45 protein-coding genes, 8 tRNA genes and 1 riboswitch (2 of these 54 running past the window's edge) are annotated in these 57,671 nt (G+C 72.1%); of the genes, 24 read left to right on the top strand and 29 right to left on the bottom strand.

All coding sequences use genetic code 11. The features are described from left to right. On the bottom strand, positions 1-196 hold the 5' portion of the coding sequence (locus ABZ851_RS03990) for a peptidoglycan DD-metalloendopeptidase family protein (RefSeq protein ID WP_361121662.1). The gene continues 977 nt to the left of window position 1, outside the view; the window shows 196 of its 1,173 coding nt (coding positions 1-196); it begins with the start codon at positions 194-196; its stop codon lies beyond the left edge, outside the window. An 11-nt stretch (positions 197-207) separates the two neighbouring features. Then, positions 208-390, bottom strand: a riboswitch (cyclic di-AMP (ydaO/yuaA leader). A 256-nt stretch (positions 391-646) separates the two neighbouring features. On the opposite strand from ABZ851_RS03990, the gene ABZ851_RS03985 reads away from it, so the two are divergent. After that, on the top strand, positions 647-1,846 hold the full coding sequence (locus ABZ851_RS03985) for a DUF2332 domain-containing protein (RefSeq protein ID WP_361121658.1): 1,200 nt from the start codon (positions 647-649) through the stop codon (positions 1,844-1,846). A gap of 74 nt (positions 1,847-1,920) precedes the next feature. Here the strand turns inward: ABZ851_RS03985 and ABZ851_RS03980 are convergent, their stop codons facing one another. From ABZ851_RS03980 to ABZ851_RS03960, 5 genes are all read right to left on the bottom strand, one after another. Then, on the bottom strand, positions 1,921-3,066 hold the full coding sequence (locus ABZ851_RS03980; protein ID WP_361121830.1) for a PP2C family protein-serine/threonine phosphatase: 1,146 nt from the start codon (positions 3,064-3,066) through the stop codon (positions 1,921-1,923). A gap of 534 nt (positions 3,067-3,600) precedes the next feature. After that, positions 3,601-3,673 (bottom strand) — tRNA-Lys (locus ABZ851_RS03975). A 178-nt stretch (positions 3,674-3,851) separates the two neighbouring features. Then, on the bottom strand, positions 3,852-6,047 hold the full coding sequence (locus ABZ851_RS03970) for a DEAD/DEAH box helicase (RefSeq protein WP_361121655.1): 2,196 nt from the start codon (positions 6,045-6,047) through the stop codon (positions 3,852-3,854). Between the two features lie 332 nt (positions 6,048-6,379). After that, on the bottom strand, positions 6,380-6,919 hold the full coding sequence (locus ABZ851_RS03965) for a hypothetical protein (RefSeq protein ID WP_361121653.1): 540 nt from the start codon (positions 6,917-6,919) through the stop codon (positions 6,380-6,382). A 262-nt stretch (positions 6,920-7,181) separates the two neighbouring features. Next, a complete protein-coding gene (locus ABZ851_RS03960; protein WP_311625801.1) occupies positions 7,182-7,532 on the bottom strand; it encodes a metallopeptidase family protein in 351 nt (116 codons plus the stop codon). A gap of 121 nt (positions 7,533-7,653) precedes the next feature. On the opposite strand from ABZ851_RS03960, the gene ABZ851_RS03955 reads away from it, so the two are divergent. The 4 genes from ABZ851_RS03955 to ABZ851_RS03940 all read left to right on the top strand — a co-directional run bounded on the left by ABZ851_RS03955 (position 7,654) and on the right by ABZ851_RS03940 (position 9,758). Then, a complete protein-coding gene (locus ABZ851_RS03955; RefSeq protein ID WP_361121650.1) occupies positions 7,654-9,402 on the top strand; it encodes a metallophosphoesterase in 1,749 nt (582 codons plus the stop codon). A gap of 82 nt (positions 9,403-9,484) precedes the next feature. After that, positions 9,485-9,557: transfer RNA gene (locus tag ABZ851_RS03950), tRNA-Glu, on the top strand. Between the two features lie 48 nt (positions 9,558-9,605). Continuing rightward, positions 9,606-9,680, top strand: a tRNA-Asp gene (locus ABZ851_RS03945). A gap of 4 nt (positions 9,681-9,684) precedes the next feature. Further along, positions 9,685-9,758 (top strand) — tRNA-Phe (locus ABZ851_RS03940). A gap of 137 nt (positions 9,759-9,895) precedes the next feature. Here the strand turns inward: ABZ851_RS03940 and ABZ851_RS03935 are convergent. Beyond that, positions 9,896-11,002 (bottom strand): ABC transporter permease, encoded by a 1,107-nt coding sequence (locus ABZ851_RS03935; RefSeq protein ID WP_361121647.1) that lies wholly within the window; start codon positions 11,000-11,002, stop codon positions 9,896-9,898. Between the two features lie 135 nt (positions 11,003-11,137). On the opposite strand from ABZ851_RS03935, the gene hrpA reads away from it, so the two are divergent. The 3 genes from hrpA (at position 11,138) to ABZ851_RS03920 (ending at position 15,999) form a co-directional block, all read left to right on the top strand. Next, on the top strand, positions 11,138-15,241 hold the full coding sequence (gene hrpA / locus ABZ851_RS03930) for an ATP-dependent RNA helicase HrpA (RefSeq protein WP_361121644.1): 4,104 nt from the start codon (positions 11,138-11,140) through the stop codon (positions 15,239-15,241). Between the two features lie 112 nt (positions 15,242-15,353). Next, positions 15,354-15,428 (top strand) — tRNA-Asp (locus ABZ851_RS03925). Between the two features lie 337 nt (positions 15,429-15,765). Then, a complete protein-coding gene (locus ABZ851_RS03920) occupies positions 15,766-15,999 on the top strand; it encodes a DUF6274 family protein (RefSeq protein ID WP_361121641.1) in 234 nt (77 codons plus the stop codon). A gap of 529 nt (positions 16,000-16,528) precedes the next feature. On the opposite strand, the gene bldC is transcribed toward ABZ851_RS03920, so the two are convergent. Together bldC and ABZ851_RS03910 are read right to left on the bottom strand one after the other, a co-directional pair. After that, complete coding sequence (bldC, locus tag ABZ851_RS03915; protein WP_003949541.1) at positions 16,529-16,735, bottom strand: developmental transcriptional regulator BldC; 207 nt, start codon at positions 16,733-16,735, stop codon at positions 16,529-16,531. 511 nt (positions 16,736-17,246) lie between these two features. Next, on the bottom strand, positions 17,247-18,083 hold the full coding sequence (locus ABZ851_RS03910; RefSeq protein ID WP_361121638.1) for a hypothetical protein: 837 nt from the start codon (positions 18,081-18,083) through the stop codon (positions 17,247-17,249). Between the two features lie 196 nt (positions 18,084-18,279). Between ABZ851_RS03910 and ABZ851_RS03905 the strand changes: the two genes are divergently transcribed. Both ABZ851_RS03905 and ABZ851_RS03900 read left to right on the top strand, forming a co-directional pair. Beyond that, positions 18,280-19,398, top strand: coding sequence for a Glu/Leu/Phe/Val dehydrogenase dimerization domain-containing protein (locus tag ABZ851_RS03905; protein WP_361121635.1), 1,119 nt, complete (start codon positions 18,280-18,282; stop codon positions 19,396-19,398). Between the two features lie 319 nt (positions 19,399-19,717). Further along, positions 19,718-19,969 (top strand): DUF3073 domain-containing protein, encoded by a 252-nt coding sequence (locus ABZ851_RS03900; protein ID WP_088798556.1) that lies wholly within the window; start codon positions 19,718-19,720, stop codon positions 19,967-19,969. 185 nt (positions 19,970-20,154) lie between these two features. Here the strand turns inward: ABZ851_RS03900 and purM are convergent, their stop codons facing one another. The 8 genes from purM to purS form a co-directional block, all read right to left on the bottom strand. Then, complete coding sequence (purM, locus tag ABZ851_RS03895) at positions 20,155-21,225, bottom strand: phosphoribosylformylglycinamidine cyclo-ligase (protein ID WP_336047272.1); 1,071 nt, start codon at positions 21,223-21,225, stop codon at positions 20,155-20,157. 34 nt (positions 21,226-21,259) lie between these two features. Beyond that, positions 21,260-22,819, bottom strand: coding sequence for an amidophosphoribosyltransferase (purF, locus tag ABZ851_RS03890; RefSeq protein ID WP_311625794.1), 1,560 nt, complete (start codon positions 22,817-22,819; stop codon positions 21,260-21,262). 347 nt (positions 22,820-23,166) lie between these two features. Then, entirely contained in the window at positions 23,167-23,964 is a 798-nt protein-coding gene (locus ABZ851_RS03885; protein ID WP_361121630.1) for a sterol carrier family protein, read from the bottom strand. 88 nt (positions 23,965-24,052) lie between these two features. Beyond that, a complete protein-coding gene (locus tag ABZ851_RS03880; protein WP_361121627.1) occupies positions 24,053-24,898 on the bottom strand; it encodes a M23 family metallopeptidase in 846 nt (281 codons plus the stop codon). 33 nt (positions 24,899-24,931) lie between these two features. Then, positions 24,932-25,447 (bottom strand): ArsR family transcriptional regulator, encoded by a 516-nt coding sequence (locus ABZ851_RS03875; protein WP_361121624.1) that lies wholly within the window; start codon positions 25,445-25,447, stop codon positions 24,932-24,934. Between the two features lie 182 nt (positions 25,448-25,629). Beyond that, positions 25,630-27,879 (bottom strand): phosphoribosylformylglycinamidine synthase subunit PurL, encoded by a 2,250-nt coding sequence (gene purL, locus ABZ851_RS03870; RefSeq protein WP_088798562.1) that lies wholly within the window; start codon positions 27,877-27,879, stop codon positions 25,630-25,632. Continuing rightward, complete coding sequence (gene purQ, locus ABZ851_RS03865) at positions 27,876-28,556, bottom strand: phosphoribosylformylglycinamidine synthase subunit PurQ (protein ID WP_088798563.1); 681 nt, start codon at positions 28,554-28,556, stop codon at positions 27,876-27,878. Before purQ ends, purL begins: the two co-directional genes overlap by 4 nt. Further along, positions 28,553-28,798 carry a phosphoribosylformylglycinamidine synthase subunit PurS gene (gene purS / locus ABZ851_RS03860; RefSeq protein ID WP_030086196.1) on the bottom strand — a complete coding sequence of 82 codons (246 nt, stop codon included), beginning with the start codon at positions 28,796-28,798 and terminating at the stop codon, positions 28,553-28,555. Before purS ends, purQ begins: the two co-directional genes overlap by 4 nt. Positions 28,799-29,098: 300 nt before the next feature. Here purS and ABZ851_RS03855 point away from each other — a divergent pair, with 300 nt between their 5' ends. The 8 genes from ABZ851_RS03855 (at position 29,099) to ABZ851_RS03820 (ending at position 34,103) form a co-directional block, all read left to right on the top strand. Next, positions 29,099-29,419, top strand: a complete 321-nt coding sequence (locus ABZ851_RS03855) for an Lsr2 family protein (protein WP_088798564.1) — start codon at positions 29,099-29,101, stop codon at positions 29,417-29,419. Between the two features lie 119 nt (positions 29,420-29,538). Further along, a tRNA-Gly gene (locus ABZ851_RS03850) sits at positions 29,539-29,610 on the top strand. 79 nt (positions 29,611-29,689) lie between these two features. Beyond that, positions 29,690-29,762: transfer RNA gene (locus tag ABZ851_RS03845), tRNA-Gly, on the top strand. 193 nt (positions 29,763-29,955) lie between these two features. Next, the gene (locus ABZ851_RS03840) at positions 29,956-31,050 is read left to right on the top strand and encodes an ABC transporter ATP-binding protein (RefSeq protein ID WP_361121619.1); all 1,095 of its coding nucleotides are present in this window, start codon (positions 29,956-29,958) and stop codon (positions 31,048-31,050) included. Continuing rightward, positions 31,047-31,865: an ABC transporter permease gene (locus ABZ851_RS03835; protein ID WP_361121616.1), complete on the top strand. Its 819-nt coding sequence runs from the start codon at positions 31,047-31,049 to the stop codon at positions 31,863-31,865. The genes ABZ851_RS03840 and ABZ851_RS03835 overlap by 4 nt, the downstream gene beginning before the upstream one ends. 36 nt (positions 31,866-31,901) lie before the next feature. Then, positions 31,902-33,167 (top strand): histidine kinase, encoded by a 1,266-nt coding sequence (locus ABZ851_RS03830; protein ID WP_361121613.1) that lies wholly within the window; start codon positions 31,902-31,904, stop codon positions 33,165-33,167. Positions 33,168-33,359: 192 nt separating this feature from the next. Beyond that, positions 33,360-33,977 carry a response regulator transcription factor gene (locus ABZ851_RS03825; RefSeq protein ID WP_361121610.1) on the top strand — a complete coding sequence of 206 codons (618 nt, stop codon included), beginning with the start codon at positions 33,360-33,362 and terminating at the stop codon, positions 33,975-33,977. Positions 33,978-34,030: 53 nt separating this feature from the next. Beyond that, positions 34,031-34,103: transfer RNA gene (locus tag ABZ851_RS03820), tRNA-Gly, on the top strand. Between the two features lie 134 nt (positions 34,104-34,237). Here ABZ851_RS03820 and ABZ851_RS03815 read toward each other — a convergent pair. Both ABZ851_RS03815 and ABZ851_RS03810 read right to left on the bottom strand, forming a co-directional pair. Further along, entirely contained in the window at positions 34,238-35,137 is a 900-nt protein-coding gene (locus tag ABZ851_RS03815; protein ID WP_336047280.1) for a phosphoribosylaminoimidazolesuccinocarboxamide synthase, read from the bottom strand. Between the two features lie 143 nt (positions 35,138-35,280). Continuing rightward, entirely contained in the window at positions 35,281-36,579 is a 1,299-nt protein-coding gene (locus ABZ851_RS03810; RefSeq protein WP_361121607.1) for an MFS transporter, read from the bottom strand. A 101-nt stretch (positions 36,580-36,680) separates the two neighbouring features. Here ABZ851_RS03810 and ABZ851_RS03805 point away from each other — a divergent pair, with 101 nt between their 5' ends. Beyond that, entirely contained in the window at positions 36,681-37,580 is a 900-nt protein-coding gene (locus ABZ851_RS03805; protein ID WP_361121604.1) for a LysR family transcriptional regulator, read from the top strand. Between the two features lie 114 nt (positions 37,581-37,694). On the opposite strand, the gene ABZ851_RS03800 is transcribed toward ABZ851_RS03805, so the two are convergent. The 3 genes from ABZ851_RS03800 to purD all read right to left on the bottom strand — a co-directional run bounded on the left by ABZ851_RS03800 (position 37,695) and on the right by purD (position 43,212). Next, entirely contained in the window at positions 37,695-39,176 is a 1,482-nt protein-coding gene (locus ABZ851_RS03800) for a N,N-dimethylformamidase beta subunit family domain-containing protein (protein WP_361121601.1), read from the bottom strand. Positions 39,177-39,604: 428 nt separating this feature from the next. After that, positions 39,605-41,434: a hypothetical protein gene (locus tag ABZ851_RS03795; RefSeq protein ID WP_361121598.1), complete on the bottom strand. Its 1,830-nt coding sequence runs from the start codon at positions 41,432-41,434 to the stop codon at positions 39,605-39,607. A gap of 509 nt (positions 41,435-41,943) precedes the next feature. Then, positions 41,944-43,212: a phosphoribosylamine--glycine ligase gene (purD, locus tag ABZ851_RS03790; protein ID WP_361121595.1), complete on the bottom strand. Its 1,269-nt coding sequence runs from the start codon at positions 43,210-43,212 to the stop codon at positions 41,944-41,946. 396 nt (positions 43,213-43,608) lie between these two features. Between purD and ABZ851_RS03785 the strand changes: the two genes are divergently transcribed. Then, positions 43,609-44,373: an SLATT domain-containing protein gene (locus tag ABZ851_RS03785; protein WP_361121592.1), complete on the top strand. Its 765-nt coding sequence runs from the start codon at positions 43,609-43,611 to the stop codon at positions 44,371-44,373. Positions 44,374-44,668: 295 nt separating this feature from the next. On the opposite strand, the gene ABZ851_RS03780 is transcribed toward ABZ851_RS03785, so the two are convergent. The 4 genes from ABZ851_RS03780 to ABZ851_RS03765 all read right to left on the bottom strand — a co-directional run bounded on the left by ABZ851_RS03780 (position 44,669) and on the right by ABZ851_RS03765 (position 48,655). Next, the gene (locus tag ABZ851_RS03780; protein ID WP_088798573.1) at positions 44,669-45,319 is read right to left on the bottom strand and encodes a hypothetical protein; all 651 of its coding nucleotides are present in this window, start codon (positions 45,317-45,319) and stop codon (positions 44,669-44,671) included. 95 nt (positions 45,320-45,414) lie between these two features. Beyond that, on the bottom strand, positions 45,415-46,092 hold the full coding sequence (locus tag ABZ851_RS03775) for a GntR family transcriptional regulator (RefSeq protein ID WP_361121588.1): 678 nt from the start codon (positions 46,090-46,092) through the stop codon (positions 45,415-45,417). A gap of 161 nt (positions 46,093-46,253) precedes the next feature. Beyond that, the gene (locus tag ABZ851_RS03770; RefSeq protein WP_361121585.1) at positions 46,254-47,624 is read right to left on the bottom strand and encodes an aspartate aminotransferase family protein; all 1,371 of its coding nucleotides are present in this window, start codon (positions 47,622-47,624) and stop codon (positions 46,254-46,256) included. A gap of 218 nt (positions 47,625-47,842) precedes the next feature. Beyond that, positions 47,843-48,655, bottom strand: coding sequence for a VTC domain-containing protein (locus ABZ851_RS03765; protein ID WP_361121582.1), 813 nt, complete (start codon positions 48,653-48,655; stop codon positions 47,843-47,845). 543 nt (positions 48,656-49,198) lie between these two features. Here ABZ851_RS03765 and ABZ851_RS03760 point away from each other — a divergent pair. Continuing rightward, positions 49,199-50,806 (top strand): protein kinase, encoded by a 1,608-nt coding sequence (locus ABZ851_RS03760; RefSeq protein ID WP_361121827.1) that lies wholly within the window; start codon positions 49,199-49,201, stop codon positions 50,804-50,806. A gap of 227 nt (positions 50,807-51,033) precedes the next feature. Then, a complete protein-coding gene (locus ABZ851_RS03755) occupies positions 51,034-52,890 on the top strand; it encodes a serine/threonine-protein kinase (protein WP_361121579.1) in 1,857 nt (618 codons plus the stop codon). A gap of 51 nt (positions 52,891-52,941) precedes the next feature. Here the strand turns inward: ABZ851_RS03755 and ABZ851_RS03750 are convergent, their stop codons facing one another. Further along, a complete protein-coding gene (locus tag ABZ851_RS03750) occupies positions 52,942-54,228 on the bottom strand; it encodes an adenylosuccinate synthase (protein ID WP_361121576.1) in 1,287 nt (428 codons plus the stop codon). Positions 54,229-54,434: 206 nt separating this feature from the next. On the opposite strand from ABZ851_RS03750, the gene ABZ851_RS03745 reads away from it, so the two are divergent. Both ABZ851_RS03745 and ABZ851_RS03740 read left to right on the top strand, forming a co-directional pair. Next, positions 54,435-55,418 carry a hypothetical protein gene (locus ABZ851_RS03745; RefSeq protein ID WP_361121573.1) on the top strand — a complete coding sequence of 328 codons (984 nt, stop codon included), beginning with the start codon at positions 54,435-54,437 and terminating at the stop codon, positions 55,416-55,418. Between the two features lie 188 nt (positions 55,419-55,606). Further along, a complete protein-coding gene (locus tag ABZ851_RS03740) occupies positions 55,607-56,071 on the top strand; it encodes a calmodulin-binding protein (protein WP_361121570.1) in 465 nt (154 codons plus the stop codon). Positions 56,072-56,153: 82 nt separating this feature from the next. Here ABZ851_RS03740 and ABZ851_RS03735 read toward each other — a convergent pair whose 3' ends face one another. Next, positions 56,154-56,810, bottom strand: a complete 657-nt coding sequence (locus ABZ851_RS03735) for a response regulator transcription factor (protein ID WP_088798580.1) — start codon at positions 56,808-56,810, stop codon at positions 56,154-56,156. Beyond that, positions 56,807-57,671 carry the 3' portion of a histidine kinase gene (locus ABZ851_RS03730; RefSeq protein WP_361121824.1) on the bottom strand. 455 nt of this gene lie beyond the right edge of the window, so only the last 865 of its 1,320 coding nucleotides appear in the window; its start codon lies off the right edge, out of view; its stop codon occupies positions 56,807-56,809. Before ABZ851_RS03730 ends, ABZ851_RS03735 begins: the two co-directional genes overlap by 4 nt.

Below are 57,671 nucleotides of genomic sequence, written 5' to 3'. Positions count from 1 at the left end.
CGCGGGCGAGCCCGCTGCCACGCTGCTTGGCCACTCTGTGCTTGCCGCGGACCGAGCGGACGGAATCCTCGGTGGGATTCCATTCCTCCCACGGTCCGTCGTTGATGCTGTCCGCATGACCGGGGCCCGGGAAGGCACCTCGGTCATCGAGGTCGTAGGCGGACGGACCCTCGGGGGCAGGCCTGTTGGACGCCACGGGGGCGCTCTCCTTTCCTTCCTTCTCGCCTACCGGGTTAGCTGACGGGTTCGGAGCAGGAAGGTCTCCTACGGGCGCCCGCTGGCGGAGAGCGTCCGATTCACCCCAAGGAAGTGGTTCCCCGGTTCCCTTGGTGCAGTTCGAGGTGCTGGAGGTGCGTGAAAAGCGCGTGCGGGATTCGGCGTCTGCGCACGGTGCCGCCTCTTGCGACGGCTGGGACGACCGCGCTGCGTTATCGGACAGTAATAGAGAACGCAGCCGAATTCCAAGCCTTCCCGGGATTTCCTAGCGGCCTCCCAGGAGCTTTGGCCTGGACTTTTTCGGCCAGCATGGCTGCAAACCGGGCGAGTTGACCGTCCGCGCCTAAACGATCTCGCGGCGATTGTGCACCAGTCGTTATGCGGAGGGGTGCCCCTCGGTTACGGAACGTGAGAGCAGTAACGTCGGATCATGGCCGTCAACGTCGGGAACACCGGGAACACCCGTCACGCCGAGCGCACCGTGGTCGGCACATGGGGCTTGGCGGAGCGGTACCGGGAGTTCTCCTGGCGCCAGGCGCGGGGACGGTCCGCGGCGCATGAGGAGCTGAGCGCGCGGATCAGCCACGACCCGGAGCTCTGCGATCTGGTGTCGGGGTCGCTGCCGGCCGGCGGCGCACAGCAGCCGGAGCTTCTGCTCGCCGCCGTCCGCTACCTCGACGGCCCGCACGCCGAGCTGGGGCCGCGCGGCGAAACCGCGTACGGCCGCTGGCGCGAGTGGACGGTACGGCACTGGAACGAGGTGCGTGCGGTGATCATGCAGCGCTCGCCCCGGGCCGACGAACCGGCCCACTGCGCGACGCTGCTGCCGCTGCTCGCCCGCCTGCCGCAGCCGCTGGCGCTGCTGGAGGTCGGCACGTCGGCGGGGCTGTGCCTGCATCCCGACCGCTATCGCTACCGCTACCTGCGCCGGTACGAGGGCGATGGGGGAAGCGGCGCCCGTCTCACCGAGGCAGAGGCGAAGGCGGAGGCCGCGGCAGAGGCGGAGGTACGAACGGAGGCAGGGGCGCCGGAGAGCCCCCTGGTGCTGGAGTGCCGTACGGCGTGGACGGCCGACGAGCTGCTGCCCGCCCGGGGCCGGATGCCGCGGATCCTCTGGCGGGCAGGCATCGGCCTCGACCCGCTCGACCCGGCCGCCGAACCGGACGATCTGCGCTGGCTGCAGGCGCTCGTATGGCCGGGCGACGAGGAGCGCGCCGCGCGGCTGTCCGCGGCCGTCGAGGCGGTGCGGCCGGCGCCGCGGCCACGGCTGGTGCGCGGCGACCTGCTCCAGGAACTGCCCGCGCTCGCCGCCGAGGCGCCCCCCGGGGCCACACTGGTCATCTTCCACAGCGCCGCGCTGGCCGACCTCGCGCCCGCCCGCCGCGAGGAGTTCACGCATCTCGTACGGTCGCTGCTGCGCGGACGGCCCGGCGGCGGCCACTGGATCTCCCACGAGCACCCCGCCGTCCTGCCCTGGATCCCCGCCCCGGCGCACCGTTCGCCGCACCCGGCTGACGCCCGGCTGCTCACCCTCGCCCTGGACGAGCGCCCGGTCGCGCTCACCGGCCCGCACGGTGAGAGCCTGCACCGGTTCCCGGGGACGGAGGGCGTGGCGCAGGGCATGCCGTAGGGCGCGCCACGCACGGCGCCTTCCGCAGGGCAGCGCGAGCCGTGCCGGGACACGCCCCGCCGTGCACGGCCTCCCTACGCACTCATCGGCCGCTGCACCGCCAACAGGGCCATATCGTCGGCCGGTGCGCCGCCCGTATGCCGTGCGACATCCTCGACGAGCGTGTCCAGGAGGGCGTCCGGCCCCGGGAAACGACGGCCGCGCAGTCTGCTCGCCGGTTGGTAGAAGCGGCCCAGCAGGTCCCGGGCCTCGGTCACTCCGTCGGTGAAGAACAGCAGCAGGGCACCGGCCGGGAAGAACGTTTCGTCCGACCGGTCCGGCCAGCTCGCCACCTCGCCCATGCCCAGCGGCAGCGCCGGCGCCACGGGCACCAGCTCACGCACCCCGCCGTCCAGGGTGAGCAGCAGCGGGGGCGGATGGCCGCGGTTGAGCACACGCAGCACGGACTGCCCGTTGGCGGGGATCTCGGCGAGGACGGCAGTGGTGAACCCCTCGAACTGGTCGAGCCCCGCGCGCCGTCCGCCCTCCCGCTGCAGCGCCCGCTCCAGCCGGCCCGCCACCGCCTCCAGCGTCGTCTCCTGCTCCGCCGCCTCGCGGAAGGCACCGATGACGATCACCGCGGCCTCCACCGCCTCCAGCCCCTTGCCCCGTACGTCGCCGACGATCAGCCGTACGCCGTGCGGGGTGTCCTGCACCGCATAGAGGTCGCCGCCGATCCGGGCATCCGCCCGCGCGCCCACGTAGCGGGCGGCGACTCCGAGGCCGGCGAGCCGTTCGGGGGGCATGGGCAGTACGGCGCGCTGCGCGGCCTCCGAGATGTCCCGTACGGAGGCCAGCTGGGCATCGCTCCTCTGGACGCACCGGTTGAGCCCGAGGGCCAGCAGGGCGACCACGAAGATCATGACGCTCTCCGCCACGGATTCCTGGTAGTCCTCGACGGCGCCGCGGTAGGTGACGGCCCAGATCTCGCCGAGCACGGCGGCCAGGGACGTGACGGCGGTACTGCGCAGGGAGGAGAGCGACGCCGCGATCAGCGGGGCGGCGCAGAAGAAGGGCGCGGCCGTGTAACCGGCCGGCGTGACGGCACCGACGACGAGGCCCCCGGCGATCAGAAGCGCGGGAAGCAGACGCACCGGCCGACGCCCGGACAGCTTCGTCCGCCGGCCGCGGCCCACCTGCCGCCCCCCGTCATCCCTGGGACGCGCTTCGTCCTGAAGCATCCGCACCGGCCTCTCCCCACTCCCGCCCGTCCCTACGAGCACCGTGGTGGCGGCCGCGTCGACGTCCCCAGCGTTTCCGCTGACGTCCCCAGCGTTTCCGCTACGGCGCCGGACGGCGAATCCTCGGCGGCCGGACGGGTCACGGCGCGGCCGGGGTTGGCTTCGCACCCCACCCCTGGGCCTCCGGCCTGCTCACTCCGGCCAACGCCACGCCCGTTCGGGGAAGTCGTCGGTGATCGCCGCGACGGTTTCTCTGTGAGGCCTGCCCCGCCGGATCTCGTCCCCACGAGGTTTTCACCAGCTGCTGTCCGCCATCGTCTCCCTCACGTGCGTGCACCAGCCATCGATGTGACGGCCCATCGACGCGATCCTGAGCTCCGGATTCAGCAGACGAGTTCGTGAGGCAGATCAGTCCGGCCCGATTCCGGCCAGCGGGCCGGCAGCGGCCCAGCAGACCCCGTTCCAAGGCCCCGGGGCAGACCAAGGCCCCGCCGCCCGGACACTCCGTGCCGGGCGGCGGGGCCTTGGTCTTTGTGGGCCATCAGGGGCTCGAACCCTGAACCAATGGATTAAAAGTCCACTGCTCTGCCAATTGAGCTAATGGCCCGCACCGAGCAGCATAGCCCGAGGATGTGCCGCAGCCCGAAGGCATTAGGGATCGGGCTGCCCGGCGGGGTGCCGCGGGGGCTGCCGGCGCACCGGGCAGGGCGCCTCGCTCACCCCTCAACACGCAGGGCCCGTACGGCACTTGAGTGCGTACGGGCCCTGCGGGTCAGCGGATGTGATCAGCCGTTGCGCTTCCAGCGCGGCTTGTCGTCACGGCGGCCGCCGGAGCCGGTCGTGGCGCCACGGTGGTCGTCACGGCGGCCGTACGGACGGTCGCCGCCGCCGCGGTGGCCACCGGAGGACGGGCGGCCGCCGGAACGGTCGTCGCGGTTGAACGGACGGTCGCCGCCGCCGGAGCGGTAGCCGCCGGAGGAACGGCCGCCGGAGCGGTCGTCACGGTTGAAGGGGCGGCTCGGACGGTCGCCGCGGTCGCGGTTGAAGCCACCGCCGGAGCGGTCGTCACGGCGGTCGAAGGAACGGCCACCGGAACGGTCGTCACGACGGTCGCGGTTGAAACCGCCACCCGAGCGGTCGTCACGGCGGTCGAAGGAACGGCCACCGGAACGGTCATCACGACGGTCACGGTTGAAACCGCCACCGGAACGGTCATCGCGACGGTCACGGTCGAAGGAACGGCCACCCGAGCGGTCGTCACGACGGTCACGGTCGAAGGAACGGCCACCGGAACGGTCGTCACGGCGGTCACGGTTGAAGCCACCACCGGAACGGTCATCGCGACGGTCACGGTCGAAGGAACGGCCACCCGAGCGGTCGTCACGACGGTCGCGGCGGTCGAAGTTGCCCCGGTCGTCGCGGCGGTCGAAGCCCCGGTCGTCGCGGCGCTCGTCCGACGCGCCGGACTGGTCCGGTACGGCGGCCTCGGCGGCGGCCTCGGCCTCGGCGGTGACGGCCGCGGCGGCAAGCGCCTCGGCCGGGTCCTCGCCCCGCTCACGGGCGGCGCGGGCGGTCAGCCGGTCGGCCTCCTCGCGCAGCTCGGAGGCGCGGCGCTGCAGACGCTCCAGCTCGCGGGTGAGCTGGCTCACCTCGCGCTCGGCCTGCTTGGCGGTGTTGTTGGCCGACTCGGCCTGGACCTCGGTGAGCGAGCGCGCACCGGTGATCCGGGCGACGTCCTCGTCGAAGGCGCCGGAGCCGCCGACGATGTGGCGCGAGGCGTCCACGCCCGCGTCCTCCATCAGGCGGAAGATCTGGCGGCGCTGGTGCGGCAGCGACAGCGAGACGACGGTGCCGGACTGGCCGGCGCGGGCGGTACGGCCCGAGCGGTGCAGGTAGTCCTTGTGGTCACCGGCGGGGTCGACGTTCAGGACCAGGTCGATGCCGTCGACGTGGATACCGCGGGCGGCGACGTCGGTGGCGACCAGCGCGTTGACGTAGCCGTCCTTGAAGTCCGCGAGCACCCGGGTGCGCGCGCCCTGCGTCATACCGCCGTGCAGCGCGTCGGCCTTCACGCCGGACTCGACGAGCTGCTCGGCGATGCGGTCGGCGCCCAGCTGGGTGCGGACGAAGATGATGGTGCGGCCCTTGCGGGCGGCGATGGCGGCGGTGACCGGCGCCTTGTCCTTCGGCTTCACGACGAGGACGTGGTGGGTCATGGTCGTGACGTTGCCCTGGGCGCTGTCGACCTCGTGGCTGACCGGGTTGGTGAGGTACCGCTTGACCAGCGTGCCGATCTCGTTCTCCATCGTGGCGGAGAACAGCATCCGCTGACCGCCCGTGGGCACCTGGTCGAGCAGTTCGGTGACCTCGGGCAGGAAGCCCAGGTCGGACATCTGGTCGGCCTCGTCGAGGACGGCGACCTGGACGTTCTCCAGGGAGCAGGCGCCACGGTTGATGATGTCGCGCAGCCGGCCCGGGGTGGCGACGAGGACGTCGACGCCGCGCTCCAGGGCGTAGATCTGGTTGCCCATGGACGTACCGCCGCAGACGACCTTCATCTTGAGGCCGAGGACGTCGCCGTAGGGCTGGAGCGCGTCCGCGACCTGCATCGCGAGCTCACGGGTCGGGGTGAGGATGACGGCGCGCGGCTTCTTCTTCTCGGTGTGGCCGCCGGCCAGCGTGGCCAGGGTCGGCAGACCGAAGGAGAGGGTCTTGCCGGAGCCGGTGCGGCCGCGGCCGAGGATGTCCTTGCCGGCCAGCGCGTCCGGGATGGTCGCGGCCTGGATCGGGAAGGGGGTGGTGACGCCGTTCTGCGCGAGCTTGCGGACGACGCCCTCGGGCAGTCCGAGGTCGGCGAAGGTGACGGTGTCGGTGGCGGCCTCGGCCGCGTCGGTCTCGGGGGCCTCGTCGGCCGCCGTCACCTCGGGGACCGTCTGCTCGTCGAGTGCGGGCATGACGGACTGCTCAGTGGAAATGGACATGCGAAATGCGAAACCTTCCGGAGTCTCGGCACGCGCCCAAACTCCGTGTGTTTCACACGACCGCCTCTATGCGGTCAGCCACGGCAAGGGAGAGAACGCGCCACGCGGCGCGCTTCTGTTCTGGCGCCGGGCAAATGGGATCAAACGATCTACCACCATACGCACTCTTCCCCCCGGATGGCAAATGACCTTCCGGCCCCTGCCGTCCGCCCCCTGACACCCCCCACGCCCGCACAAGGCTACGCGCCCCGTCGGCACCCCTCACCCCCGGCGGCCGGTACATCCCTTCGACCCTCTACACACCTTCCGCCACCTACGCCCCCCTTTTTCTCCTACGCCTCTGCCCCGTACGGGTCCGACGGCGACTGCGACTGCTCCGGTGACAGCGGCGAGACGGGAGACGGTCCGGACGCCTGGGAGCTCGGCGGCGGCGGAGCGCTGCTGGCCGGCGGGGTCGGCTGCGCGCTGGGCGTACCGGGCGGGGGCGAGGCCGGCGGCGTGGGGCGGTCGGGGCGGGACGGCGAGGGCTTCGGCCGCCCGCCGTGATCGTCGGAGCCGCCGTGGACACCGCCCGCCCCCGGCTCGGGACCCGACGGCTCCACGGGCTGGGACGGCTCACCGGGCCCGGGCGGCGCCGGCTTCGCGCTCCCCGGCTTCTTCTTCGCCTTGTCGTCGTCGCCGGCCGGACGCCCGGCGCCGTGATGGCCCATCCGCCGCGGCCCGCCGCCGCGGCCGTCCACGGTCACCCCGCCGGGGCCGGGCAGCCCGCCCTCCCCGTCGTGCCGCGCACTACTGCCGGTCGGTCTCGGTTTCTCCGGATCGCTCACGCTCATACAGCCGGCCAGCGACACGGCCAGCGCGGAGACGGCCACGGCCGCGGCAACGGCCCGGGAGTGCCTGCGGCGCGCCGGCGGGCGCGACGGGGCGGCAGGGGTGACGGACGGCGACGGGGACGGTGTCGGCGTCAGGGGCGAATGACAGGGGCTCGGGCGCACGGCGGGACCTCCGGATCCGGAGCGCAGGGACAGCGGTACGGACTCCCTGCCCAACTCCCGCTCCCCACCCGAGGACACGCACCGGGCCCGGCGGATCGCGCCGGGCACCGCGGACCGGACCGGGCCGGGGCCCCCGGCTCTAGCCGTAGCCGAGCGCGTGCAGCCGCTCATCGTCGATGCCGAAGTGGTGCGCGACCTCGTGAACGACCGTCACTTCGGTCTCCGCGACCACGTCCTCGCGCGTGTCGCACATCCGCAGCGTCGGCCCCCGGTAGACGGTGATCCGGTCCGGCAGCACACCCGCGTACCACTCGCCGCGGTCGGTCAGCGGCGTCCCCTCGTAGAGCCCGAGCAACTCGGGATCGCCGGCCGGGGGCTCGTCCTCGACGAAGACCGCCACGTTGTCCATCAGCCGGGTCAGCTCCGGCGGAATCCGGTCCAGCGCCTCGGCGACCAGTTCCTCGAACTCCTCGCGCGTCATTTCCAGCACACCACCATTCTCCGCCACCCGGACCCACCACCGATCGTCGCGTCCCGCCCGCCACTCCGCACCCCAACCGGAAGCGGCCGCTCCCCGCATAGCGGTGCCACCGGCCGGGCATACGGGACCAATGGCCCGCGCCGCGCGCTCCCGGACACCGCACCCCGACTCCCCGCGCACCCCGCCGCACCGGCTGCTGTTCACCTGGCTCCGCGGCGTACCCGCACTGCCCGCAGCCGTCCGCCGCGCCTACCGCTCCCGCCGTACGGCCGTGGGCGCTCCCGTCCTGGACCCGTTGCGCTCCTTAGCCCACCCGGCCTCCGCCACCCCGCTCGGCGCCGCCCCGCGCCACCCCCTGCGCTCCGCCCTCGGCCTGATATCCGTGGCCGTCCTCGGTGCCTGGCTGGGGCTGGTCCTGATCGGCGGCGTCCACGCCCCCGTCGGCCCGATGGACACCAGCATGGCGCTGCGCCCCTCGCTGACCGGCGGCACCAGGATCGACGTCCCGCCCCTCGGCGACCTGGAACTGAGCAGCCACTACGCACCCGTAGCGCTCGATGTCGATGTCGACCGGCTGGACCCGGTCCGCTCCCGGGCGCTGGTCGATCACCCCGAGCGGTTCGCCGGCCTGCAGGACGAGGTCACCCGTGACGTCACCCGCGGCGCCCTGGGGCTGGCGCTGCACTCCGCTGTCGCCGTGGCGTGCGGCGCGACCGCGCTGAGCCTGGCCGTCCACCGCCGCCCGCGCCGCGCGCTGGCCGCCGGCGGGCTGGCGCTCGCCCTGCTCGCCGCCTGTGCCGGCACCGCGTACGCCACCTGGAACCCCAAGTCCGTACTGGAGCCGAAGTTCTCCGGGCTGCTCTCCTCGGCCCCGTCCGTGGTCGGCAACGCCCGCAACATCGTCAGCGAATTCAACGTCTACCAGAAGGAGTTGGCGCGCCTGGTGACCAATGTGACCAAGCTCTACGACGCCACCTCGACGCTGCCGGTCTACCAGCCGGAACCCACCACCATCCGGGTGCTGCACGTCTCCGACATCCACCTCAACCCCGCCGGCTGGCGGATCATCGCCTCCCTGGTGAAGCAGTACCGGATCAACGTGATCATCGACACCGGCGACACCATGGACCACGGCTCGGCCGCCGAGAACCACTTCCTGGACCCGGTCTCCACCCTCGGCGCCCCGTACGTCTGGGTGCGCGGCAACCACGACTCGCGCGGCACGCAGAAGTACCTGACCGGCCGCCGCCACGTCACCGTCCTGGACCACGGCAGGGTCGCCCGGGTCGCCGGCCTGCGCCTCGCGGGCGTCGGCGACCCGCAGTTCACCCCGGACCGCTCCGTGGTGGCGGCCGGCGAGCCCGCCGAGCGCACCGCCGGCGGCCGGCTCGCCGATTCGCTGCGCACCCAGCGGCTGGCCGGCACCCCCGTCGACATCGCGCTGGCCCACAACCCCACCGCCGTGTCCGAGGCGGACGGCCTGGCCCCGCTGGCACTGGCCGGCCACCTCCACCACCGCGAGATCACCACGCTCCCCCAGGGCACCCGGCTGATGGTCGAGGGCTCCACGGGCGGCGGCGGGCTGCGCGCGGTGCAGAACAAGAAGCCCGCACCGGTCGAGGCGTCGGTGCTCTATCTGGACCGGACGACGAAACGGCTGCAGGCCTGGGACGAGATCACCCTCGGCGGACTGGGCCTGTCGCGGGCCGAGGTCAGCCGCCACCTCCCCCGCGAGAACCAACCCGGCGCCACGCCCTCGGCGTCCGGCTCCCCTCACCCGTCCGGAGCCTCGCCCGGCACTTCTTCCAGGGCTTCTTCCGGACCCTCCTCCAGCCCGCTTCCACGCCCGGCCAGGAGCCCTTCCCGCGGCCCCCGGTAAACCGTTTTGGCGAACGGTCCTCCCATCCCATATGCTTCTCACGTCCCCGACGGCGCCGGTAACGACGCCAAGGTGGCCACCAGCCCTCATCGTCTAGTGGCCCAGGACGCCGCCCTTTCAAGGCGGTAGCACGGGTTCGAATCCCGTTGGGGGCACGCATCACCGTGTGCGAGACTGGCTCACGCCGCTTTCGCACAATGCAAGGTCCTGTGGAGCAGTTTGGAGTGCTCGCCACCCTGTCAAGGTGGAGGCCGCGGGTTCAAATCCCGTCAGGACCGCTGTGGCTGGGTAGCTCAGTTGGTACGAGCGATCGCCTGAAAAGCGATAGGTCGCCGGTTCGACCCCGGCCCCAGCCACACCCATTGGGAGAAGGCCCCGATTCCTCGAATCGGGGCCTTTTTCGTGTCCGCCGATGCCGTCCCTTCCATCGATGCCGAAGACGGTTCTTCTTTTTTCCGCCCGGCGTCCGGGGCCCGGCGCGCGCCCCGCCGCCTCACGCGTCCGCGGCGGGCGCCACCGCCTCCTCGCGGCCACCCGGGTGGCGGTGCCGCCAGATCCAGAACACCGTGCACGAGAGCACCGACCAGCCGGCCAGCACCAGGAAGGGGAAGGCGTGCTGGTGGCCGCCGAAGTAGACGGCGGTGTGCTGGGCGTTGACCGAGCCGCCCGGCGGCAGCCAGCGGCCGACGAGACCGAGGGCGGACGGCAGCAGCGGCCAGGAGACCGCACCGCCCGAAGAAGGGTTGCCCAGCAGCACCATCAGCCCCCAGGTGGGGATCATCGCCCAGCGCCCCATGAGGGCGTTGAACATCGTGAAGACCATGCCGGACGTGAACATCGTCAGCGCCAGGATCAGCCAGGACTCCACGAACGGCAGCCGCAGCGCGCCCAGCCACCAGTCGACCACCGCCGCGATACAGAAGCCCCCCAGCAGCGCATAGACCGCGGTGCAGGCGATCCGCTCGGCCGGCTCCAGGCCGCGGGCGTGCACGCTGAGCTGGATCGCGCCGACGAAACCGATGATCACCGCGGCCAGCGAGATGTAGAACAGCGCCAGACCGCGGGGATCGCCCTTCTGCAGCGGTTTGATGTCCCGGATCCGGACGTCCACGCCGGTCGCCTCACCGACCTTCGCGCCCGACTGGGTCAGCAGCTGCGCCACCGTGGCCCCCGAGGCGCCGGAGACGTCCAGCTCCACGCCCCGGCCGCGGGCGCGCAGGATCGCGAACTCCTCCTGCTCGTCGACGGCCCGCCGGGCCTGGCCGTAGGTGCGGTACCCGGTCAGCCGGAGCGAAGCGTTCAGTGCCTTCTCCATCCCCTGGGTGAAGGCCTTCACCGGCGGGGTGTCGGGAGAGCCGACCACGGCGGTCGGGACGGACCGGGGCGTCGGATTGGCCATGGCGTACGTGTACGAGCCGGCGAACAGACCGGCCGCCGCGGCGACGATGAAGATCAGCACGACCGCGGGGAGGTAGGGCGACTTCCTGAAGGCCGTCCACATGACGGCCGCCCGCCTCTGCGCGCCGCTCCGCGGCCCGCCGTGTGCGCCGTGCGGAGCACAGCCGCCGGGCGGGCCGGAAGCGCCGCGATGATCAGCCATAGGGACACGCTAAAGCAGCGACTCGGGGCATACCCGGGCAGATACCCCGTATAGGGCGGCCCGGGGGCTCATGATCCGGCCGTACGGGCAAATGGTTCGCCAGTCGATTACGTGAGGTGAGATCCTGGGGGACGTATGTCCAGTCAGCCTGCCTCCGCCCTGCCCGACGGCGCTGTCTCCACCCCGCCCGGCACCCCCGCTCCCACCCTGACCGCTCTGCTGGAGCGGCTGCCCGAGCTGATGCTGCGCGACCAGCAGCGGCTGGGGCGCCGGCTCGACGGCGCGCGCCGGATCCGTAAGCCCGAGGCCCGGGCCGCCGTGCTCGCCGAGATCTCCGCCGGCCTCGACGAGGCGGAGCTGCGGGTCGCCCAGCGGCGGGCCGCGGTGCCCGGGATCACCTATCCGGAAGAGCTGCCGGTCAGCCAGAAGAAGGACGAGATCCTCGCCGCGATCCGCGACCACCAGGTCGTGATCGTCGCCGGTGAGACCGGCTCCGGCAAGACGACCCAGATCCCCAAGATCTGTCTGGAGCTCGGCCGCGGCATCCGGGGCCTGATCGGGCACACCCAGCCCCGCCGGATCGCGGCCCGTACGGTCGCCGAGCGGGTGGCCGAGGAGCTGAAGACCCCGCTGGGCGAGGCGGTCGGCTGGAAGGTCCGCTTCACCGACCAGGTCGGCGGCGACACCCTCGTCAAGCTGATGACGGACGGCATCCTGCTCGCCGAGATCCAGACGGACCGCGAGCTGCGCCAGTACGACACGATCATCATCGACGAGGCACACGAACGCAGCCTCAACATCGACTTCATTCTCGGCTACCTGGCGCAGCTGCTGCCCCGCCGCCCGGACCTGAAGGTCGTGATCACGTCCGCGACCATCGACCCGGAACGGTTCGCGCGGCACTTCGGCAGCTTCGCGTCCGTAGGGGCGGCGCCGGACCGCACCGGCGCCTCCGGGAGCGACGAGCCGGAGCCGAGCGCCCCCATCGTCGAGGTCTCCGGCCGTACGTATCCGGTGGAGGTGCGTTACCGCCCGCTGCTGGAAGAGGGCGGCCAGGAGGCCGACCGCGACCAGATCACCGCGATCTGCGACGCCGTGGACGAGCTGCAGGCCGAGGGCCCCGGCGACATCCTGGTCTTCCTCTCCGGCGAGCGGGAGATCCGCGACACCGCGGACGCGCTCAACAAGAAGGCCCTGCCGTTCACCGAGGTCCTTCCGCTCTACGCCCGGCTGTCGCACGCCGAGCAGCACCGCGTCTTCCAGCGGCACACGGGCAGACGGATCGTGCTGGCCACGAACGTCGCCGAGACCTCGCTGACCGTCCCGGGCATCCGGTACGTCATCGACCCGGGCATGGCCCGTATCTCGCGCTACAGCTACCGCACCAAGGTCCAGCGGCTGCCCATCGAACCGGTCTCGCAGGCCAGCGCCAACCAGCGCAAGGGCCGCTGCGGCCGTACCAGCGACGGCATCTGCATCCGCCTCTACTCCGAGGACGACTTCCTCTCCCGTCCCGAGTTCACCGACGCCGAGATCCTGCGGACGAACCTCGCCTCCGTCATCCTGCAGATGACCGCGGCCGGCCTCGGCGACATCGAGCAGTTCCCGTTCATCGACCCGCCGGACCGCCGCAACATCAAGGACGGCGTCGATCTGCTGCGCGAGCTCGGGGCGCTCGACACCCAGCAGAAGCCCGCCAAGCCGGGACAGAAGGGCCAGCGGCTGACCCCGCTCGGCCGCAAGCTCTCCCAGCTGCCGGTCGACCCGCGGCTGGCGCGGATGGTGCTGGAGGCGGACCGCAACGGCTGTGTCCGCGAGGTCATGGTCATCGCGGCGGCGCTGTCCATCCAGGACCCGCGCGAGCGGCCCGCCGACAAACAGCAGCAGGCCGACCAGCAGCACGCCCGCTTCAAGGACGAGACCTCCGACTTCCTCGCCTTCCTCAACCTCTGGCGCTACGTCCGCGAGCAGCAGAGGGAGCTGTCCTCCTCGGCCTTCCGCCGGATGTGCCGCAGTGAATTCCTGAACTACCTGCGGATACGCGAGTGGCAGGACATCTACTCCCAGCTGCGTTCGGTCGCCAAGACCATGGGCATCCACCTCAGCGAGGAGGATGCCGCGCCGGACCATATCCACACCTCGTTGCTCTCCGGTTTGCTCTCGCACATCGGCCTCAAGGACACGGACGCCAAGAACGAGTATCTGGGCGCCCGCAGCGCCAAGTTCGCGGTGTTCCCCGGGTCCGCGCTCTTCAAGAAGCCACCGCGCTGGGTGATGTCGGCCGAGCTGGTCGAGACGTCCCGCCTGTGGGCGCGGGTGAATGCGAAGATCGAGCCGGAGTGGATCGAACCGCTCGCCCAGCATCTGGTGAAGCGGACGTACAGCGAGCCGCACTGGGAACAGAAGATGGCCGCGGTGATGGCCTACGAGCGGGTGACGCTCTACGGCGTCCCGATCGTCGCCCAGCGCAAGATCGCCTACGGCCGGATCGACCCGGAGACCTCGCGGGACCTGTTCATCCGCAACGCGCTGGTCGAGGGCGACTGGCGCACCCACCACCAGTTCTTCCATGACAACCGCAAACTTCTCGGCGAGGTCGAGGAGTTGGAGCACCGGGCCCGGCGCCGCGACATCCTCGTGGACAACGAAACCCTCTTCGACTTCTACGACCAGCGCATTCCGGCCGATGTGGTCTCCGGCGCGCATTTCGACGCCTGGTGGAAGAAGCAGCACCGCGAAGAGCCGGAGCTGCTGAACTTCGAGCACTCGATGCTCATCAATGAGTCCGCCGAGGCCGTCACCAAGGACGACTACCCGGATTCCTGGCGGCAGGGAAAGCTGAAGTTCAAGGTCACCTACCAGTTCGAGCCGGGCGCGGACGCGGACGGCGTGACCGTCCACATCCCCCTCCAGGTGCTCAACCAGGTCTCCTCCGAAGGCTTCGACTGGCAGATCCCCGGCCTGCGCGAGCAGTTGGTGACCGAGCTGATCCGGTCACTTCCCAAGCCGATCCGCCGTAACTACGTCCCGGCGCCGAACTTCGCGGCCCGCTTCCTGGACTCCACGGTCCCTCTGCAGGGCGCCCTCGTGACCTCACTGGCCGCGGGGCTGCAGCGGATGGTGGGCGTGCCCGTCGACGCCGCGGACTTCGCCCCGGACAAGATCCCCGACCACCTCAAGATCACCTTCCGGGTGGTGGACGAGCGCCGCCGCAAGCTCGCCGAGGACAAGGACCTGGAGGCGCTGCGGCTGAAGCTCAAGCCGAAGACCAGGGCGGCCATCTCCAAGGCCTTCGAGCAGGCCGCCGAGCGCCCCGCCGGGGACCGCAAGGGCGGCGCGGGCGACGGGCGGGCGGCGGCCGGCCCGGAGCAGCGCACCGGCCTGACGTCCTGGACGATCGGCGCCCTGCCGCGCACCTTCGAGACCCGGCGCGGGGGCCAGCCGCTGAAGGCCTACCCGGCGCTGGTCGACGAGGGCAGCAGCGTCGCGGTCCGCCTCTTCGACACCGAGGCCGAACAGCTCACGGCGATGTGGGCGGGCACCCGTCGGCTCATCCTGCTCAACATTCCCACCAACCCCGCCAAGTTCGCCCAGGACAAGCTGAGCAATCAGCAGAAGCTGGCGCTGTCCCGTAATCCGCACGGCTCGATCGGGGCACTCTTCGACGACTGCGTCACCGCCGCCGCCGACCGGCTGATCGCGGCCCGGGGCGGCCCGGCCTGGGACGAGGAGTCCTTCCGCAAGCTCTTCGACGCCGTCCGCGCCGACCTGGTGGACGTCACCCTCAAGACCATCCAGCAGGTCCAGGAGGTGCTGGCCGCCTGGCAGGCGTGCGAGCGCCGGCTGAAGGAGACCTCGTTCCCCTCCCTGCTCCCGTCGCTCACGGACGTCAAGGAGCAGCTGGCGGCGCTGATCAAGCCGAGCTTCGTCACGGCGCACGGCGCCAAACGGCTGCCGGACCTGATGCGCTACCTGGTGGCCGCCGACCGCCGGCTCCAGCAGCTGCCCACCCACGCCGAGCGGGACCGCACCCGGATGGCGAAGGTGAAGGAGATGCAGGACGAATACGCCTGGCTGCTGGAGCAGTTCCCGCAGGGCCGCCCGGTGCCCGCCGCGGCCCGGGAGATCCGCTGGATGATCGAGGAGTTGCGGGTGAGCTACTTCGCCCATGCCCTGGGCACCGCGTACCCGGTCTCCGACAAGCGGATCGTGAAGGCGGTGGACGCCGCCGCGCCGTAGGCGGCGTCTTTTCCCCGGGAATCAGGGCCGCCGGTAGCGAGTTCGACCGCACCCCCTGACCTGCTGTACAGTCTTGTTTCGCAGCCCGCCGCAAGCGGAAAGCGAAACGCAAGGTCCTGTGGAGCAGTTTGGAGTGCTCGCCACCCTGTCAAGGTGGAGGCCGCGGGTTCAAATCCCGTCAGGACCGCATGATGACGGCCCGCATCCTTCTCGGATGCGGGCCGTTTTGCTGTCCGGACCGTTCCGCCGTCCGGACGGTTCTGCTGTCGGAGTGATCCCGCGCCCGGTGGACAGCCGCCGCCGGGCACCGGTCACCGCACTCCCCGTCAGGACCCGCCCCTGCGGCCCGTGTCGGGCCCTTCAAGTGCCGCCGGCCCCGGGCCGCGCCGCCCTCCGTGTCCGCCGCCGCCCGCCCCCGCAGGCCGAATGCGGTGCGTAGCCGGTTTGCTGCCCGCCGTATTGACTGCGGCTCGTGCCACCGGTACTCACTGAGGAAGGGCACGGGGGCCGGGGAGGTATGCGCGATGACGACTGCGGTACGGCACGAGACCAGAGCACTGTTGCGGGCCCATCTGTCGGCGGCCACGGCCTACCGCCACCTGATGCGGCACTGCCCCATCTGCCATCAGCTGCTGCGGCTCGCCATGGAGCCGCACACGGCCCGCTCCGCGGCTCCGGCGCCCGCGGCCGCTCCCGCCCCGCCGCCGGCCGTCTGCGAGCCGCAGGCGGCCGAGGACGAAAGTCCCGTGAGCGGATGACCAACGCCACCCGCGCCCTCGTACGCGCGGTGACAGGCTGTTGGGCGCGGCGGGAGAAGTTCTCTACCGCAGCGGACGTATCGTCTTCAAGCGCCGCGCAGTGTGACGGGTGTCACCGAACCAGTTTGGCGCGATGCGGAACTTACAACCCCCATACAACCGGTCAATTTAATATGTGCAATTGCACCACCTGTAAACGGCTCAGTAGCGAGCCCGCAGGGTCCGTGCACAGAGGCCCCCACAAGCCCCGTGAAGGCACCCTGACCGGCGTCCGGGATGGCATCGGCGGCGTGCCGACCCGGCCGCCGTGAAGGGCCCTGGAGCGGGCGCACACAAAAAGATCGCGCTGGACCCGGCGGAGTCCAGCGCGATCGATGACGTACCCAAGATGCGGCGGGCGTGGGGCCTGTTGGGGCAGGCGCCGCGTCATATGAAGCTGTGTGAAGCAAGGTGAAACAGGTCTAGCCAGGGGTGCAAAGCAGGCATTTTCGGGTTGGGGGCCCCGAAAACGACCTGGTTATGCGGTTGTTCAGGCCTCGCTGCGCTGCTGCGGAATGCCCGCGAGCAGTGCGCGGACCTCAGCCTCGCGGTAACGCCGATGCCCTCCGAGCGTGCGGATGGACGTGAGCTTGCCTGCCTTGGCCCAGCGGGTCACCGTCTTCGGGTCCACGCGGAACATCGTGGCGACCTCAGCAGGGGTAAGCAGCGGCTCGGCGTCAGGGGTGCGAGCGGTCATGAGCGGCCTCCTCGGGAGAACCGAACCATCACGGTTCTTTCCTCTAAATTCTGCACCTTGACCCACGTTGCCCGAAATGGCGGACGCGGGCCGAGTCGGTTATAGGACGAACGGCTTGTCCTCGGCACTACAACTACACCATCTGTCCAGCCACGTCGGCCAAACCGATGGAATTGCCCTCTCAGGTGTTCAACCTCGGCGGAAGCCGATGGACCGTGCCATAGCGGACAGTCACTCGTCCGTGACGATCAGTCACAACGTGAACAGACGCCACGAGACCCCTCAAGGAGCGCAATACCGATCTATCCGCCCTTAGTTGGACGGAAGGAGCCCGCGTCGGGCTCCTTGTCCTATTTTGGCACGAGGGTATGGCTTGGGAGCAAGACCCGAAGTCAGTGCTTTAGGTCACGCTTGAGGCAATCGCCCGGATAGGGACCTACGTCCTTTACCGTCCGGCCGCCGAAAGCGAAGGAACTGATTCCGCATATCTACCATTGCACCGCACCGGCGCTCAGCTGGAGAACTGGCGTTCCCGCACCGCACGCCACCGCTGGGAAAGTTTCTCGTACGCGACCCCGGCCCGCTCGCCGTCGCCCGCGCGCAGCGCCGCCAGCCCCTCCGCCACCTCGGCGGCGGAACGGTCCTCGGCAAGCTGTTCCTCGGGCACCGCGTGCACCAGCCCTCCGTAGTCCAGCTCCACGAGCGAACGCGGATGGAATTCCTCGAGCCAGCGCCCCACATCTACCAGGCCGTCGATCAGCGGTCCCTCCTCCAGGGCGTCGCGCAGCGTGCGCAGCCCCCGGGCGACCCGTCGCCGCGCCTCCACCATGGGCGTCCGGTAACGCATCACGGGCGCCTGGTCACCCTTCGTGTACTCCCGCTCGCCATCGTCGAACAGCACGAACCAGCGGACCGGGACGTGCCAGGAAGCGCCGCGGATCCAGGGCCTCGCGTCCGGGTTGCGCTCCCGCCACCGCTCGTAGTCGCCGGCCGCCTGCAGCCGCACCACCGGGGGCAGCGCCGCGTCCAGCACCGACGCCGGCAGCAGCTCGTCCAGCGCCTCCAGGGCCTGCCAGCCGCGCAGCCGGGTGCGCCAGGGGCAGACACACGTCACGTCGTTCACCACGGCGATGAAGGCGTCCGCGCTCTCGTGGACCGGCACCGGCACCGGCGGGGTCGCCAGCAGATCGGCCAGCGCCCGGCGCTGCTCGTCCTGGGCGGTGGGGGTGTCCTCCCGTTTGGCATAGCGCGCCCAGTGGGAGCGCTCCGGCTCGGGGAACGCAGCCAGCGGCTCGTAGACCCGTAGATATGCCATGTACGGGACCTTCACCGACGACGCCAGGGCCACGCCCGCTCCTTCAAAGGGGAAGTCGCCGCCGGGAGATCCCGAGGGCCCCCGCCGGCCTGCGATACGACCAGATCGTCCCATGCCCGTCCCCCGGGAGAGGGTGATCCTGGGCACCCGGCCGATCAACCGGTCCCGCAGGTCTTACGCTCTTTTCAACCGGCCCTCCCCACCCGTCGGAGGGCACCCTTCGCGACTTATGGGAGTCACCACCGTGACTGACGTACGTCCGGCCCACGCCGGCACCGACGGCGGCGTTCTGCACACCCTGTTCCGATCGGAACAGGGGGGCCACGAGCAGGTCGTTCTCTGCCAGGACCGTGCCAGCGGCCTCAAGGCCGTGATCGCCATCCACAGCACCGCCCTGGGCCCCGCCCTCGGCGGCACCCGCTTCCATGCCTACGCCTCCGAGGAGGAGGCCGTGCTGGACGCCCTCAACCTGTCGCGCGGCATGTCCTACAAGAACGCCCTCGCCGGGCTGGACCACGGCGGCGGCAAGGCCGTGATCATCGGTGACCCCGACCTGATCAAGACCGAGGAACTTCTGCTCGCTTACGGCCGGTTCGTGGCCTCCCTCGGCGGCCGCTACGTCACCGCCTGCGACGTCGGCACCTACGTGGCCGATATGGACGTCGTCTCCCGTACGAACAAGTGGACCACCGGCCGTTCCCCGGCGAACGGCGGCGCCGGTGACTCCTCCGTCCTGACCGCCTACGGCGTCTTCCAGGGCATGCGCGCCTCGGCCCAGCACGCCTGGGGCGACCCGACGCTGCGCGGCCGCACGGTGGGCATCGCGGGCGTCGGCAAGGTCGGTCACCTCCTCGTCGAGCACCTGCTCGAGGACGGCGCCGAGGTCGTGATCACGGACGTCCGCGCCGATTCGGTGGCGCGGGTGCGCGCCAAGTACCCGCAGGTCACGGCCGTTGCGGACACCGAGGCCCTGATCCGCACCGAGGGCCTGGACGTCTATGCCCCGTGTGCGCTGGGCGGCGCGCTGAGTGACGATTCGCTGCCGGTGCTGACCGCGAAGGTGGTGTGCGGCGCGGCCAACAACCAGCTCGCCCACCCCGGCGTCGAGAAGGACCTCTCCGACCGCGGCATCCTCTACGCCCCCGACTACGTCGTGAACGCCGGCGGTGTCATCCAGGTGGCCGACGAGCTGCACGGCTTCGACTTCGACCGCTGCAAGACCAAGGCGGCGAAGATCTTCGACACCACGCTGGCGATATTCGCTCGCGCGAAGGCCGACGGCATTCCGCCCGCCGCGGCCGCCGACCGCCTGGCCGAGCAGCGCATGGCGGAGGCGCAGCGCGCCTGACCCAGGCCGGAAATGCCCCCTTGCGGGCCGGAAAGACAGCTCTGTGCGGCCCGCCGCGGGCGGCCGGGGGAGACATCCCTCACCACCCGTCGGCGGGTCGCCGTACAGGACAGGTTAAAATCGCAGTTGACCAGCGGGGACAGGGCACCTTGCCGGTCGTGCCGAGCGGCGGGTGATGCGGGCGACGTACCGTATGGCCGCGGAAGCAGGTACCGTTAAAGCCCTACGGGCCGGTCTCTCTGTCGAGAGCCCGCTCTGATCCATGAACGCGTGTCAAGACTCTGGGGCCACCGAGCCCCGTCATTGAGGGGGTCGACCCATGGGGCGCGGCCGGGCCAAGGCCAAGCAGACAAAGGTCGCCCGCCAGCTGAAGTACAGCAGCGGTGGGACGGATCTCTCACGACTGGCCGACGAGCTGGGTGCAACACCGTCGAACCAGCAGCCTCCGAACGCCGAGCCGTTCGAGGAGGACGAGGACGACGACCCGTACGCACGGTACGCAGATCTGTACAACAGCGACGACGAAGAAGAGGACGAAGGCGACTCCTCCCAGCAGCGTCGTCGCGCTTGACGCTCTGCGCGCTCGCGGCACCCATAACAGCATCACGGACCCGGTCCTGGGCATCGCCCGGACCGGGTTCTGTGCTGCGCGGATGACCGCTGCCCGGATCACCGTGGGCGCGATCGCACCGACGGCCGCCGGAGAGAGGGGCGCCCGTCCTGGCCCGGCTGGGGCCGGGGCAGGCGCCCGTCCGCTCAGCTCGCGTAGTCACCGGTCAGGGTCACTGCCTCGGCGCGGTCACCGCGGTCGGTGATCTCGCCGCTGACCCAGGCGTCCACGCCGCGGTCGGCCAGCGTGGTCAGGGCGGCCTCCACCGAACCCTGCGGCACGACGGCCATCATGCCGACGCCCATGTTGAGGGTCTTCTCCAGCTCCGGGCGGGCGACCGAGCCGGCCGTGCCGACCAGGTCGAAGACCGGGCCCGGCGTCCAGGTGGCGCGGTCGACGGTGGCGTGCAGACCGTCCGGGATCACCCGGGCGAGGTTGTTGGCCAGACCGCCGCCGGTGATGTGCGAGAAGGCGTGCACCTCGGTCGTACGGGTCAGGGCCAGGCAGTCCAGCGAGTAGATCTTGGTGGGCTCCAGGAGCTCTTCGCCGAGCGTGCGGCCGAACTCCGGGATCTCCCGGTCCAGGGCCATTCCGGCACGGTCGAACAGCACATGGCGGACCAGCGAGTACCCGTTCGAGTGAAGCCCGGAGGACGCCATGGCGATCACCGCGTCGCCCGTACGGATACGATCCGCACCCAGCACCCGGTCCGCCTCGACGACGCCGGTGCCGGCACCCGCGACATCGAACTCGTCCACGCCCAGCAGCCCCGGGTGTTCCGCGGTCTCGCCGCCGACGAGCGCACAGCCGGCCAGCACACAGCCCTCGGCGATGCCCTTGACGATCGCGGCGACCCGCTCGGGGTAGACCTTGCCGACGCAGATGTAGTCGGTCATGAACAGCGGCTCGGCGCCGCAGACGACCAGGTCGTCGACGACCATGCCGACGAGGTCGTGGCCGATGCTGTCGTAGACGCCCATCTTGCGGGCGATGTCGACCTTCGTGCCGACGCCGTCGGTCGCGGAGGCGAGCAGCGGACGCTCGTACCGCTTGAGGGCGGAGGCGTCGAAGAGGCCGGCGAAGCCGCCGAGCCCGCCCACGACCTCGGGGCGGGTGGCCTTCTTCACCCACTCCTTCATCAGGTCCACGGCGCGGTCGCCGGCTTCGATGTCGACGCCCGCGGCGGCGTAGCTGGCACCGGAGGATTCAGCGGACATGGCTGAGCACTTTCCTGTCGTGTGTGAACGAGCTCTACGGGCGACGCAGCGCGTCGGCCCCGCCGACCCCGGCGGTGAGCGTCTGGACGCCGTCCACGTCGGACGTGGTCCCGCTCGCGGTCTCCGACTCCAGGAGGTGCTTGCCCAGCAGCCCCGGGTCGGGCAGCTCCATCGGGTACTCGCCGTCGAAGCAGGCGCGGCACAGGTTCGGCTTGGCGATCGTGGTCGCCTCGGTCATGCCGTCGATGGAGATGTACGCGAGCGAATCGGCGCCCAGCGACTTGCCGATCTCCTCCACGCTCAGCCCGTTGGCGATCAGCTCCGCGCGGGTGGCGAAGTCGATGCCGAAGAAGCACGGCCACTTGATCGGCGGCGACGAGATCCGGATGTGGACCTCGAGCGCACCGGCCTCGCGCAGCATCCGGACCAGGGCGCGCTGGGTGTTGCCGCGGACGATCGAGTCGTCGACGACCACCAGGCGCTTGCCGCGGATGACTTCCTTGAGCGGGTTGAGCTTGAGCCGGATACCGAGCTGGCGGATGGTCTGCGAGGGCTGGATGAAGGTCCGGCCGACGTAGGAGTTCTTGACCAGGCCGGAGCCGTAGGGGATGCCGCTGGCTTCGGCGTATCCGACAGCGGCGGGCGTGCCGGACTCCGGCGTCGCTATCACCAGGTCGGCATCGGCCGGCGCCTCGGCGGCCAGCTTGCGGCCCATCTCCACCCGGGAGAGGTACACATTGCGGCCGGCGATGTCGGTGTCCGGGCGAGCGAGGTAGACGTACTCGAAGACGCAGCCCTTGGGGCGGGCCTCGGCGAAGCGGCTGCTGCGCAGACCGTTCTCGTCGATGGCGACCATCTCGCCGGGCTCGATCTCCCGGATGAAGCTGGCGCCGCAGATGTCGAGGGCGGCGGTCTCGGAGGCGACCACCCAGCCGCGCTCCAGGCGGCCGAGGACCAGCGGGCGGATGCCCTGCGGGTCGCGGGCGGCGTAGAGCGTGTGCTCGTCCATGAAGCAGAGCGAGAAGGCGCCCTTGACCTTGGGCAGGACGCGCGGGGCGGCCTCCTCGACGGTCAGCGGCTTGCCGTCCTCGTCGACCTGGCCGGCCAGCAGCGCCGTCACCAGGTCGGTGTCGTTGGTGGCCGCGACCTGAGTCGCCCGGCCGCCCTCGCGGGGCAGCGCGGCGACCAGATCCGCCAGCTCGGCGGTGTTCACCAGGTTGCCGTTGTGGCCGAGCGCGATCGAGCCGTGCGCGGTCGCACGGAACGTCGGCTGGGCGTTCTCCCACACCGAGGCACCGGTGGTGGAGTAGCGGGCATGGCCCACGGCGATATGGCCCTGGAGAGAGCCGAGCGAAGTCTCGTCGAAGACCTGGGAGACCAGGCCCATGTCCTTGAAGACGAGGATCTGGGAGCCGTTGCTCACCGCGATGCCCGCGGACTCCTGTCCACGGTGCTGCAGCGCATACAGCCCGAAATAGGTGAGTTTGGCGACCTCTTCACCCGGAGCCCAGACACCGAAGACGCCGCAAGCGTCCTGGGGGCCCTTCTCGCCGGGGAGCAGGTCGTGGTTGAGTCGTCCGTCACCACGTGGCACGCCACCGAGTCTAGGGCAGGTCGCGCATTCATCCGAACCGGGGATGGCCGCGGAACTGGATGAGTGCATGAATGCGGGGCCGCACGGTGTGACGTGCCCATGCCCCGCGACGGGTGGCCGAGCGCCCCGGGCGCACCGCGGATCCCTTGGCTCACCTGGTGCGGCGCCGGATACGGGGCCCGCGGCGCGGACCGTGTGGATCTTGCGGTGCGGTGGCGCGTCCCGCTCCGTGTGAGATGCGCGACGCCGCCCGCGGCCGCGACCGGTACGGGCGCCGGGGATGCCGCCCACGCCGGGGTGCGGGGCCGGGCCCACGTCCGGTGCGGGCGCCGGGCCCACCGCCGCCGTCAGCTCAGCACCGGCAGATACCCGCTGATATCGGCCCGCTCGCCGCCGGCGCTGACCGTCGCCGCGTCCAGTGCCTCGGTCCAGGACGTGCGTCCGGTGGCCAGCCGTATCCAGGTCAGCGGGTCGGTCTCGACGACATTCGGCGGGGTGCCGCGGGTGTGCTTGGGGCCCGCCACACACTGCACCACGGCGAACGGCGGAATCCGCAGCTCCACCGAACCGCCGGGGGCCCGGTTCGCCAGGACGTCGGCCAGCAGGCGGGTGGTGGCGGCCAGGGCCTGGCGGTCGAAGGGGATCTCCAGGCCGGTCGCCGCCGCGAGGTCGTCGGTGTGCACGACGAGTTCGAGACAGCGGGTGACGAGGAAGTCGGCCAGCGGCATCGCGCCGGGCAGGACCGGCACCAGCCGGTCGTCCGGCTCCGGCGCCACGACCTCGGCGAACTCGGCGGCGGTGCGTTCCAGCAGCTCCACGGGGTCGTGCGCGCCGGCCAGGGCGCGGGTGCGCGCGTCGACGTCAGAGGCACGCGGTGCGGCCGCCGACGGCCACTCCAGCAGGGTGGCCTCCGCCCGCGCCGGCACCGGCCGCTCAAGACCGCGCGCCACGCTCCCCACGGCCATGGACAGATGCGCCACCAGCTCGCGCACCGTCCAGTCACCGAGCCGGGTCGGCAGCGCCAACTGGCCCGGCGCCAGGGCGCGCACGGCCTCCTGGACGTGCGCAAGCTGGGCCGTGACGGCGCTGCGGGTCTTCTTCGGGTCGTACCGGCGGGGGCGCGGCTTCCGGGCGGCAGGAGGCATGTCCGTCAGCCTACGAGGCGGCACTGACAGGTGCTGCCGAATGCGCGGGACGGGCGCCGGGGCGGCCGGCGACCGGGCGGCCCGGCGCTCAGCTCGCCGGTGCCGTCCGCGGCGCCGCGGCCTCGAAGGTCTCGCCCGTGCGCGGGACGCCGACGCCCTGCCAGGTGAACGGGACGCCCTGGGCGGTGACCGGGTCGGCGGCGTCCATGAGCTGGAAGTGGACGTGCGGCTCGCTGCTGTTGCCGGAGTCGCCGCACTGGCCGATGGTCTCTCCGGCCCGCACCCGGTCGCCCGTACGGACGGTGAGCGAACCGCGGCGGACATGGGCGTAGAGCGCGTGGACGCCGCCTCCCAGGTCGAGGATCACATGGTTGCCGAGCATCCAGCGGGCGCCGCCGAGCGTGCGGGCGGGGCCCTCCAGGGCGAGCAGGTAGACGGCCGCGGGCCAGGACGTGCGGCTGAGATGGTCGCGACTGCCGTCCTCGGCCCGGACGACGGTGGCGTCGGCGACGGCGAGCAGGGGCGCGCCGAAGGCCGGGAACTCCTCGTTGCGGCGGAACAGCGGCCACCAGCCGAACCCGGGCCGGGAGTCCGGCTCCGGTTCCGCCACGATGTCGATCGCGTACGCCTGCCCGTAGGCCCGTGTGCCATGGCTGGGGACCTTGTCGGCGGGGCTGTTGAGGGCCTTCCAGCGGCCGGTGACCGGGGCGGCGACCGCCACCGGCTCGCGGACCGGGCCCGTCGCGCCGTCCCCCTCCTCGCGGGCCGCCCGGCGGTTCGCCCCGAATCCGATCAACATCCACAGGCCCAGCGGAACCCAGCCCCACAGATACGGGATGTCGACGAAAAACCTCGCCACGACTATCGCGAGGAAGATGAGCAGGCAGGCGCGTGCGGCGTACCTGGCGAGCTTTCGTTCAGTGGTGGACTTCATTCCGTCTCCCCCGTGAGGTCGTGAGGCCGGGCGTCAGCACCCGGCGGCGGTCAGCATCACCAGCAGCGGTACGACGCGGCCGGCCGGAACCTCGTAGCGGCCGCGGGCGGCCGTCTGCAGCCAGCCGGCGGCGGTCAACTGCCGTAGGTGGTGGTAGATCTGGCCGGTCGTGCCCGTGCCGTCGAGGCCGGTGAGTTCGGCGGCGGTGCAGCGGCCGCCGAGGATCTCGCGCAACAGCCGCAGCCGCAGGGGCTGGCCCAGTGCGGCGAACGACTCGGCGGCGGCCGCCCAGTCGTCGTCCAGCAGGGCATCGGTGGCCAGGCCGTACTGCCACTCGTAGCGCAGCCCGGCCGGCGTCCGTACGGCCCCGGTGAAGAGCACTCCGCCGTTGTCGGCACCGAGTTCGGCCCACTGCTCCTTGAGGCCGCGCAGCGCCCACAGCTCCTCGTCCGGTTCCCGCTCGGGCGCGGAGACCGGAGAGCGGGCGGCGGACCGTTCCAGCGCGGCCAGCCGGCGTTCCACTTCGGCCAGCCGCTGCTCCAGATCCATGGTTAGAGATTACGTAATGACGTAATTCCTGGCAATGGCTGCCGTGCGGGAAGGTACGGGAACGCGCCAGAAGGTGCGGGGAAAAACGGCGACGGCCCGTCCCCATGGCGGGAACGGGCCGTCGGACCGTCGGTGGCGCAGCGCCCGGGCTGCGTCTCAGACGGATCAGGCGATCAGACGGATCAGGCGATCAGGCCCGGGATGGTCGCCTCGTGCGCGTCCTTCAGCTCGCTCAGCGGGATGCTGAACTGCCCCTGGACATCGATCTCGGTGCCGTCGACCACACCGATCCGGGTGGCCGGCAGCCCCCGTGCACCGCACATGTCGGTGAAGCGAAGCTCCTCGCTGCGCGGCACGGCCACCACGGCCCGGCCCGCCGACTCGGAGAAGAGCAGCACGAAGGGGTCGAGGCCGTCGGGAACGACGAGGCGGGCACCCTTGCCGCCGCGCAGGCAGGACTCCACCACGGCCTGGATCAGACCGCCGTCGGAGAGGTCGTGCGCGGCGTCGATCATGCCGTCGCGGGAGGCGGAGATCAGCACCTCGGCCAGCAGCCGCTCGCGCTCCAGGTCCACCTGTGGCGGCAGACCGCCGAGGTGGTCGTGCACCACCTGCGACCAGGCCGAACCGCCCAGCTCCTCGCGGGTGTCACCCAGCAGGTAGAGCAGCTGGCCCTCGTCCGCGAAGGCGATCGGGGTACGGCGGTTCACATCGTCGATCACGCCGAGCACCGCGACGACCGGGGTCGGGTGGATCGCCACCTCGCCGGTCTGGTTGTAGAGCGACACATTGCCGCCGGTGACCGGGGTGCCGAGGGTCTGGCAGGCGTCGGCGAGACCACGGGTGGCCTCGGCGAACTGCCACATCACCGCCGGGTCCTCGGGCGAACCGAAGTTCAGGCAGTCGGAGACGGCCAGCGGCTTGGCACCGGATGCGGCGACATTGCGGTACGCCTCGGCCAGCGCCAGCTGCGCGCCGGTGTACGGGTCGAGCTTGGCGTAGCGCCCGTTGCCGTCCGTGGCGAGCGCGACGCCGAGGTTGCTGTCCTCGTCGATCCGGACCATGCCGGCGTCCTCCGGCTGCGCGAGGACGGTGTTGCCCTGCACGAACCGGTCGTACTGGTCGGTGATCCACGCCTTGGAGGCCTGGTTGGGCGAGGCCACCAGCGCGAGGACCTGCGCGCGCAGCTCGTCCGCGTTCGCCGGGCGGGCCAGCTTGGCCGCGTCGTCGGCCTGAAGGGCGTCCTGCCAGTCGGGCCGGGCATACGGGCGCTGGTAGACCGGGCCCTCGTGGGCCACGGTGCGCGGCGGTACGTCCACGATCTGCTCGCCGTGCCAGAAGATCTCCAGCTGCGAGCCCTCCGTCACCTCACCGATGACGGTCGCGATGACGTCCCACTTCTCGCAGATCTCCAGGAAGCGGTCGACCTTCCCCGGCTCGACGATCGCGCACATCCGCTCCTGCGACTCGCTCATGAGGATTTCCTCGGGCGAGAGGGAGGAGTCACGCAGCGGCACGGTGTCCAGCTCGACGCGCATCCCGCCGGAGCCGGCCGAGGCCAGCTCGCTGGTGGCGCAGGACAGCCCGGCGCCGCCGAGGTCCTGGATGCCGTCGACCAGGTCTTCCTTGAAGATCTCCAGGGTGCACTCGATGAGCAGCTTCTCCTGGAAGGGGTCGCCGACCTGGACGGCGGGGCGCTTGGCGGGCTTGGAGTCGTCGAAGGTCTCCGAGGCCAGCACGGAGACGCCGCCGATGCCGTCGCCGCCGGTGCGGGCGCCGTAGAGGATGACCTTGTTGCCCGCGCCGGACGCCTTGGCGAGGTGGATGTCCTCGTGCTTCATGACGCCGATGCAGCCGGCGTTGACCAGCGGGTTGCCCTGGTAGCAGGCGTCGAAGACGACCTCGCCGCCGATGTTGGGCAGGCCCAGGCAGTTGCCGTAGCCGCCGATGCCCGACACCACGCCCGGCAGGACGCGCTTGGTGTCGGGGTGGTCGGCGGCGCCGAACCGCAGCGGGTCCACGACGGCGACCGGGCGGGCACCCATGGCGAGGATGTCGCGGACGATGCCGCCGACGCCGGTGGCCGCGCCCTGGTAGGGCTCGATGTACGAGGGGTGGTTGTGGGACTCCACCTTGAAGGTGACGGCGTAGCCCTGGCCGACGTCGACGACACCGGCGTTCTCGCCGATGCCGACGAGCAGCGCGTCGTTCTCCGGGGCCTTCTCGCCGAACTGCTTCAGGTGGACCTTGCTGCTCTTGTAGGAGCAGTGCTCGGACCACATCACCGAGTACATGGCGAGTTCGGCGCCGGTGGGACGGCGGCCGAGGATCTCGCGGATGCGCTGGTACTCGTCCTGCTTCAGGCCGAGCTCGGCCCACGGCTGGTCGGTGTCCGGCGTCTCGGCTGCGTGCTTGACGGTGTCCAGAGTCATGCGTTGACCAGCTTCTTCAGGATCGAGGTGAAGAATCCCAGGCCGTCGGTACGGCCCGTACCGATCAGCGGCTCCACGGCGTGCTCGGGGTGCGGCATGAGGCCGACGACGTTGCCCGCCTCATTGGTGATGCCGGCGATGTCGCGGAGCGAGCCGTTGGGGTTGCCGTCCAGGTAGCGGAAGGCGACCCGGCCCTCGGCCTCGAGCATGTCGAGCGTGCGCTCGTCGGCGACGTACCGGCCGTCGATGTTCTTCAGCGGGATGCTGATCTCCTGGCCGGACGCGTAGTCCGACGTCCAGGAGGTCTCCGCGTTCTCCACCCGCAGCTTCTGGTCGCGGCAGATGAAGTGCAGATGGTTGTTGCGCAGCATGGCGCCGGGCAGCAGGTGGGTCTCGGTGAGCACCTGGAAGCCGTTGCAGATACCGAGGACCGGCATACCGGCCCTGGCCTGCTCGATCACGGTCTCCATCACCGGCGAGAACCGGGAAATGGCGCCGGCCCGCAGATAGTCGCCGTACGAGAAACCGCCGGGCAGCACCACGGCGTCGACCTGCTTGAGGTCCTTGTCGCGGTGCCACAGCGGCACCGCTTCGGCACCGGCGACCCGGACCGCGCGCTGGGTGTCGCGGTCGTCGAGCGTGCCGGGGAAGGTAATGACTCCGATCCGCGAGGTCATGAGTCGACCCGCACGGTGAAGTCTTCGATGACGGTGTTGGCGAGGAAGGTCTCGGCCATCTCTTGGATGCGAGCGAGGGCGGCGTCGTCGACCGGACCCTCCACCTCAAGTTCGAAACGCTTGCCCTGACGGACGTCGGCGATCCCCTCGAAGCCCAGGCGTGGCAGTGCGCGCTGCACCGCCTGCCCCTGCGGGTCGAGGATCTCCGGCTTGAGCATGACGTCGACTACGACGCGTGCCACTGGCACTCCCGGTGGTGTGGTGCGTAAGGCGGTGTCCTCACAGTACCGTGTTCGAAAATCTACGCGCATAGATATGCGGACGGCCCCATCGCGGTCCGGCATCGGAAGGAGTGCAGCTCAGGAAAAATTCTCGAAAAGATCCGGGGTCCGGATTGCGAGAAGACACGCTGACGAAATTAACTGGGCTTCACAATGCAATGCCCATCGCTGTACAAATGAAAAAGCATTGATCCCAATCAGCCGGATCCGGAGCATCACCCCACGTCAACAAGGGGTCGCTCCACGAAAGGACCGATATCCGTGGCGCAGCGCGTAGTAGTAACGCTCTCCGATGACATCGACGGAGGAGAAGCCGCAGAGACGGTCGCCTTCGGATTGGACGGGAAGTCGTACGAGATCGACCTCAATCCAGCCAATGCGAAGAAACTGCGCGGCGCTCTCGCCCCGTTCGTGGAGGCCGGCCGCAAGCGGGCCAAGTCCGGCAAGGCCTACCACCGGACCGCGGTGAACCCCGACCCCGCGGCCGTCCGTGCCTGGGCACGGTCCCACCAGATGGACGTCCCCCCGCGCGGCCGGATCCCCAAGAAGGTCTACGAGGCCTTCAACGCCGCCAACCGTTAACCGACTTCAGCGCGTCCCCCGGGCCGGGCACAGCCGACTTGCACAGCACCCCTACTGATCAGCTAGAGTCTGGAACACGCCGAGGGGCGAGGCCGAAAGGCCGGACCTCACGGAGTCACGCGGGTGTAGCTCAGTAGTAGAGCGCCCTCTTTCCAAGAGGGAGGCGCAGTGTGCAATCCCTGTCACCCGCTCTGACAGCTCGGCCGTTCCCGGTCACGGGATCAGGTACAGTAGCTGTCGCGCCGCTCGGTGAAAGCCGAGTGGATGCCTGCGGACGTAGCTCAGTTGGTAGAGCGCAACCTTGCCAAGGTTGAGGTCGCGAGTTCGAGCCTCGTCGTCCGCTCGGAAAGAGAAGGCCCCGGTCATTGCGACCGGGGCCTTCTTCCTTTTCCGGGGGTCGTGTCGCACCCGCCCCCTTCCCTCTCCGGCGCCCCCTCCCCCTGCCCTCTCTTCCGGCGTAGGCAACTGACATTTGTCATCGACTGCGATGACAGGACGCACTGCCCGGAAACGCGATCCGGCGAAACGCTGGACTCATGAACATCGGGGAGAAAACCATCGCGGAGGCCGGCCGCGGCGTCGCCGGGAGCACCGGTTCCGGCGCCAGTGTGATCGAAGTCACCGAACTCCGCCGGCGTTACGGCGCGGCCGGACGGCGGGGGAAGGAGACCCGAGAGCCGGGCGGGCGGAGCGCGTCCGGAGGGCAGGCGGAGGGGCGCAGCCGGCCGGGTGGGCGGAGCCGGTCCGGGCCGCAGGAGAGCTATGAGGCCGTGAAGGGCATCGACTTCACCGTCGGCAGGGGCGAGCTGTTCGCGCTGCTCGGCACCAATGGCGCGGGCAAGACCTCCACCCTCGAACTGCTGGAGGGCCTGGCCGCGCCCACGTCCGGGCGGATCCGGGTCCTCGGCCATGATCCGTTCCGGGAGCGGGACAAGGTGCGGCCCCGTATCGGCGTCATGCTGCAGGAGGGCGGTTTCCCCGCCGAGCTGACACCGGCGGAGACCCTGCGGATGTGGGCGGGGTGCACCACCGGGGCACGCCCGGTCGAGGAAGCCCTCGGCTCCGTGGGACTGGACCGGCGCAAGGACGTCCGGGTCAAGCAGCTGTCCGGCGGCGAGCGGCGGCGACTGGATTTCGCTCTCGCGCTGCTGGGGCGGCCCGAGGTGCTGTTCCTGGACGAGCCGACGACCGGGCTGGACACCGAGGCGCGGCATGCCACCTGGGAGCTGGTCCGCGAGCTGCGGGACGCCGGCACCACGATCGTGCTGACCACGCACTATCTCGAGGAAGCCGAGGAGCTGGCGGACCGGCTGGCGATTTTGCACGGCGGGCGGATAGCGGCGGCGGGATATGTCGCGGACGTGGTCGCCGCGCATCCCTCGCACCTCTCCTTCGAGCTGCCCGACGGATTCCAGGTCGGCGATCTCCCGCCGCTGGGGGAACTGGGAGTCATCGGCCATGAGACGGCCGGGCGCACGGTCCGGCTGCGGACGGACGAACTGCAGCGGACCGCGACGGAGGTGCTGGTCTGGGCGCGGGACAAGGGGATAACGCTGCGCGGACTGGACGTCAGATCCGCGTCGCTGGAAGAGGCATTTCTGCACATCGCAAAGGGGCTGGAGAACACATGAGTGCAGGTACAAGCCAAGCTGTCGGCGATGCGCGGGGCGGAATTCCCGCGGAAACGCGTGCTGCCGGCCGTCTGCAGGCCCTGGGGCGGGCCGAGTTGACGCTTCTCGTCCGCAACAAGTCCGCGCTGTACACGTCGTTGTTCCTGCCGATTGTGATGGCCTTCGCGATGCGGCAGGAAGTCGGTTCGATGAACCTGGCCGGCACGGGGTTGTCGGTCGGAACGGTGCTGTTGCCCGGCACTCTCGGCTGCGTTCTGGTCTTTGCCGTCTACTCCAACGTCACCGCCGCCTATGTCGCCCGGCGCGAGGAACTGGTGCTCAAGCGCCTGCGCACCGGAGAACTGCGGGATCTGGAAATACTGACCGGCACCGCACTCCCTTCGGTGCTGATAGGGCTGGCGCAGTGCGTGCTTCTCGCCGTCCTCGGCGCGCTGGTGCTGGACACCGACCTGCCCACCGCACCGCAGCTCCTGATCGCGGGAGTGCTGCTGGGCATGGTCACGGTCATCGGGCTCGCAGCGGCAACCTCCGCCTTCGCGAGGTCGACCGAGTCCGCTCAGCTGATCGTGATGCCCTTCATCATGCTGTCGCTGGCCGGATCCGGGGTGATGGTCCCCCTGGACATCTTTCCGGAGCGGGTCGCCGCGTTCCTCGCATTCCTGCCGTTGTCGCCTGCGATGGAGCTGATACGCGGCGGCTGGACCGGCGGTGGGGACCTCAAGGAGACGGTGGGGCAGCTGATCACCGGCTTGGCCTGGGCCGGGCTCGCGCTGTTTGCTGTGCAGCGGTGGTTCCGCTGGGAGCCGCGGCGCTAACGACGCGCGAGATCGGGCAACGGGGGCGGGCAGCGCATGATCGGGCGGCTACGGGCGATGTGGCGGCGGCGGAGCCAGGTGGGCATGGTCGAGGCGTACTTCCGCTGGACGCTGTACGCCCTTCCCTGGCTCCCTGTGATCGGCGGGGTGATGCCCGTCATGGGCCTCACCGGCGGCAGCCCGTTGATGGTCGCCCTGGCCGTCGGCGCCAGTGGACTGAACGTGGTGCAGGGCGGGCTGGCCCTGCCGCTGTTGAACCGGGCGTTGAACCGCTACCTGAATCTGGGGGCGACGCCGCGCGGCCTGCTGCTCGTCTCGGGTGTGCTGACCATCGCCGCGGAAATCGCGTTGGTCGCGTTGATCAAGGTGCACAGCGTCGGCCACCGTCCCGACGAAAGCCTGGCCACGCTGGCCATCGCGGTCTGCGCCAGCCTCACACCGTTCCTCATGGCCCACAGCCTGGTGGTGTCCAAGCGGAGGTTCCTGGCGGCGCTGGTCGCTGCCACGACGGCGCTCATCCTGCTGTTCGGCGTGCTCACGGGCGCCTGGCTGGGGGCACTGGGCGTGGCGAGTCTGCTGGTCTTCACCGGTCTGTGGAGCTTCGTGATAGCGCGGCCCACCGGCTGGATGCTCGGTGTGTTCCGGAAGCTGGACGCGGCACGCGGCACCGAGGCACGGCTCGCGGTCGCCGAGGAACGGCTGCGGTTCGGCCGGGATCTCCACGACGTCATGGGCCGGAATCTGGCGGTGATCGCCCTGAAGAGCGAGCTGGCCGTCCAGCTCGCCCTGCGGGAGCGGCCGGCGGCCGTGGAGCAGATGGTGGAGGTGCAGCGGATCGCCCAGGAGTCCCAGCGCGAGGTACGGGAGGTGGTGCGCGGCTACCGCAAGGCCGATCTCCGGGCGGAGTTGGCCGGGGCCCGCTCCATCCTGCGGGCGGCCGGGGTGGACTGCCGTATCGAGGGCGAGGACGAGACACAGCTGCCGCCGGAGGTGGAGTCGGCGCTCGGCTGGGTCGTACGCGAAGGCACCACGAACGTCCTGCGGCACGCCGCCGAGGTGCGGCACTGTGCGGTGCGGACCCTGATCGATCCGCACCGCTCGGTACTCGTGATGACCATGGAGAACGACGGTGTCACCGCCCACCGTCCGGTCGCCACCGGAGCCGCCCCGCTGCCCGGCAGCGGCCTCAAGGGGCTGCGGGAACGGCTGCAGCCCTTGGGCGGCACCCTGGCATCGGGCCCGGTCCTGCAGGGCTCCTACCGTCTGACGGTCGAGCTGCCGATACCGATGGGGGCGGGGTAGGGAAGGGTGAGGGTGCGGACGGCGCGGGCGAACGGGGCGGGAGTTCGGCACAAGGGCTCGGTGCGGGAATCCGGTGCGGTGCGGGGGTTCGGCGCAGGGACTCGGCACGAAGGTTCGGCACGAGATTCGACACCAGATTCGGCACGGGGGTTCGTGGTCGGCGGAGAGGTGGGGCGGCGGGTGAGTGACGGGGTGCGTGGCGAGGTGATCCGGGTGTTGCTCGCGGATGACGAGCATCTGATCCGGGGAGCGCTGGCGGCGTTGCTGTCGCTGGAGGACGATCTGCTGGTGGTGGCCGAGGCGGCGTCGGGACCGGAGGCGCGGGCGATGGCCCGGGCCCACGGGCCGGATGTGGCGGTCCTGGATCTGCAGATGCCGGGGGCGGATGGTGTGGCAGTGGCCACATCTCTGCGGGGTGAGGTGCCGGGGTGCCGGTGCATGATCGTGACGAGCCATGGCCGGCCGGGGCATCTGAAGCGGGCGCTGGAAGCCGGGGTGCGGGGGTTCGTTCCGAAGACGGTGTCGGCGCAGCGGCTGGCGGAGATCATACGCGCGGTCCATGCCGGAAACCGCTATGTGGACCCGGAGTTGGCGGCGGATGCGATCAGTGCCGGGGAGTCTCCGTTGTCGGCCAGGGAGGCGGAGGTGCTGGAATGCGCCGAGGACGGAGCGCCGGTCGCGGAGATCGCGCAGCGGGCCTCGCTGTCGCCCGGCACGGTGCGGAACTACCTGTCTTCGGCGACCGCGAAGCTGGGTGCGGAGAACCGTCACGCCGCGGCGCGCCTCGCCCGCGAGCGAGGTTGGCTATAGTGGTGCCCGCACCGCGCGGCGGCGACTGGTTTCAGGAGCTGTGCACGGAGCATGCGGACGTAGCTCAGTTGGTAGAGCGCAACCTTGCCAAGGTTGAGGTCGCGAGTTCGAGCCTCGTCGTCCGCTCAGAAGGAGAAGGCCCCGCTCGGCAGTGATGCCGGACGGGGCCTTTTCGTGTGCGCGGCACCTGTTCTCCGGCCGGGTGCGGCCCGTCCGGGGGTGCGGCCCGGCCCGGGGTGAGGGCCGGGCCGGACAAGGGCTCACGCCCAGCTGAGACCCGTAAGGCGCTCGTAGGCCTCGACGTACTTGGCGCGGGTGCTCTCGACGATCTCGTGCGGGAGGGCGGGCGGCGGCAGCGTTCCCGTACGGTCCCAGGCCGCCGCGGGAGAGGTCAGCCAGTCCCGGACGAACTGCTTGTCGAAGGACGGCTGGGCGCGGCCCGGCTGCCACAGGTCGGCCGGCCAGAAGCGCGAGGAGTCGGGCGTCAGGACCTCGTCGGCCAGGGTCAGCTGCTCACCGTCGAAGCCGAACTCGAACTTGGTGTCGGCCAGGATGACGCCGCGCTCGCGGGCGATGTCGCGGGCCCGGCTGTAGACGGCGAGGGTCGTCTGCCGGAGCTGGGCGGCCACCTCGGCGCCGATCTGGTGGACGACCTCCTCGTAGGAGACGTTCTCGTCGTGGTCACCGACGGCGGCCTTGGTGGCCGGGGTGAAGATCGGCGCGGGGAGCTCGGAACCGTCGACGAGGCCTTCGGGGAGGGCCAGGCCGCAGACGGTGCGGGTCTGCCGGTATTCGGCGAGGCCGGAGCCGGTGAGGTAGCCGCGGGCCACACACTCGACGGGGACCATCCGCAGCGACTTGCAGACCAGGGTGCGGCCCGCCCAGTCGGCGGGCGCGCCGGCCGGGACGTCGGTGGAGAGGACGTGGTGGGGGGCCAGGTCGGAGAGCTGCTCGAACCACCACAGGGACAGCTGGGTAAGAATGCGGCCCTTTTCGGGGATCTCGGTGGGCAGCACCCAGTCGTAGACGGAGGTGCGGTCGCTGGCGACCATGATCAGGTCGCCGGCGGCGTTCTGGTAGAGGTCGCGCACCTTGCCGGTGTGAAGGTGGGTGAGCCCGGGAACCTCCACCGGCTCAGGCTTTTCTACAAAACCGGGCACGCTTCCTCCGCGTAGGTTGATCCAGGAGTCATACCGATTCTCCCTCACGCGGTCCGGTGGTGGCGGACGGGGGCCGGGTGCACCCACCGGGGGGCCGGGCTCCAGTTGGACGCGAGCTGAGCGTCGGGCAGCCGGGGTGGGCGTCACGCGGCGGGTCGGGCACCCTGGTGGGCACCCCGGCGGGCGCCCCGCTGGGCACCCCGGCGGGCGATCAGCGCGAGGGTGGCGGCGGCCGGGACGACCGCCGCGAGCAGCACCGTGGCCGGGGCGAACAGGCCGGTGAGCAGCGAGATCGCGTACGGGGTGCAGAAGCCCAGGTAGCACAGGGCCCAGAAGCGGGCGGTCAGGCGGGCCAGCCTCTCCGGGGGCGCAAGGGCGGCGACCTCGGTGAGGCCGTACGCCACGCACAGTCCGTATCCGGCGCCGAGTACGGCGGCGGCGAGCAGCGCGGCGTCCGGCCGGATGCGGGCGACCGCGAAGGCGGCGAGGAGCAGTCCGGCGATGACGGCGGCGAGGCCGGCCACGGCGGTGGCGATGCGGCGGCGGGCGGCGAGGCGTCGGGCGAGGGGTGCGACGAGCAGGCCGGCGCCGGGGGTGACGGCGGTGACGATCCCGGCGTACACGGTCCGCCAGCCGGTGAGACCCGCATCAACGAGCCCGGGGAGGGTGGCGAGGGCGATGCTGGGGGCGACGAACACCCAGGGGGCGACGGGGGCGACCAGGCGGCGGAAGGCCGCGCCGGGGGCGGGGGCCGGTGCCGTCGCGGGGGCCGGTGGCGTCGCGAGGGCGTCGGGCGTGCGGGCAGGCCGCCGGCCGCCGGTGCGGGCCGTTTCCGGTGCGCGGGACGCCAGGAGCGCGGCTGTCACGGAGAGGACGAGGTGGGGCAGGTATGCGGTGATCATGGGCGCCGGGGCCCACTGGGCTATCAGCGCCGCCACCAGCCCGCCGGTGGCGAAGCCCGCGGAGAGGAAGAGTCCCGAACGGCGGGCCGCGGCGCCGGCCGTCGCGTGGGTGTCGTACGGGGGCGAGGACAGCTCCTTGATCCAGGCGCTGCCGGCGCTGAGCAGGGCGCCGGCCCCCATACCGGTCAGGAAGCGGCCGGGCCACAGCAGGCCGGTGGCCACCGAACCCGCCATCAGCAGCACGGTCGCCAGCGCGGAGAGCGTGAGCGCGACGAAGACGACGGGGCGCCGGCCGCGGCGGTCGGCGGCCGGACCGCCCAGGAACAGGCCGGGGATCAGGCCCAGGACATAGACGCCGAAGAGAGCGGTGGTCGTGGCCGCGGTCAGACCGAGATCCGCATGGTAGGCGCCGAGGAGGGCGGAGAACTGGTTGGCGCTCCAGCCCGAGGCGGTCATCACCCAGCCCGTGCGCAGCCAGTGGCGGTGACGGATCGGACGGCCGGTGGTCCGGGAGGTGGCGGGGTGTGCCGTGGTCGTCATGGAAGGTTTTGTACGGGCCGGGCGGGCCGCGGCGCCTCCCCCGTTCAGGAAAGCTGAACGGCCCCCGGTGGCGGCGCGGGTCCGGAATTATCGTGGGCCGCATGGATCTGCGGCGGCTCTCCTCCTTTCTTGCCGTGGTCGAGGAGGGGCACTTCGGACGGGCGGCGGCCCGGCTGTTCCTGTCTCCCGCGGCGGTGACCGGCCATATACAGCAACTGGAGCGGGAGTTCGGCACCCTCCTGCTGGAGCGCAGTCCCGTGGCGCCGACCGCGGCGGGGCGGCGGCTGGTCTCCCACGCCCGTACGCTGCTCGCCGCCGCCAACGCCGCCATGGACGATGTGGCGGACGCGGCACAGGGGACGGCACCGGCCCGGCCGCTGCGGGTCGGCGTCATGGGGCACGGATCGGCCGAGGTGACCCCGGCCGCGATCAGCGCCTTCCGCCGGGCCCGGCCCGACGTCCCCGTGTCGCTGGTGCAGTTGACCTTTACCGAGCACTGCAGTGCGCTGCGCGAGGACCGGGTGGACGTGGCGTTCGTGCGGCCGCTGGTGCGGAGTGCGGAGATCGAGGCCGATGTGCTGACGAACGAGCAGCGGATCGTGGCGGTGCCGGCGGCGTCCTCGCTCGCGGACGCCGCGCCCGAAGGGGTGCGGATGGCGGACGTCATCGACCTGCCGTATCTGCGGCTGCCCTCGCACACACCGCAGCCCTTCTCCGACTACCTGTACTTCAACGAGGGCCGACGGCGTGGCCTCGACTACGCGCTGACCCCGCAGGATGTGCTGACGAGCGTGGCGGCGGGGCGGGGAGCGGGCTCGGGACTGAAGTCGTTCGCGCGCTACTACCCGTGGCCGGGGGCGGTGTTCGTACCGGTACTGGATGCGCCGTGGGCGCAGAGTGTGCTCGCCACGCGTGCCGGGGACCCGAATCCGGAGGTGCGGATCTTCCGGGCCCTGACGGTCGCGCTGGCACGGGAGCTGGGACCGGTCGCCGCGCGGTAGGGGGCGGCCGCCGGGTGGAGTAACCGGCCGCCATGCGGTGGCCGGTCGACCTCCGCGCGGTAGGGACGAGCCCTCGCACGGGCCAGGCGGGGCGGGGCCCCGCCCCCCGTGGGCTCAGTCGCGTTTGCAGATGCGGTCGAGGAGGTTGGCGGTGGCGCGTTGGATGCGTTCGTCGACGTGGCCGGGGCGGTCGAGGGCGGGGGACCAGGCGAAGGTGCCGGAGGCGAAGACCCAGGCGCCGCTGGGGGCGCGGTAGAGGGAGGTCTCCTGATGGCGGCGGGCGCCTTCGCTGTCGCGGTAGGGGGAGTGGGCGAGCAGGATGCGTTCGGTGTGCTCGGGGAGGTTGGTGCGCGGGAAGTAGCGGTCGGCCTCGCCGGCGACCAGCCCGGGGAGCTCGTCGCCTTCGTACGCGCCGGTGGCATCCCACAGCCAGTGGCCGCCGTTGCGTACGACCATGGGGGCCGGCTCGGGGACCCGGCCGGCGTACTGGATGCCCATCAGCCGCTGTTCGGGGTTCCCCAGCTCCCGCCAGAGCGCGGGGCGTCCGGGGCCCTGCCGCTTGCGGCAGTGCAGCAGCGCGTCCGGGCCCGTGGGCGAGGGGGAGAGATCGACCTGCCAGTACATGGTGTTGGCGGAGAGGAAGACGAGGGAGGTGCCGGTGTCGCGGGCGTGCTCGACCGCACGGCGCATGGGCACCGACCAGTACTCGTCGTGGCCGGGGAAGACCAGGCCGCGGTAGCGGGACGGGTCGACGCGGCCGGCGTGCAGATCGCGGGCGTCGGCGTAGGCGAGGTCGTAGCCGTAGCGCTCGGCCCAGCGGATGAAGTCGTAGGCATGGCCGACGTGGAGGGGCAGTCCCGCGCCGGCGTAGGGGCGGTCGAAGGAGACGGTGGTGGCGGCATCCGCCTCGCCGAGGAGCGCACCCTCCTCGTCCCAGGCGTGGTAGAGGCTGGCGCCGGTCCGGCCGTCCTCCGGGTAGAGGTTGTAGGCCTGCCATGTGATGTCGGGCAGCAGCAGGAGGAGATCGGCGGGCTGGTGGTCGCGGACCGTGAAGGGGATGTGGGAGCGGTAGCGGCCGTCGGCGGTGGTGAGCACGGCGACGTAGGCGCCGAGCTGCCAGGACGTGGGGACCTGCAGGCGCCAGGAGAGCCACCAGTGGTGGCAGGAGGCCGTACGGTCCGCGGTCAGCGGGGGCGGCTGGACGATGCCGGCCAGGCGGGGGCTGTTGGTGATCTTGGAGGCGCCGGCGCCCCGGTAATGGCCGATGCGGTAGATGTCGATGTTGAACGGCTGGGGCGGGTCCACCGAGACGCGGAAGTCGATGGCCTCGCCGGGGGCCACCGCGCCGGGGCCGGCGAAGCCCTTGATCTGGCGGTGGACGTCATCGGCGGTACGCGGCCCGTTGTGCTTGCCGGGGTCGGGCACCGGCAGGGCGCCCTGGGCGACGGCGGGGTCGACGTACCAGGGAATGATGCGGCCGGAGTCGAAGTAGTTCTCGCTGCCGCGCAGCCAGGGCAGCGGGCCCTGTCCGAACGGGTCCGTGACGGCGTGGGCGAGCGCACCCGACTCCCAGCGCCTGATCTGATCCGTCGCCACCTTCACTCCCCTCCCACATCCCCCATCGGCCGCAGCCGATCGAGCCGCTACTGCGTCCGGCCGGGCAAACCCGGCCGGCCGCCCCCCAGCACATCACATTACGCACTCGCTCCGTCACCCTTCGTCGTGAATTTAGAGGGTGCAGCCCCCGAAATGCGAACTGGAAGGGAACATTCAGCCGGTGGTGCGGGAGCCGCGGGGCGAGGCGCCCGGCCCCCGCCCGGCGGGTAAGTACGGCCTTGAGCGCGGCTTTCCGACGATTCCGGTCGCTCCGGCTGCTCCGGTCATTCCGGCTGTCCCGGCCGTCCCGGCTTTCGCGGCTGTCCCGGCCTTCGCGGCCTTCGCGGCTGTCGCGGCTGTCGCGGCTGTCGCGGCTGTCGCGGCTGTCGCGGCTGTCGCGGCTGTCGCGGCTGTCGCGGCTGTCGCGGTCATACCAGCCGGACCGGCTTCTCGGGGCGTACGCCGACCGTCGTCAGCCAGCCGCGAAGCGGCTCCGCGTCGCCGTCGTCGACCAGGCTGAGGACCGGGCGGCCGAGGTCGGCGCGGCGGGCGCCGTCGACCAGCAGCGCCGGGCCGTCGAGCCAGTCCAGGCCGGGGGCGGCTCCCGCGGTGTCGACGGCGGCGCAGCAGACCATGGCGGTGACGTGGTCGGCGAGGAGTTCGCGGCCCGTACGGGGCGGCTGCAGCGGGAACAGCGGGAGGCCGCCCTCGGACACCAGGCCGTCGCCCCAGGCCACACCGATGCCGGCGTCCTGCGCCGCGCCACAGCGGGCGGCCTGGCGGGCCGCTTCCTCGCGCTCCTCGCGCTCGACCTCCGCGCCCAGCCGGGCGGCGACCAGATCGCCCGCCCGCTCGTCCTGGACGAGCCGGTCGATGACACGGGCCAGGGTGGGGCCCGGGGCCGGTGCGGTCGGCGGGCCGTCGCGACGGCCGGTGGACGGCGGGCCGCCGGCGGAACGGTCCGCCGGGGGGTGGCCCGTGGGCGTACGGGAGGAGGAGCGGGCGTACGAGAGGGGCGGGGCGCAGGCGGGGTCCGGGGCCGCCGGAGTGGGCGGGACCGCCGGGAGCGGGGACGCCGGGAGGTTGTCGAGGACGCGGTGGAGGCGGGCGGCCTCCAGGCGCCATTTGCGGTCCACGACCTCTTCCGGGTACTGGCTCCAGCCGACCGGCGACCAGTCGGGCCCGGGCTCGGCCGGGCCGCCGTGGAAGAGGCGGGCGGCCAGCAGGGAGGCGGCGCGGTCGATGGCGCCCGGCTCCTCCAGGAGGTCGCAGGCCGGGCGCTCGCCGAGCCGGGAGGCGAAGCCGTTGGCGAGGCGGTCGCGGCGGGAGAGTTCGGTGAGCGCGGAGACCACACCGGCGTCCAGCCGGGACGGCCAGCGGCCCATCCGCCAGGCGGGCAGCGCCACCCGGGTCAGCAGCCGGTCCCAGCCCGCGTAGGCGAGCCCGACCTGCTCCTGGGCGACGATCCGCAGGCCGTAGTCGACGGTCTGTGCGCGCTCGGAGGCGGCGGCGGCGACGGCGCGCTCCATGATCGTGGCGTGTTCGCGGCCGGCCCGCAGCAGCAGTCGCGCCACCCGGCCCACGAAGCGGAGCGGGAGAGCGCGCAGCGGGCCCCGGGCGCGGGCCGATACGGCGACGGCGGCGTCCAGGCCGCGGATGAAGCGGCGGGCGGCCGCTATGTCGGGGTGGGCGGACGGGCCGGTGCCGGCGACGACCGGGGCCAGCAGGGCGCGCAGCTCGCCGACCCGCATCCACCACAGGAAGGGCGAGCCGATGACCAGGACCGGCGCCTCGGCGCTCCGGCGCCCTTCACGCGGCGTGGCTCCCCTGCCGCGGCGCGGCGGGCCGTGGGCGCGGTGCGTACGGTCCTCCAGCCAGCTGTCGCAGTCCGGGGTGAGCGCTATGGCCGAGGGCGCGGGGACCTCCAGGCGGTCGGCGAGATCGCGGACGAGGCGGTAGAGATCGGGGGCCGATTTCTCGGAGATCGGCACGGACGGGCTGAGCGCGGGTCTGGCGCGCGCCACGACGGCCGTGACCAGCGCCGCCAGGAGCAGGCTGAGCACCGCGAGACCGCCGGCGATCCAGCGGGCCAGCTCCCAGCCGGCGCCCGCGCCGAGGTGGCCGGTCGCCCGGCCGGTGAACAGCACCACGGCCACGGCCGCCGGCAGCAGCGCGACGGCCAGCGCCGTGCTGCGGATCCGCAGCACGGCAAGGGCGCGGGCACGCGCCGCCAGGACGCCTGTTTCCGGACTTGCCACGAGCCTGTACACCCCCTGCTGTCCTGATGGAGCCGGACGGAGAGAACACGGGACGGACGTACGAGAATTGCGCGGTGAGTGGAGCGAGGGCACTCCACCACCACTGTGGCACCGGCCACTGGCATCGCAATGCCGGTGAGCCACTTGCCGGACGCCGCCGGGGCAGCCGTGCCGGATTCCGGCCCGGTGACCACAGGACGCTTGCGCCGCACCCTAGTTGGGGGTGTGGGCCTCGTCAGCCGTATACCTGGTGCGGTCACTCGATGGAATGGCTTTGGGCAAAGCCGGGAACCCGTGCCCGGCGGATATGGGCCGTGGACGCTTCGGCCCGGCTCCAGCAAGAGCACTGGGGCATATGTCACGGTATGTGGCATATGCCCCAGGAGAGATGTCACCCAAGAGGCCACCGAAGACGGGACCGGACGCGGCGGTCGCGCCGCCCGCGACGGGCGCGTCCGTGCGGCCTGCGTGCTCCCCGTCCGGCCCGGCGGGCCAGGGACGAACGCGTCCTAGACGCCCGCTGCCCCCGCGTCCGCGACCTTGGCGGCGATGTCCGTGCGGTGCTGCGAGCCGTCGAGGGAGATCCGGCCGACGGCGCGGTAGGCGCGCTGCCGGGCGGCGGTGAGGTCGGCGCCGGTGGCGGTGACGGACAGCACCCGGCCGCCCGCGCTGAGCACCGCGCCGCTCTCGTCCCGCTTGGTGCCGGCGTGCAGGACGTACGCCTTGGGGCCGTCCTGCTCCGCGACGTCGGCGAGGCCGTCGATCGGGTCGCCGGTGCGCGGGGTGTCCGGGTAGTTGTGGGAGGCGATGACGACGGTGACCGCCGCGCCGTCGCTCCAGCGCAGCGGCGGGAGGGTGGCGAGGGTGCCGGTGGCCGCGGCGTGCAGCAGACCGGCGAGCGGGGTCTTGAGGCGGGCGAGGACGACCTGGGTCTCCGGGTCGCCGAAGCGCGCGTTGAACTCGATCACCCGCACCCCGCGGGAGGTGATCGCCAGGCCCGCGTAGAGCAGCCCGGAGAACGGGGTGCCGCGGCGGCGCAGCTCGTCGACGGTGGGCTGCAGGACGGTGGCCATGACCTCGTCGACCAGCTTGGGGTCGGCCCAGGGCAGCGGGCTGTACGCACCCATGCCGCCGGTGTTGGGACCCTGGTCCCCGTCGTAGGCGCGCTTGAAGTCCTGGGCGGGCTGCAGCGGGACGACGGTGACGCCGTCGGTGACCGCGAAGAGCGAGACCTCGGGGCCGTCCAGGAACTCCTCGATGACCACGCGGTCGCAGGCCAGGGCGTGCGCGCGGGCCGCCTCGACGTCGTCGGTGACCACGACGCCCTTGCCCGCGGCCAGGCCGTCGTCCTTGACGACGTACGGGGCGCCGAAGGCGTCCAGGGCCTCGTCGATCTCTTCGCGGGTGGTGCACACATAGCTGCGGGCGGTGGGGACGGCCGCGGCGGCCATCACGTCCTTGGCGAAGGCCTTGGAGCCCTCCAGCTCGGCGGCCTGGGCCGAGGGGCCGAAGACCGGGATGCCGCGCTCGCGCACGGCGTCGGCGACGCCCGCCACCAAGGGGGCCTCGGGGCCGACGATGACCAGGTCGGCCTGCAGACCGGCGGCGAGTTCGGCGACGGCCGCGCCGTCGAGGGCGTTGACCCCGTGCAATTCGGCCACCTCGGCGATACCGGCGTTGCCGGGAGCGCAGTGCAGCGCGGTGACGTCGGGGTCGAGGGACAGAGAGCGGCACAGGGCGTGTTCGCGGGCGCCGCCGCCGATGACGAGGACCTTCACGGTGGCAGCCTAGACGAGAGCGCCCGCCGCCCCGACGTCGGCCGGGCCCGGACAGGCGCACCGGCCCGGGGCGGCCGGAAACCGTGCGTCGTCGCGGTGGCAACTCTTTCGGGTGAGGCGGTCGGCCGCCTTATATCCGATCACGCACCACTTCCGGGCGGAAAGAGCGTGATCGTGGAGCCGACGCCAGCCGTTCGGCGGTAGGAAGGGGGCCGGGCCGGGCGCAACGGCTGTCTCGTATGTCACGCAGGCACCGCGCGTAGGTATCACGGATGCGCCGCCATGCCACGGATGCGCCGCGCGTGGACGTCCTGCGGGCACCGCGCGTGTACGTCACGCACCGGACGTGTCCGTGGAGAGCTACAGAGGCTGTGGAGACAGAGAGGGAGTGCACGGGTGAGTCATCCGGAGATGCAGCCCGAGGGGCCCCCTCGGGAGGGCGGCAGCCCCACCCGGGAGAGCGGCAGCCGGGGCCGCGGCCGGAGGGATCTTGCGGGCCGGGCGTTCCCGCTCGGCGACTGGGGGGAGCCGGCCGACCGCCTGGACGCGCTCTATCTCTGGTGCGAGGAGGGCGCGCTGCGCAGCGCCGACTGGTATCTGCGCGGCCGGCGGGCCAAGCGCCGCGGCGCGCGGGTGCTGCGGGCGGGGGCCGCGGCCGGAGTGACGGCGGGCGGGGTGCTCCCGCTGCTGGATCTGGCCGGGATCTGGCCGGGCGGGGCCCCCTGGGGCGCTCTGTCGCTGCTGCTGGCTGCGGTGTGTGTGGGCTGCGACCGGTATTTCGGGCTGACCGCCGGCTGGATGCGGGACCTGGCGACCGCCCAGGCGATTGGCCGGCGGCTGGAGGCGCTGCAGTTCGACTGGGCGGTGGAGGGGGTGCGCGAAGTGCTGGGGCCGGCCGAGGGCACGGCGGGTGAGGCGGCCGAGCGCTGTCTGGGCGTGCTGCGGCGGTTCAACGAAGACCTCGGGGAGCTGGTACGGGCCGAGACGGCCGACTGGATGGCGGACTTCCGGGCCGATGCGCTGCGGTTCGCCGCGGCGCGCGGGGGCGGCTTCGCCGCCGTGGACGCGCGTCGGGAGGAGCCGGGGGCGCCGGGGCGGTTCGCGGTGCCGGAGCGGGTGCGGCCGAATATGCCGCGGCAGCGGCCGCCGGACGCGCGCTGAGCGCGCTTGGATTGCTTCCCACGTTGTCGGCTGTCCCGCCGTGGGGGTGCCGCCATTGCGCCTGGCGGCGGGCGGGTCCGCTGCGCGGGGCTGTGGGTGCGGGGACGGGCCTCCGGGGCCTGGTGTGTGGACTGCTTCGCTTTACGCTCCGCTGCGCTCCGCCTTTGCTCTTTCTCGGAGCCTTCGGAAGCAAAGCCCCACACCCCTGCCCCTCCGGCCCGTCCCCTCCCGTGGGTGGGTGGGAATGAGGTGGTGGGTCGGGACGGTTCGTGGATGCCGTGCGGGTGGGGTGGGGTCAGCTGAAGACGATCATGGAGCCTTGGCCCAGGCTTCGGGTGGCGGCTGCGTGCAGGCCGAGCCATACGTGCCGTTCCCGGGCGAACGGGCTGTCGTCCAGGGGGACCGCGCCCGCCCGCTCCTCCAGGGAGGTGGGGCCGGCCGGCGGGGCGGGGGCGGCCGGCGGATTGGCCGGATCGATGCCGAGGGATGGCGCAACGAGTTCGAGGTCGCGCAGCAGACCGTGCGAGGAGCCCAGCGGGCCGCCGCCCTCCAGCAGTTCGTCGTTGGCGAGCGGGTGCGGGAAGTCGACCGGGACGTAGGCGCCGGCGTGGTCGTAGTGCCACACGAGATGGGACTGCTGCGCGGTGGTCTCGAACATCTCCAGCAACTGCTCGTAGTCACCGCCCAGTTCGTCGACCGGGGTCACCTCCAGGTTGCACAGTCGCAGCAGGTAGGCGCGGCGCAGGAAGTGCAGGGCGTCGTAGTCGAAACCCGCGACCGGGGCGACGTCACCGGACAGGCCGGGCATATAGCTGAAGACCGGGACCGGTGGCAGACCCGCTTCCGTCAGGGCCTTGTCGTAGGCGGCGATCTCTTCGGAGAACGGATTGTCGGGGCTGTGGCACAGCACATCGACGAGGGGTACCAGCCACAGGTCACATGCCACGAGTGTGGGCTCGCTTCCGGTCGGGGACGGGGACACCGGCGCACGTACAGCTACGGGTACGGCCCATTACGGCCGATGGTCGGGACAGCGTAGTGCTACCCGCGCGTTCCGACGAGAGTGAGGGAGTGCTCGTTGTACTCGGCGATCAGCCGCTGGGCCGCGGGCAGGTCGTGCTGGAGCAGGGCGTCGGCCAGCGCGCTGTGGCCCTGCCACAGATGCCCCTTGAGGTCGCCCTCGCGACGCAGCAGCGGCACCGCGAACATCCAGGTCTGGACGCGGATCCGGTCCAGGAAGTCGCTGATGTAGACGTTGTTCACGATGCTGCTCAGCTCGCGCCAGAACCGCAGGTCGTAGCCGATCAGGACGTCCAGGTCGCCGCCCCGCGCGGCCCGTTCGGCCTCGTCGGCGCGGCGCCGGATGGAGATCAGCACCTCGGCGGGGGTGTTCCGCAGGGCCCGGTCGGCGCCGCTGCGGAAGATGCCCTCGATGATCAGGGTGCGGGCCTCGACCATGGCGCGGAAGTCGTCGGCGGTGAAGGCGTGGACCTTGAAGCCGCGGTGCTGTTCGACGTCGAGCAGGCCCTGGGCGCAGAGGTCGAGCAGCGCCTCGCGCACGGGGGTGGCGGAGACGCCGTACTGCTCGGCGATCTCCTTGACGGTGAAGGGGTGCCCGGACGGCAGCCGGCCGGCCAGGACCTCGTCGCGCAGCGCGTCGGCGATCTGCTGGCGCAGGGTGCTGCGTCGTATGACTGAGCTGTCTCCGGCGGCGGCCATCGTGTGCGTCTCCTTCGACGTCCCTGACCGCGCAGGTGGGAGCGGCCCCCGCCCACGATAGGCGAGGGCCGTACCGCGATGCCGCCCGAGGTTACCGTCGGTCCGCCGGACGACACGTCCGTGACCTGCGGTTCCGCCCCCGGTGGCGTCGTCCCCGGGGCTCAGACGGTGTGGGCGTCGGCCGCCGTCAGGGCCTCGTCGAGGGCGGCCAGGCCCTCCTTGGCCTCGGCCTCGGTGATGGTGCAGGCCGGGACGACATGCGTCCGGTTCATGTTCACGAACGGCCACAGGCCGCCGCGCTTGCAGGCCGCGGCGAATTCGGCCATCGGGGCGTTGGCGGCGCCGGCGGCGTTGTACGGGACCAGCGGCTCGCGGGTCTCCTTGTTCTTGACCAGGTCCAGGGCCCAGAAGACGCCCATACCGCGGACCTCACCGACGGACGGGTGCCGCGCGGCGATCTCGCGCAGCGCGGGGCCGAGGACCTTCTCGCCGATCTCGGCGGCGTTCTCCACGATCCGCTCCTCGGCCATCGCGTTCATGGTGGCGACGGCGGAGGCGCAGGCCAGCGGGTGTCCCGAGTAGGTCAGACCGCCCGGGTAGGGGCGCTGGTCGAAGGTCGCGGCGATCTCGGCGCTGATCGCGACGCCGCCCAGCGGGACGTAGCCGGAGTTGACGCCCTTGGCGAAGGTCAGCAGGTCGGGGGTGACGCCGAAGTGGTCGGCGGCGAACCACTTGCCCGTACGGCCGAAGCCCGCCATCACCTCGTCGAGGATGAAGACGATGCCGTGGCGGTCGCAGATCTCCCGGACCCCGGCGAGGTAGCCGGCCGGCGGGACCATGATCCCGGCGGTGCCGGGGACGGTCTCCAGGATGATCGCCGCGATCGACTGCGGGCCCTCGAAGGCGATGGTCTGCTCCAGGTGCGCGAGGGCGCGCTCGCACTCCTGTGCCTCGTTCTCGGCGTGGAAGGCCGAGCGGTAGAGGAACGGGCCCCAGAAGTGGATGACACCGGCAGAGGCGGTGTCGGAGGGCCAGCGGCGGGGGTCGCCGGTCAGGTTGATCGCGGTGGCGGTGGCGCCGTGGTACGAGCGGTAGGCGGAGAGCACCTTGGCGCGGCCGGTGTGCAGGCGGGCCATGCGGACCGCGTTCTCCACGGCCTCCGCGCCGCCGTTGGTGAAGAAGATCTTGTCGAGGTCGCCGGGGGTGCGCTCGGCGACCAGCCGGGCGGCCTCGGACCGTACGTCCACGGCGAATCCGGGCGCGATGGTGCACAGCTTGGCGGCCTGCTCCTGGATCGCCGCGACGACCTTGGGGTGCTGGTGGCCGATGTTGGTGTTGACCAGCTGCGAGGAGAAGTCGAGGTAGCGGTTGCCGTCGTGGTCCCAGAAGTACGCGCCCTCGGCGCCGGCGATCGGCAGCGGGTCGATCAGGCCCTGCGCGGACCAGGAGTGGAAGACGTGCGCGCGGTCGGCGGCCTTGATAGCCGCACCGGCAGTGGGGTCGGCAGCGGCGGAGGAGGGCGTCGTGGTCACGGTCAGTACCTCGGATCGGGTCGCTCGGGTCCGCCGTGGAACGGTCGCGGCGAACGCCCTCAGCGTAGGGATCACGGTCCGCCGGGCGGTACCGACACTGTGTGTGACTCCACCCACGACGCGCGGACATTCTGTCCAGAATCGTGGGCCGCCGGCCGCCGGGCGCCGGCTGCCGTGGCCCGTGGCACCGCACCGGCCCGTGGCACCGCACCGGGTGGTCAGGCGGCCGTGGGAAAGGCCGTCCGTACCGCCTGGCGCCAGTGGTCGGCGGCCAGGTCCGGGCGCAGGGCCGACAGTCCGCCGCAGTAGCGGGTGAAGGCGGCGGCCCGGACGCCGTGGCCGTGCAGCAGCCGGTCCGCGTCGGTCAGCCGGTCCGCGCCGGTCAGCCGGCCGGCGGTCCGGATCTCGACGAGGACCAGTCCGCCGTCGGCGCGTACCGTGCGGCCCGACTGCAGGTCCCGGCAGCGCAGCGCGGCGTCACAGGTGATGCGCCGGCCGTCCGCGACGAAGGTGGCGCGGGTGTAGTCGGTCTCCAGTGCGCCGTCGAGGTCGGTGGGGGCCGGGAGGCCGTAGGCGCGGTCCAGTACGGCGGTGAGGAAGCCGCGCGGGGCCGCGCCGAGGGCCGGGTCGCCCGGCAGCAGCGGCCGCCGGTGCTTGACCGTCTCGCCGCGCCGTCCCGTGAGCTTGACCTCGAACTGCCGCTCCCCGATGTCCTCGTAGTGCCGCTCGCGGATCGTGTAGCGCAGTGGCAGACCCTGCCGGTGGTCGTGGAAGGAACGCAGGTCAGGAGTGTCGTAGTGGAGGGAGCGGTAGCGGAACCAGCGGCGCCCGTTGATGCACAGCGCCGCGAACGGGCCGCCCGGCCTGCGGTGGTCGGTGAGTTCGGCCGCGAAGGCGGCGAAGACCTCGACCGGGACGAGGTAGCGGCGGTCGAAACGGGCGAGGAGTTCGGCCCGCGCCTGGACGTCGGCGAGCGGCACCGGGCGTGCGGACATGGCGGCACGGGCGAGGGCGCGTACGGCGGGAATCACACGGTCTCCTTGGCGGTTGAAGGACGGGAGAAGGGTGTGCGTGGCCGGGGGGTGCGCTGTTCGTCGTGGTGCCGTCGTGGTTCCGTTGCGGTTCCGTTGTCCGGCCGGGGGCGTGGTGTCGCGGGCGGAGCCGAGGGCGGTCCGGGGTCGCGGTGGTCGTCGAGGTACGCGTACGACGATCCTCGTCTCCGGAAAGTTCCGGGAAAGTTCCGGGACGCGGAAACAGACATCCGGGAACGTCGTATCCCGGCCACGGGCGGGCGGTTCATGGCGGTGCTGCCGAACGCTCCGCGGCGCGGGACGAGTTGGCCGGGGGCGCCGCCGGCTGCGGAGGCATGACGGGCCCGCGGCCTGCCGGGGGCCGAGGGGCGCTCGGTATCCTCACGCGGAGGAGGCGGCGCGGGCAGCACAGGCGGCCCGCCCACTCGCCCGGGGGGGGGCGGATTCGGGGGGAAGGGGCGGAAGATCGTGGAACGGCCAGGACAAGCGGGGCGACCGGGCTGGCAGCGGCTGCTGGGGCGCCCGGACGGGCCGGCGGGGCTGATGCCGCTGGATGCCCAGGATCCGTCGCGGATCGGGGACTACCGCCTGCTCGGGCGGCTCGGCGAGGGCGGCATGGGGCGGGTGTTCCTGGCCCGTTCGGACCGCGGCCGTACGGTCGCGGTCAAGCTGGTGCGGGCGGAACTGGCCGGTGAGGAGGAGTTCCGGGCGCGCTTCCGGCGGGAGGTGCGGGCGGCCCAGCAGGTCGCCGGGGAGTGGACCGCGCCCGTACTGGACGCGGACACCGAGGCCGAGACCCCCTGGCTCGCCACGGGCTATATCGCAGGGCCTTCCCTGCAGCAGGTCGTCGGCGGCAGCGGCACCCCGCTGCCCGAGCGGACGGTACGGATCCTGGCCGCCGGGCTGGCCCGCGCGCTGGGGTCGATCCACGCCGCCGGAATCATCCACCGCGACCTCAAGCCGTCCAACGTGCTGCTCACCATCGACGGGCCGCGGGTCATCGACTTCGGCATCGCGCGGGCCCTGGAGGCGGTGTCCGGCCACGGCGTGACGCACACCGGCGGGGCGATCGGCTCGCCGGGCTTCATGTCGCCGGAGCAGGTGCGCGGCGCGCCGCTGACCCCGGCCTGCGACGTCTTCAGCCTCGGTGCCGTGCTGGCGTACGCGGTGACCGGGCGGCAGCCGTTCGGGACGGCCGACAGCGTCGCGCACGCGGTGATGTTCCGCATCGCCCAGGAGGAGCCCGACCTCTCCGCGGTGCCCGAGGGACTGCGCGGGCTGATCGCCGGCGCGCTCGCCAAGGACCCCGCACAGCGGCCCACGCCCGCCCAGTTGGTGGCGCAGGCGGAGGGCGGCAGCGATGGCGGGGGCCGGCCGGGTGCGGACGACGAGCCGTGGCTGCCGGCGGCGTTGACCGCCCGGCTGGGGCGGCACGCCGTGGAACTGCTGGCGGCGGAGAACCCGCAGAACCGGGACCCCGCCCGGGACGGAGAGCCGCCCACCGCCGTCGTGCCCACCCCCTCCGCACCGGGCCGCGCCCGGGCCACGCCGCCACCGCCGTCCCGGGGCCCGGCGGCGTACTCACCCGCCGCCACCGCACCGCACCCTGACGCGGCGTCGGCCCCCGTACCGGCCGGTAAGCCGTCGCGCCGCCGCGGTGCCGGTGCCGCCCTGGTCACCGCGGCCGCGCTGGTGCTCGCCGGCGCCGGTGCGGTCGCCGCGTACGCCCTGATGAGCACGGACGGCAGCGGCCTGCGCGCGGAGGACGGCGACGCGGGCGGCACCGGCGCCCGGAGGACGGCGGAGTCCGCGAAGGGCAGGCTCCCCGCCAACTACCTGGGCACATGGGAGGCGAGGCTGGGCGACGCCCACGACGAGATCCGGCGCTTCACCCTCACCCAGGGCAAGCCCGGTGACATCGTGCTGACGATGACGGCGACCGGGGCGGACTACCGCTGTGAGTTCGCCGCCGCCCTGGCCCATGCGGGGCCGCCGGTCCGCCTCGGCCCCTCCACCGTCGTCTCCGGGCCGGACGGCTGCTCCCCGGGCTCGGCGAGCACGCTGGACATGGTGGACGGCAAGCTGCGCCGCACCTCCGACGACGGGAAGGCGCTGACGTACCGCAAGCTGCCGTCCGACAAGAGGAGCTGACGGCCCGTAGGAGCTGACGGCCCGTAGGAGCTGACGGCCCGTGGGAGGCGCCCGGCCGCGCTCCCCTTCCCGCGCCCCGTCACGCCCCTCGCTCCCGTCCGGGCACCGATTGTTCCCCCGTCGTGACGATCCCCCGCCCCTGGCGCGACCCCCGGCCGCCTACGCTCGGAGCACGCCTGCTGCCGGAACGCGCCTCAGGCACACCACGAACGGGGGAGGGCACCCGGATGGACGGCCTGCGGGGGCTGACGGCCGACGATCCGCAGTGGATCGGGGACTACCGGCTGGTCAGCCGTCTCGGCAGCGGCGGGATGGGGCGGGTCTACCTCGCCCGTTCCGAGGGCGGCAGGACCGTCGCCGTGAAGCTGGTGAAGGCCGAACTCGCCGTGGAGGAGGAGTTCCGGGACCGCTTCCGGGCCGAGGTCGCGGCCGCGCGGCGGGTCGGCGGGCGGTGGACCGCGCCGGTGCTGGACGCGGACACCGAAGCCGCGGTCCCCTGGGTCGCCACCGGCTATATCGCGGGCCCGACCCTGAGCGAGGTCGTCGGCGGCTCGTACGGCCGCCCCGGGAGCTACGGCCCGCTGCCGGAGCATTCGCTGCGGCAGTTGGCGTACGGACTGGCCTGCGCACTGCGCGACATCCACGGCTGCGGCCTGGTGCACCGCGACCTCAAACCGTCCAACGTGCTGCTGACCATCGACGGGCCGCGGGTCATCGACTTCGGTATCGCCCGCGCCCTGGACGCGGTCGGCGACCGGACCCGGACCCGCACCGGCACGGTGCTCGGCTCGCCCAGCTTCATGTCGCCCGAGCAGGTACGGGGGCAGCGCGCCGGCCCGGCCAGCGATGTCTTCTGTGTGGGGTCGGTGCTGGCGTACGCGGCGACCGGGCAGCAGCCGTTCGGCAGTCTCTCCTCGGGCGTCCATGCCGTGATGTTCAAGATCGCGCAGGAGGACCCCGAGCTGGCGGGCGCGCCGGACGGCATCCGCGGTCTGCTCCAGGACTGCCTGGCCAAGGACCCGGCGGCCCGGCCGGCCCCCGAGGAGATCGCCGAACGGACCGGGCCGGTGCCCGGCGGCCCGTCGGCCGCCCCCTGGCTGCCGGCGGAGCTGATCGCGCGCCTGGGAGCGCACGCCGTACGCCTCCTGGACACCGACACCCCGCCCGGGGGCCAGCCGCCGACGCTCACGTCCACCCGCCCCTCCCCCGCTCCCGCACCGCCGCCCCCGGACGAGCCCACTCCACCGGCGCCCCCGGACGGGACCTTGGCACCGGCGCCCCGCCGCCGCTCCCGCAGGCGTCCCCTCCTCCTCGCCACCGCCGGCGCCGTCGCCGCGGCCGCCGCCACCGCCGTCGCGGTCCCGCTGCTGAGCGGCGGCGCGAGCGCCGGCCGGAGCGCGTCCGACATCCCGGCCCGCTTCGTCGGCACCTGGACGGGCCCGGTGCTGCGGGACGGGGAGCCCACCGGGCAGCAGCGGCGGTTCGTGATCACCAACGGCACGGCCGGCGAGGTGGTCGCCAACAGCACCAGCCTCGGCGCGACCTACGAATGCCGCAGCGACGGCAAGCTGGTGTCCGTCACGGCGCACGACGGGCACCCGGCGCTCCGGCTGGACACCACGGTCGTCCGGTCCGCCCCCGCCGGCCGCTGCGCCGCGCTCGGCGAGCACACCCTCACGGCGGGCCGCGCCGGCACCCTGGCCTGGTCGGCGGCCGGCCGGACCGCGACCCTGCACCGCACCGGCCCGGCCGAATCCGCCGTCCCGCCCCGCTACCTCGGCACCTGGCAGCGGCCGAACGCCGACGGCTTCGGCACCCAGCGCCTCACCCTCACACGGGCCCCGGCGGGCAGCAGGGTCCTCACCACCGTCGTCATGGGCCGCGGCGGCCGCTGCACGGCGCATGCCGACCTGTTCGCGGCGGAGGGCGGCACCCTGACCGTCGGTCCGTCCGTCGTCGACCGGCCCGCCCCCGGCTGCGCACCGGGCAGCAGCTCCGTCCTCCGCCTGAACCGCGACGGCACCCTGCACCGCGAGCTCCTGGGCCACGACAAACAGCCGCGCACCTACTCCAGGGCGGAGTAGGTGCGCGGCTGCCGGTGCGCTACGGGGCCTCCGGGGCCCCGCGGGGCGTGGCTAGGACAGGAACGAGTTGATCTCGATCGTCTCGTCCCGGCCGGGGCCGACGCCGATCGCGGAGATCGGGGCGCCGGACATCTCCTCCAGGGCCTTGACGTAGGCCTGGGCGTTCTTCGGCAGGTCGGCGAAGGACTTCGCCTTGGTGATGTCCTCGGACCAGCCCGGCAGCGTCTCGTAGACCGGCTTCGCGTGGTGGAAGTCGGACTGGCTGTAGGGCAGCTCCTCGACGCGCTTGCCGTCGATCTCGTAGGCCACGCAGACCGGGATCTGCTCCCAGCCGGTGAGCACGTCGAGCTTGGTGAGGAAGAAGTCGGTCAGGCCGTTGACGCGGGTGGCGTAGCGGGCGATGACCGCGTCGAACCAGCCGCAGCGGCGGTCGCGGCCGGTGGTGACCCCGCGCTCGCCGCCGATCCGGCGCAGCGCCTCGCCGTCCTCGTCGAACAGCTCGGTCGGGAACGGACCGGCGCCGACGCGCGTCGTATAGGCCTTGAGGATGCCGATGACGCGGTTGATCTTCGTGGGGCCGACGCCGGCGCCCGTGCAGGCGCCGCCCGCGGTCGGGTTCGAGGACGTGACGAAGGGGTACGTGCCGTGGTCGATGTCCAGCAGCGTGCCCTGGCCGCCCTCGAAGAGGACCACCTTGTCGTCGTCGAGCGCCTTGTTGAGGATCAGGGTGGTGTCGGCGACATAGCCCTTGATCTGGTCGGCGTAGCCCAGCAGCTCCTCGACGACCTGGTCGGCCTCGATGGCGCGGCGGTTGTAGAGCTTGGACAGGAGCTGGTTCTTGACCTCCAGGGCCGCCTCGACCTTCTGCATGAGGATCGACTCGTCGTAGAGGTCCTGCACCCGGATGCCCACGCGGTTGATCTTGTCGGCGTAGGTCGGGCCGATGCCGCGCCCGGTGGTGCCGATCTTCCGCTTGCCGAGGAACCGTTCCGTCACCTTGTCGACGGTGATGTTGTACGGCGTGATCAGGTGCGCGTTACCGCTGAGCAGCAGCTTGGACGTGTCGACGCCGCGCTCGTTGAGTCCGCTCAGCTCGGAGAGCAGGACCGCCGGGTCGACCACGACACCGTTGCCGATGACCGGGGTGCACCCCGGCGAGAGGATTCCGGAAGGGAGAAGGTGCAGCGCGTACTTCTGGTCGCCGACGACGACCGTGTGGCCGGCGTTGTTGCCGCCCTGGTAGCGCACCACATAGTCAACGGACCCACCGAGCAGGTCGGTGGCCTTTCCCTTGCCCTCATCACCCCACTGAGCACCGAGCAGCACAAGTGCGGGCACAGGCGTACACCCCTTCCGGGCGGGGCATGTCCAACGTGCGTGGATGGCGTGGCGTTGCGTGTTCACGCGCACGTCATCGCTGGAGACATCGGACCGGTGCCCCGGAATAGACGAAGCCCCTGGCGCAATAGCGCAAGGGGCTCTTGCACCGAGATGCTACCTGAGGAAGGACCGAGGTGTCGGCGCAGCCTTCTGGGCACTTTCCCGTGGACTCCGTCCGGGGGCACCCCCTGCTCGTGGTCATCGACCCGCTCGCCCGCAGTACGGACGGCGAGTCCGTGCGGATCGCGAAGGATGTCCTGTGTGCGGGCGCGGGAGCGAAAATCTGTCTTCCGGACGGGCCGGAGGAATTCGCCCGGGTCCTGGCCCGGCGCGGCCACCGGCGGCCGGTGGTGATCGGTGACGACCGGGCGCTGCTGCGCGTGGTGAGCCTGCTGCACAAGGAACGCGAGCTGGCCGCGGTGCCGCTGTCGATGGTCCCGGTGGGCGCTCCGGCCGCCGTGGCGCTGAGCCGCGCGCTGGGCATCCCCACGGACACGGTGGCCGCCGCCCGCGCCGTCCTGGACGGCGGGGAGCGCCCGCGGGACCTGCTCACGGACGACAGTGACGGCATCGTGCTCGGCGGGCTGCGGATCCCCTGCCCGAGCGCGGCGGCCCGGCAGGGTGGCGGGGTGTATGTGCCGGCCGCGGCCCCCGCGGTGGCCCCGGCGGATCCGCGGGAGGCCCGGGAGGCCGTGGAGGCGCCGGACGGCCCGGCGGGCGGGCTCGACGGGCACCGGCCGTGGTGGCAGCCGGCCGCGCGGACCGCCCGTACGGCGCTGTCGCTGCTGGCCGCGCCGGCCGCCGGGCTGGGCGGGCGGCGCGCACGGGTGCCGGGGCAGCGGCTGCGGATCGAGGCGGACGGGGTGCTGCTGGCGGATCTGGACCGGCCGGTGCGCGGGGTGTCGGTGGTGCCCGGCGGACGGGCGGGAGCGGACGGGCTCCGGCCCGGGGACCGGGACGCGCTGGCCGAGGTGGTGGTGCACTGGCCGGGCGGGGGCCGGCCGGTACGGGCCCGGGCGCGGGCGGTGACGGTGTCCGGCGCGGACTTCCACTACCGGGCGGATGCGGTGGTCGGCGGGCCGGTCAGGACCCGTACCTGGACCCTGCAGCCGGGGGCCTGGCGGCTCCAGCTGCCCCGGGGTGAGTGAGCGCCCCGCGATCGCGCACTCTGTCCACAGGGTGTGGACAGAGCACAGAAATCCCCCGACGGCCAGTCACTCCCTGCGATTTCACCTGCCCGCGCGTTAACCCGTAGTAACTCTGGAGCAATGTGTGACGCCCCGGTTACTTTCCGCATGCACGGCCGTGACCACGGCCCGCGGCACCGGAGGGGTTCATGCCACGCATCACCACCAAGATCGGCATGCTGGCGGCGGCAGCACTGCTCGCCGTCGCGGCGGCCGGGCCCGCCCAGGGCAAGCAGGCGAGCGACGCCGCACACCGCACCGGGGACGCCTCGGCGGCCTACTTCGTGATGACGGACGTCACCCGCGAGGAATTCGTCATCAAGCTCACCGACCCCCGCAAGATCCAGCACGCCCGGGACCTGCTGAGCGGTGTGTCCCACTCGGAGCCGCATGTCATCGGCAGGATCGAGAAGCGCCCCGCCCCGTACAACTGGCGCTGGAGCTTCCACCTCCGTCCGGAGACCATCGACTTCTTCGACTTCGCCGTCGAGGTCTGCGACGCCACCACGCCCTATGTCGAAGAGCATCTGGACGAGGCCGGCGGGCCGTTCCTGCCCGGCCTGGTCTGGTGTCCCTGGACGTCGAGGCTGGTGCGGGAGGTCCCGCAGCCGTAGGGCGTGAGCTGACGGGCCGCCGGCCGGGCACCGCCCGCCGGCGGCCCGCGCCGTGCGCCCCGCCACACGCCGCGGCGCGCCCTCAGCCCCCCGGTGTCACCAGCCGCGCCTCGTACGCGAACACCGCCGCCTGGGTGCGGTCGCGCAGCCCCAGCTTCACCAATATCCGGCTGACATGCGTCTTCACCGTCGATTCGGCCACGACGAGGTGCTCGGCGATCTCGCCGTTCGACAGGCCCTGGGCCACCAGCACCAGGACCTCGGTCTCGCGCTCCGTGAGATCGGCGATGCGCTCCTGAGCCGGCGCGCGCGGGGTGCCGAGACGCGAGAACTCCGAGATCAGGCGCTTGGTGACGGTGGGGGCGAGCAGCGCCTCGCCGGAGGCGACGATGCGGACGCCGTCGGCGAGCTGGCCGGCCGAGGCGTCCTTGAGCAGGAAGCCGCTGGCCCCGGAGCGCAGCGCCTGGTAGACGTACTCGTCCAGGTCGAAGGTGGTCAGCACCAGGACCTTGGCGTCCGCGTCGGCGGCCACGATCTCGCGGGTCGCCTCCAGACCGTTCATCTCCGGCATCCGGATGTCCATCAGGACGACATCGGGCTTGAGGACCGCGACCTTGTGCACCGCCTGCCGGCCGTCCACCGCCTCCCCGACGACCTCGATGTCCGGCATGGCGTTGAGCAGGACGGAGAAGCCCTCACGGACCATCACCTGGTCATCGACGATCAGTACCCGGATCATGCCTTGCCCCCCACCGTGTTCTCGCCCGCCGTGCGCACCACCGGGAGGAACGCCGCGACCTCGAAGCCGCCGTCCTCGGTGTGATCGGCCGTCATCTCGCCGCCCAGCATCTGTACCCGCTCCCGCATGCCGAGCACCCCGTGGCCCGCGCCCGGCGAGGGCTTGGCCAGGCGGCTCGGCGGACCGTTGACGATCCGTACGCCCAGCCCGCCCAGCACATAGGAGATCTCCACCCGGGCCTCGGCGCCCGGCGAGTGCCGCAGCGCATTGCTCAGCCCCTCCTGCACGATCCGGTACGCGGACAGCTCCACGCCCTGCGGCAGCGGCCGGGGCGCACCGGTGGTGACCGCCTCGACGGTCAGCCCGGCGCTGCGGACGCTGGCGAGCAGCGCGTCGAGGCTGGCGAGCGTCGGCTGCGGGGCCTCCGGGTCGTTCTCGGCGAAGGCGTCCGGGTCGGCGGAGCGGACCACACCGAGGATGCGGCGCAGCTCGGCGAGCGCGGCGACGGCGTTCTCCCGGATCGTCGCGAAGGACGTGGCGAGCTCGGGCGGGGTGTCCTTGACGCGGTAGGGCGCCGCCTCGGCCTGGATGGCGATCACGGACATGTGGTGGGCGACCACATCGTGCAGCTCACGGGCGATGAGGGCGCGCTCCTCCAGGAGCGTGCGCCGGGAGCGCTCCTCCGCGGTGGCGGTCAGCGTCTCGACGACCTGCCGGCGCTCCTCCCGCCAGGCGCGGATCGCGGCGGCGGAGACCAGCACCACACCGCAGAAGAACGCGGTCGGCGGCAGATCGCCCGGGTTCTCGCCGAGGGCCGCCGTCAGCACGGCCGCCACGGCGAAGGTGACCAGCCACATCTCG

The sequence above is a fragment of the Streptomyces sp. NPDC047049 genome, assembly GCF_040643995.1.
Taxonomy (GTDB): Bacteria; Actinomycetota; Actinomycetes; order Streptomycetales; family Streptomycetaceae; genus Streptomyces; species Streptomyces mooreae.
Note: the sequence above shows the minus strand (reverse complement) of the source record. Positions and strands in the feature narration are given on the sequence as shown.

Excerpts from the sequence above, each read along its gene's own strand:
- ABZ851_RS03880 (WP_361121627.1), bottom strand. The coding sequence starts at position 24,898 with ATGAAGTCCACCACTGAACGAAAGCTCGCCAGGTACGCCGCACGCGCC.
- purL (WP_088798562.1), bottom strand. The coding sequence starts at position 27,879 with ATGACTCTGGACACCGTCAAGCACGCAGCCGAGACGCCGGACACCGAC.
- ABZ851_RS03935 (WP_361121647.1), bottom strand. The coding sequence starts at position 11,002 with ATGGCTGATCATCGCGGCGCTTCCGGCCCGCCCGGCGGCTGTGCTCCG.
- ABZ851_RS03735 (WP_088798580.1), bottom strand. The coding sequence starts at position 56,810 with ATGATCCGGGTACTGATCGTCGATGACCAGGTGATGGTCCGTGAGGGC.
- ABZ851_RS03830 (WP_361121613.1), top strand. The coding sequence starts at position 31,902 with ATGATCGGGCGGCTACGGGCGATGTGGCGGCGGCGGAGCCAGGTGGGC.
- ABZ851_RS03970 (WP_361121655.1), bottom strand. The coding sequence starts at position 6,047 with ATGTCCATTTCCACTGAGCAGTCCGTCATGCCCGCACTCGACGAGCAG.
- ABZ851_RS03810 (WP_361121607.1), bottom strand. The coding sequence starts at position 36,579 with ATGACGACCACGGCACACCCCGCCACCTCCCGGACCACCGGCCGTCCG.
- ABZ851_RS03985 (WP_361121658.1), top strand. The coding sequence starts at position 647 with ATGGCCGTCAACGTCGGGAACACCGGGAACACCCGTCACGCCGAGCGC.
- ABZ851_RS03980 (WP_361121830.1), bottom strand. The coding sequence starts at position 3,066 with ATGCTTCAGGACGAAGCGCGTCCCAGGGATGACGGGGGGCGGCAGGTG.
- purM (WP_336047272.1), bottom strand. The coding sequence starts at position 21,225 with ATGTCCGCTGAATCCTCCGGTGCCAGCTACGCCGCCGCGGGCGTCGAC.
- ABZ851_RS03775 (WP_361121588.1), bottom strand. The coding sequence starts at position 46,092 with ATGGCCGCCGCCGGAGACAGCTCAGTCATACGACGCAGCACCCTGCGC.
- ABZ851_RS03805 (WP_361121604.1), top strand. The coding sequence starts at position 36,681 with ATGGATCTGCGGCGGCTCTCCTCCTTTCTTGCCGTGGTCGAGGAGGGG.
- bldC (WP_003949541.1), bottom strand. The coding sequence starts at position 16,735 with ATGACCGCTCGCACCCCTGACGCCGAGCCGCTGCTTACCCCTGCTGAG.
- ABZ851_RS03755 (WP_361121579.1), top strand. The coding sequence starts at position 51,034 with ATGGACGGCCTGCGGGGGCTGACGGCCGACGATCCGCAGTGGATCGGG.
- ABZ851_RS03740 (WP_361121570.1), top strand. The coding sequence starts at position 55,607 with ATGCCACGCATCACCACCAAGATCGGCATGCTGGCGGCGGCAGCACTG.
- ABZ851_RS03840 (WP_361121619.1), top strand. The coding sequence starts at position 29,956 with ATGAACATCGGGGAGAAAACCATCGCGGAGGCCGGCCGCGGCGTCGCC.
- purQ (WP_088798563.1), bottom strand. The coding sequence starts at position 28,556 with ATGACCTCGCGGATCGGAGTCATTACCTTCCCCGGCACGCTCGACGAC.
- ABZ851_RS03900 (WP_088798556.1), top strand. The coding sequence starts at position 19,718 with ATGGGGCGCGGCCGGGCCAAGGCCAAGCAGACAAAGGTCGCCCGCCAG.
- ABZ851_RS03760 (WP_361121827.1), top strand. The coding sequence starts at position 49,199 with ATGCCGCTGGATGCCCAGGATCCGTCGCGGATCGGGGACTACCGCCTG.
- ABZ851_RS03905 (WP_361121635.1), top strand. The coding sequence starts at position 18,280 with ATGGGAGTCACCACCGTGACTGACGTACGTCCGGCCCACGCCGGCACC.
- ABZ851_RS03835 (WP_361121616.1), top strand. The coding sequence starts at position 31,047 with ATGAGTGCAGGTACAAGCCAAGCTGTCGGCGATGCGCGGGGCGGAATT.
- ABZ851_RS03955 (WP_361121650.1), top strand. The coding sequence starts at position 7,654 with ATGGCCCGCGCCGCGCGCTCCCGGACACCGCACCCCGACTCCCCGCGC.
- ABZ851_RS03920 (WP_361121641.1), top strand. The coding sequence starts at position 15,766 with ATGACGACTGCGGTACGGCACGAGACCAGAGCACTGTTGCGGGCCCAT.
- ABZ851_RS03875 (WP_361121624.1), bottom strand. The coding sequence starts at position 25,447 with ATGGATCTGGAGCAGCGGCTGGCCGAAGTGGAACGCCGGCTGGCCGCG.
- hrpA (WP_361121644.1), top strand. The coding sequence starts at position 11,138 with ATGTCCAGTCAGCCTGCCTCCGCCCTGCCCGACGGCGCTGTCTCCACC.
- ABZ851_RS03885 (WP_361121630.1), bottom strand. The coding sequence starts at position 23,964 with ATGCCTCCTGCCGCCCGGAAGCCGCGCCCCCGCCGGTACGACCCGAAG.